At 58.4% G+C, this 57,671-nt stretch carries 52 protein-coding genes (1 of these 52 running past the window's edge); 27 read left to right on the forward strand and 25 right to left on the reverse strand.

What is annotated here, in order from left to right:
- Positions 1 to 195, forward strand: a 195-nt coding sequence (locus tag Q5Y71_RS03255) for a hypothetical protein (protein WP_306040055.1), incomplete at its 5' end; no start/stop codon positions are given.
- Here the strand turns inward: Q5Y71_RS03255 and tyrS are convergent.
- Positions 179 to 1,483 (reverse strand): tyrosine--tRNA ligase, encoded by a 1,305-nt coding sequence (gene tyrS, locus Q5Y71_RS03260; protein WP_306040057.1) that lies wholly within the window; start codon positions 1,481 to 1,483, stop codon positions 179 to 181. The genes Q5Y71_RS03255 and tyrS overlap by 17 nt on opposite strands.
- 275 nt (positions 1,484 to 1,758) lie before the next feature.
- Here tyrS and Q5Y71_RS03265 point away from each other — a divergent pair, with 275 nt between their 5' ends.
- Positions 1,759 to 3,138 (forward strand): peptidoglycan DD-metalloendopeptidase family protein, encoded by a 1,380-nt coding sequence (locus Q5Y71_RS03265; protein WP_306040058.1) that lies wholly within the window; start codon positions 1,759 to 1,761, stop codon positions 3,136 to 3,138.
- 13 nt (positions 3,139 to 3,151) lie between these two features.
- The gene (locus tag Q5Y71_RS03270; protein ID WP_306040060.1) at positions 3,152 to 4,261 is read left to right on the forward strand and encodes an anhydro-N-acetylmuramic acid kinase; all 1,110 of its coding nucleotides are present in this window, start codon (positions 3,152 to 3,154) and stop codon (positions 4,259 to 4,261) included.
- Between the two features lie 24 nt (positions 4,262 to 4,285).
- Here Q5Y71_RS03270 and erpA read toward each other — a convergent pair whose 3' ends face one another.
- From erpA to argC, 4 genes are all read right to left on the reverse strand, one after another.
- Positions 4,286 to 4,639, reverse strand: a complete 354-nt coding sequence (gene erpA / locus Q5Y71_RS03275) for an iron-sulfur cluster insertion protein ErpA (RefSeq protein WP_306040062.1) — start codon at positions 4,637 to 4,639, stop codon at positions 4,286 to 4,288.
- A gap of 160 nt (positions 4,640 to 4,799) precedes the next feature.
- Entirely contained in the window at positions 4,800 to 5,243 is a 444-nt protein-coding gene (locus tag Q5Y71_RS03280; protein ID WP_301415210.1) for a polymer-forming cytoskeletal protein, read from the reverse strand.
- A gap of 33 nt (positions 5,244 to 5,276) precedes the next feature.
- Positions 5,277 to 6,020, reverse strand: a complete 744-nt coding sequence (locus Q5Y71_RS03285; RefSeq protein WP_306040065.1) for a DUF6776 family protein — start codon at positions 6,018 to 6,020, stop codon at positions 5,277 to 5,279.
- A 53-nt stretch (positions 6,021 to 6,073) separates the two neighbouring features.
- A complete protein-coding gene (argC, locus tag Q5Y71_RS03290) occupies positions 6,074 to 7,120 on the reverse strand; it encodes an N-acetyl-gamma-glutamyl-phosphate reductase (protein ID WP_306040066.1) in 1,047 nt (348 codons plus the stop codon).
- Between the two features lie 144 nt (positions 7,121 to 7,264).
- Between argC and Q5Y71_RS03295 the strand changes: the two genes are divergently transcribed.
- From Q5Y71_RS03295 to hemB, 5 genes are all read left to right on the forward strand, one after another.
- Entirely contained in the window at positions 7,265 to 9,037 is a 1,773-nt protein-coding gene (locus tag Q5Y71_RS03295) for a chloride channel protein (RefSeq protein WP_306040068.1), read from the forward strand.
- A gap of 34 nt (positions 9,038 to 9,071) precedes the next feature.
- Positions 9,072 to 9,494, forward strand: coding sequence for a protoporphyrinogen oxidase HemJ (hemJ, locus tag Q5Y71_RS03300; protein ID WP_306040070.1), 423 nt, complete (start codon positions 9,072 to 9,074; stop codon positions 9,492 to 9,494).
- A gap of 82 nt (positions 9,495 to 9,576) precedes the next feature.
- Positions 9,577 to 10,362 (forward strand): hydroxymethylpyrimidine/phosphomethylpyrimidine kinase, encoded by a 786-nt coding sequence (locus tag Q5Y71_RS03305; protein WP_306040072.1) that lies wholly within the window; start codon positions 9,577 to 9,579, stop codon positions 10,360 to 10,362.
- A gap of 191 nt (positions 10,363 to 10,553) precedes the next feature.
- Positions 10,554 to 11,837, forward strand: a complete 1,284-nt coding sequence (gene hemL, locus Q5Y71_RS03310; RefSeq protein WP_306040074.1) for a glutamate-1-semialdehyde 2,1-aminomutase — start codon at positions 10,554 to 10,556, stop codon at positions 11,835 to 11,837.
- Between the two features lie 278 nt (positions 11,838 to 12,115).
- Entirely contained in the window at positions 12,116 to 13,126 is a 1,011-nt protein-coding gene (gene hemB / locus Q5Y71_RS03315) for a porphobilinogen synthase (protein WP_306040075.1), read from the forward strand.
- A 44-nt stretch (positions 13,127 to 13,170) separates the two neighbouring features.
- Here the strand turns inward: hemB and mrcB are convergent, their stop codons facing one another.
- A complete protein-coding gene (mrcB, locus tag Q5Y71_RS03320) occupies positions 13,171 to 15,753 on the reverse strand; it encodes a penicillin-binding protein 1B (protein ID WP_306040077.1) in 2,583 nt (860 codons plus the stop codon).
- Between the two features lie 386 nt (positions 15,754 to 16,139).
- On the opposite strand from mrcB, the gene Q5Y71_RS03325 reads away from it, so the two are divergent.
- On the forward strand, positions 16,140 to 17,138 hold the full coding sequence (locus Q5Y71_RS03325; protein ID WP_301415223.1) for an adenosine kinase: 999 nt from the start codon (positions 16,140 to 16,142) through the stop codon (positions 17,136 to 17,138).
- A gap of 23 nt (positions 17,139 to 17,161) precedes the next feature.
- Here the strand turns inward: Q5Y71_RS03325 and Q5Y71_RS03330 are convergent, their stop codons facing one another.
- The 4 genes from Q5Y71_RS03330 to Q5Y71_RS03345 form a co-directional block, all read right to left on the reverse strand.
- Positions 17,162 to 18,913, reverse strand: coding sequence for an EAL domain-containing protein (locus Q5Y71_RS03330; RefSeq protein ID WP_306040080.1), 1,752 nt, complete (start codon positions 18,911 to 18,913; stop codon positions 17,162 to 17,164).
- Between the two features lie 173 nt (positions 18,914 to 19,086).
- Positions 19,087 to 19,653: a YajG family lipoprotein gene (locus Q5Y71_RS03335; RefSeq protein WP_306040082.1), complete on the reverse strand. Its 567-nt coding sequence runs from the start codon at positions 19,651 to 19,653 to the stop codon at positions 19,087 to 19,089.
- Between the two features lie 41 nt (positions 19,654 to 19,694).
- The gene (locus Q5Y71_RS03340) at positions 19,695 to 20,168 is read right to left on the reverse strand and encodes a copper chaperone PCu(A)C (protein ID WP_306040083.1); all 474 of its coding nucleotides are present in this window, start codon (positions 20,166 to 20,168) and stop codon (positions 19,695 to 19,697) included.
- The gene (locus tag Q5Y71_RS03345) at positions 20,165 to 20,890 is read right to left on the reverse strand and encodes an N-acetylglucosaminyltransferase (RefSeq protein ID WP_306040084.1); all 726 of its coding nucleotides are present in this window, start codon (positions 20,888 to 20,890) and stop codon (positions 20,165 to 20,167) included. The genes Q5Y71_RS03340 and Q5Y71_RS03345 overlap by 4 nt, the downstream gene beginning before the upstream one ends.
- 129 nt (positions 20,891 to 21,019) lie before the next feature.
- Here Q5Y71_RS03345 and Q5Y71_RS03350 point away from each other — a divergent pair, with 129 nt between their 5' ends.
- The 11 genes from Q5Y71_RS03350 to coq7 all read left to right on the forward strand — a co-directional run bounded on the left by Q5Y71_RS03350 (position 21,020) and on the right by coq7 (position 33,014).
- A complete protein-coding gene (locus Q5Y71_RS03350) occupies positions 21,020 to 22,813 on the forward strand; it encodes a protein-disulfide reductase DsbD (protein ID WP_306040085.1) in 1,794 nt (597 codons plus the stop codon).
- Positions 22,814 to 23,054: 241 nt separating this feature from the next.
- A complete protein-coding gene (gene aroQ / locus Q5Y71_RS03355; RefSeq protein ID WP_306040087.1) occupies positions 23,055 to 23,531 on the forward strand; it encodes a type II 3-dehydroquinate dehydratase in 477 nt (158 codons plus the stop codon).
- Between the two features lie 3 nt (positions 23,532 to 23,534).
- On the forward strand, positions 23,535 to 24,002 hold the full coding sequence (accB, locus tag Q5Y71_RS03360; RefSeq protein WP_306040089.1) for an acetyl-CoA carboxylase biotin carboxyl carrier protein: 468 nt from the start codon (positions 23,535 to 23,537) through the stop codon (positions 24,000 to 24,002).
- 15 nt (positions 24,003 to 24,017) lie between these two features.
- Entirely contained in the window at positions 24,018 to 25,358 is a 1,341-nt protein-coding gene (accC, locus tag Q5Y71_RS03365; RefSeq protein WP_306040092.1) for an acetyl-CoA carboxylase biotin carboxylase subunit, read from the forward strand.
- Between the two features lie 120 nt (positions 25,359 to 25,478).
- A complete protein-coding gene (prmA, locus tag Q5Y71_RS03370; RefSeq protein WP_306040094.1) occupies positions 25,479 to 26,402 on the forward strand; it encodes a 50S ribosomal protein L11 methyltransferase in 924 nt (307 codons plus the stop codon).
- Between the two features lie 33 nt (positions 26,403 to 26,435).
- A complete protein-coding gene (locus tag Q5Y71_RS03375) occupies positions 26,436 to 27,668 on the forward strand; it encodes a DUF3426 domain-containing protein (protein ID WP_306040096.1) in 1,233 nt (410 codons plus the stop codon).
- Positions 27,669 to 27,916: 248 nt separating this feature from the next.
- A complete protein-coding gene (gene dusB, locus Q5Y71_RS03380; RefSeq protein WP_306040211.1) occupies positions 27,917 to 28,855 on the forward strand; it encodes a tRNA dihydrouridine synthase DusB in 939 nt (312 codons plus the stop codon).
- Complete coding sequence (fis, locus tag Q5Y71_RS03385; RefSeq protein ID WP_306040098.1) at positions 28,852 to 29,160, forward strand: DNA-binding transcriptional regulator Fis; 309 nt, start codon at positions 28,852 to 28,854, stop codon at positions 29,158 to 29,160. The genes dusB and fis overlap by 4 nt, the downstream gene beginning before the upstream one ends.
- A gap of 149 nt (positions 29,161 to 29,309) precedes the next feature.
- Entirely contained in the window at positions 29,310 to 30,881 is a 1,572-nt protein-coding gene (gene purH, locus Q5Y71_RS03390) for a bifunctional phosphoribosylaminoimidazolecarboxamide formyltransferase/IMP cyclohydrolase (protein WP_306040099.1), read from the forward strand.
- A gap of 130 nt (positions 30,882 to 31,011) precedes the next feature.
- Positions 31,012 to 32,316, forward strand: a complete 1,305-nt coding sequence (gene purD, locus Q5Y71_RS03395) for a phosphoribosylamine--glycine ligase (protein WP_306040101.1) — start codon at positions 31,012 to 31,014, stop codon at positions 32,314 to 32,316.
- Positions 32,313 to 33,014, forward strand: a complete 702-nt coding sequence (coq7, locus tag Q5Y71_RS03400; RefSeq protein ID WP_306040103.1) for a 2-polyprenyl-3-methyl-6-methoxy-1,4-benzoquinone monooxygenase — start codon at positions 32,313 to 32,315, stop codon at positions 33,012 to 33,014. Before purD ends, coq7 begins: the two co-directional genes overlap by 4 nt.
- A 133-nt stretch (positions 33,015 to 33,147) precedes the next feature.
- On the opposite strand, the gene Q5Y71_RS03405 is transcribed toward coq7, so the two are convergent.
- Entirely contained in the window at positions 33,148 to 33,555 is a 408-nt protein-coding gene (locus Q5Y71_RS03405; protein WP_306040105.1) for an OsmC family protein, read from the reverse strand.
- Positions 33,556 to 33,866: 311 nt separating this feature from the next.
- Between Q5Y71_RS03405 and crp the strand changes: the two genes are divergently transcribed.
- Positions 33,867 to 34,502 (forward strand): cAMP-activated global transcriptional regulator CRP, encoded by a 636-nt coding sequence (gene crp, locus Q5Y71_RS03410; protein WP_301415245.1) that lies wholly within the window; start codon positions 33,867 to 33,869, stop codon positions 34,500 to 34,502.
- A gap of 79 nt (positions 34,503 to 34,581) precedes the next feature.
- Here the strand turns inward: crp and trpC are convergent, their stop codons facing one another.
- The 8 genes from trpC to Q5Y71_RS03450 form a co-directional block, all read right to left on the reverse strand.
- Positions 34,582 to 35,376, reverse strand: coding sequence for an indole-3-glycerol phosphate synthase TrpC (trpC, locus tag Q5Y71_RS03415; protein WP_371876989.1), 795 nt, complete (start codon positions 35,374 to 35,376; stop codon positions 34,582 to 34,584).
- The gene (trpD, locus tag Q5Y71_RS03420) at positions 35,373 to 36,422 is read right to left on the reverse strand and encodes an anthranilate phosphoribosyltransferase (RefSeq protein WP_301415247.1); all 1,050 of its coding nucleotides are present in this window, start codon (positions 36,420 to 36,422) and stop codon (positions 35,373 to 35,375) included. The genes trpC and trpD overlap by 4 nt, the downstream gene beginning before the upstream one ends.
- An 80-nt stretch (positions 36,423 to 36,502) precedes the next feature.
- Complete coding sequence (locus Q5Y71_RS03425; protein ID WP_306040106.1) at positions 36,503 to 37,081, reverse strand: aminodeoxychorismate/anthranilate synthase component II; 579 nt, start codon at positions 37,079 to 37,081, stop codon at positions 36,503 to 36,505.
- Positions 37,081 to 37,941, reverse strand: coding sequence for an ion transporter (locus tag Q5Y71_RS03430; protein ID WP_306040108.1), 861 nt, complete (start codon positions 37,939 to 37,941; stop codon positions 37,081 to 37,083). The genes Q5Y71_RS03425 and Q5Y71_RS03430 overlap by 1 nt, the downstream gene beginning before the upstream one ends.
- Positions 37,928 to 39,439, reverse strand: a complete 1,512-nt coding sequence (gene trpE / locus Q5Y71_RS03435; protein WP_306040110.1) for an anthranilate synthase component I — start codon at positions 39,437 to 39,439, stop codon at positions 37,928 to 37,930. Before trpE ends, Q5Y71_RS03430 begins: the two co-directional genes overlap by 14 nt.
- Before the next feature lie 236 nt (positions 39,440 to 39,675).
- On the reverse strand, positions 39,676 to 40,338 hold the full coding sequence (gene rpe / locus Q5Y71_RS03440) for a ribulose-phosphate 3-epimerase (protein ID WP_306040112.1): 663 nt from the start codon (positions 40,336 to 40,338) through the stop codon (positions 39,676 to 39,678).
- 18 nt (positions 40,339 to 40,356) lie between these two features.
- Complete coding sequence (locus Q5Y71_RS03445) at positions 40,357 to 41,064, reverse strand: nucleotidyltransferase family protein (RefSeq protein WP_306040114.1); 708 nt, start codon at positions 41,062 to 41,064, stop codon at positions 40,357 to 40,359.
- A 52-nt stretch (positions 41,065 to 41,116) separates the two neighbouring features.
- A complete protein-coding gene (locus tag Q5Y71_RS03450) occupies positions 41,117 to 42,190 on the reverse strand; it encodes an aminoglycoside phosphotransferase family protein (RefSeq protein WP_306040116.1) in 1,074 nt (357 codons plus the stop codon).
- Positions 42,191 to 42,409: 219 nt separating this feature from the next.
- Between Q5Y71_RS03450 and Q5Y71_RS03455 the strand changes: the two genes are divergently transcribed.
- The 5 genes from Q5Y71_RS03455 (at position 42,410) to Q5Y71_RS03475 (ending at position 49,118) form a co-directional block, all read left to right on the forward strand.
- Positions 42,410 to 45,010, forward strand: a complete 2,601-nt coding sequence (locus Q5Y71_RS03455; protein WP_306040118.1) for an LPS-assembly protein LptD — start codon at positions 42,410 to 42,412, stop codon at positions 45,008 to 45,010.
- Positions 45,007 to 46,353, forward strand: coding sequence for a peptidylprolyl isomerase (locus Q5Y71_RS03460; protein WP_306040120.1), 1,347 nt, complete (start codon positions 45,007 to 45,009; stop codon positions 46,351 to 46,353). Before Q5Y71_RS03455 ends, Q5Y71_RS03460 begins: the two co-directional genes overlap by 4 nt.
- Before the next feature lie 70 nt (positions 46,354 to 46,423).
- Positions 46,424 to 47,410: a 4-hydroxythreonine-4-phosphate dehydrogenase PdxA gene (pdxA, locus tag Q5Y71_RS03465; RefSeq protein WP_306040122.1), complete on the forward strand. Its 987-nt coding sequence runs from the start codon at positions 46,424 to 46,426 to the stop codon at positions 47,408 to 47,410.
- Positions 47,411 to 47,474: 64 nt separating this feature from the next.
- Complete coding sequence (gene rsmA, locus Q5Y71_RS03470; protein ID WP_306040123.1) at positions 47,475 to 48,275, forward strand: 16S rRNA (adenine(1518)-N(6)/adenine(1519)-N(6))-dimethyltransferase RsmA; 801 nt, start codon at positions 47,475 to 47,477, stop codon at positions 48,273 to 48,275.
- 30 nt (positions 48,276 to 48,305) lie between these two features.
- On the forward strand, positions 48,306 to 49,118 hold the full coding sequence (locus Q5Y71_RS03475; RefSeq protein ID WP_306040125.1) for a symmetrical bis(5'-nucleosyl)-tetraphosphatase: 813 nt from the start codon (positions 48,306 to 48,308) through the stop codon (positions 49,116 to 49,118).
- Between the two features lie 90 nt (positions 49,119 to 49,208).
- Here Q5Y71_RS03475 and glnG read toward each other — a convergent pair whose 3' ends face one another.
- The 4 genes from glnG to glnA form a co-directional block, all read right to left on the reverse strand.
- On the reverse strand, positions 49,209 to 50,633 hold the full coding sequence (gene glnG / locus Q5Y71_RS03480; protein WP_306040126.1) for a nitrogen regulation protein NR(I): 1,425 nt from the start codon (positions 50,631 to 50,633) through the stop codon (positions 49,209 to 49,211).
- Positions 50,634 to 50,636: 3 nt separating this feature from the next.
- Positions 50,637 to 51,707, reverse strand: coding sequence for a nitrogen regulation protein NR(II) (gene glnL / locus Q5Y71_RS03485; RefSeq protein WP_306040128.1), 1,071 nt, complete (start codon positions 51,705 to 51,707; stop codon positions 50,637 to 50,639).
- A 365-nt stretch (positions 51,708 to 52,072) separates the two neighbouring features.
- Positions 52,073 to 52,645, reverse strand: a complete 573-nt coding sequence (locus Q5Y71_RS03490; protein ID WP_306040130.1) for a DUF4124 domain-containing protein — start codon at positions 52,643 to 52,645, stop codon at positions 52,073 to 52,075.
- Positions 52,646 to 52,872: 227 nt separating this feature from the next.
- Complete coding sequence (gene glnA, locus Q5Y71_RS03495; RefSeq protein ID WP_301415274.1) at positions 52,873 to 54,279, reverse strand: glutamate--ammonia ligase; 1,407 nt, start codon at positions 54,277 to 54,279, stop codon at positions 52,873 to 52,875.
- A 307-nt stretch (positions 54,280 to 54,586) separates the two neighbouring features.
- On the opposite strand from glnA, the gene thiI reads away from it, so the two are divergent.
- Positions 54,587 to 56,086, forward strand: a complete 1,500-nt coding sequence (gene thiI, locus Q5Y71_RS03500; protein WP_306040133.1) for a tRNA uracil 4-sulfurtransferase ThiI — start codon at positions 54,587 to 54,589, stop codon at positions 56,084 to 56,086.
- Between the two features lie 67 nt (positions 56,087 to 56,153).
- On the opposite strand, the gene Q5Y71_RS03505 is transcribed toward thiI, so the two are convergent.
- Positions 56,154 to 56,648: a hypothetical protein gene (locus Q5Y71_RS03505; protein WP_306040134.1), complete on the reverse strand. Its 495-nt coding sequence runs from the start codon at positions 56,646 to 56,648 to the stop codon at positions 56,154 to 56,156.
- 2 nt (positions 56,649 to 56,650) lie between these two features.
- Positions 56,651 to 57,671 carry the 3' portion of a TonB-dependent siderophore receptor gene (locus tag Q5Y71_RS03510; RefSeq protein WP_306040136.1) on the reverse strand. 1,100 nt of this gene lie beyond the right edge of the window, so the window shows 1,021 of its 2,121 coding nt (coding positions 1,101-2,121); its start codon lies off the right edge, out of view; its stop codon occupies positions 56,651 to 56,653.

A 57,671-nucleotide genomic window follows, 5' to 3' on the forward strand; every position in this document is an offset into this window, starting at 1 on the left:
CTGCACGCCTCGCAAGCGCTTTACATGAAAGAAATTCTTCGAGAAATCAAAAGGTTGGCGCAAAAAACCCACCACTACAGCTGGCAGGGGCACGAACTATACAGCTTTCCCGCGGTACTGCGGGCATTTCCGCGCGAAACGCACCGGCAGGATTTCAGCAAGCGCCCTCGAAAGGGCTTCAGTCTGCGAGGGTAAACAGGTGATACTTCTTCTTGCCAAGGCGTACGATGAAGTAATTGTCACTCAGCGCTTTATCGGCGCTGAACAGCGCTGCCGAGTCTGCATTGCTCTCCATACCCTTTGCTTCTCCGTTGATCAGAACTGCACTGCGACCGAGAGCATCTTTCACCGGTTTGCCAGAGGGGGCCATGCCCGCATCCACTAACAGGTTAATCAGGCTTAGCCCACTAAAGTCCTTCGGCAAGGTTGAGGAAGGCAAACCGTCCAGACGCAGCTGCTCCAGATCAGCAGCCGACAAGTCGGTAATATCGCCGGAAAAGAGCGCGCGGGAAATACGCTCCGCAGCGACCAGCCCTGCTTCCCCGTGGACCAGGCGGGTTACTTCACGTGCAAGGATTCCCTGGGCCTCGGGCCTGCCACCGCGCTGGAGATCGGCGCTTTCAATGGCATCAATCTCATCGACACTCAAAAAGGTGAAGTAACGCAGGAATTTGTAGACATCCGCGTCAGCAGTATTCAGCCAAAACTGGTAAAAAGCATAGGGACTGGTGCGCTTAGCATCGAGCCAGATGGTGCCGCTCTCGGTCTTACCGAACTTGCTGCCATCTGCCTTGGTCACCAGCGGCAAGGTCAGACCAAATACCTTACCGCGGCACTGGCGACGGGTCAGGTCAACACCGCCAGTGATATTGCCCCACTGATCCGAGCCACCAATTTGCAGTGTGCAGTTGTAGCGCTGGAACAACTCGGAAAAGTCCATGGCCTGCAGCAGCATATAGGAGAACTCGGTGAAGGAGATGCCCTCGCCCTCGCGCTGGATACGCTGTTTGACCGATTCCTTGTTCACCATATTGTTGACGGAGAAATGCTTTCCCACGCTGCGCAGAAAATCGAGCACGTTCAGATCGCGGGTCCAGTCCAGGTTGTTGGCCATAATGGCGGGGTTTTCATCGCAGCCGAAGTCGATAAACCGGCAAACCTGATTTTTTAGTTTGTCCACCCAGCCGGCAACCACTTCGGGCGTATTGAGACTGCGCTCCTGTGCCTTGAAGGACGGATCACCAATCAGGCCGGTGGCACCGCCAACCAGGGCAATGGGTTTGTGCCCTGCCATCTGAAATCTCTTCAAAGTCAGTAGCGGTACTAAACTCCCTATATGCAGGGAGTCTGCAGTGGGATCGAAACCGCAGTACAGGGTTCGACTCTCCGACAAATGCTGCGTCAGTTCGCCATCGCCAGTCGCTTGATTGATCAATCCACGACGGCCCAAGTCCTCCAGCAGTGCCATGTCGACCCCAGCCATGCCTCCCCCTTCTCTTTCGGCTTGAAATTTGCGCCGCCAGCCGGCGGCAAATGCGCTGCAACATTACCGGAGTCTGCAGCAAATACAAGCGCACTGCGGCAAGAAGCCCAGGCTATAAAGGATGTTAGAGAGGAACTAAGCCATGGACGGACAGGTCAATTATCTCGTGAACCAAGGCGGTTTTTTTGCTATAAAGCCGCATCAATGTCTGTTTTTTAGACACTTGGAATACCAAACGCAGATAACAACGACCGCCGGCGCCGCCCGTTAATACCATGCAAAACCACCGCAAACCGATTCCGAACCCCCGTATTGGCGCCTTGCCCAAACATTTTCCCCGGGCACATGCACTAACCGCTGGTGTCGCTGTATTTGTGTTGGTGCTGGCCGTATTTATTCCCACACCCGAGGTAGAAGCCAGGCGCATGCCCCTGCCAGTCAAACTCTCTCCGGTCACTGGAAAAACCGGCGAGGCCCACCTCGATACCGCTCTCGCACCCCATCAGGCTGTGCCATTGGCCAGTGCCGGCACAGAAGCCCTTCAGTCACTGAGTCTGAAAATACGCAATGGCGATACCCTCTTTGATCTTTTCAAGCGCGCCAAAGTGCATGCCAGCGAGATATATTACTTGCTCGGCAGCGGCAGGGAAGCCAAGCAATTGGCCCGCCTGGCTCCGGGGGAAGAACTCACCTTTTTGCTGAATCCAGAGGGACAGTTACAACGTCTTGAGCTGCGCAAGGACCGGCTGAGTCAAGTCAGGTTTACCCGCACAACGGGAAACACATTTAAACACACCCTGGTACAGCGCGAGCCGGACAGCCACCCGGCCTATCGCCACGGTGAGATTAGCAGCTCACTATTTGTCGCGGGGAGCGAGGCGGGACTGAGCGACAGCCTGATCATGGAAATGGCAGACGTTTTCAGTTCCGATATCGACTTCGCGCTGGATATTCGCAAGGGCGACAGCTTTAGCGTTATGTTTGAAGAAAAATTTTTCGATGGGGAGAAAATTGGCAACGGGCCCATTCTGGCAGTCAGTTTTACCAATCAGGGCAGGACCTATAGCGCTGTGCGCTACGTCGACAATAAGGGCGACGCCAACTACTTTACGCCGGAAGGCAAGAGTATGCGCAAGGCCTTTATCCGCACTCCATTGGATATTGTCCGTATCAGTTCTCACTTTAACCCCCGGCGCCTACATCCTGTGTTCAAATCCCGCCGCCCTCACAACGGCACCGACTATGCCGCACCCCGCGGCACGCCAGTCTATGCCACCGGCGATGGCCGCGTCGTCGCCTCCAGTTACAGCAAGGCCAATGGGAACTATATATTCATCCAGCACGGTGAGCGCTATGTTACCCGCTACCTGCACCTGACCAAACGCAAGGTGAAAAAAGGCCAGCGCGTACAACAGCGCCAGGTGATTGGCACCGTGGGTTCCACCGGCTATGCAACCGGGCCACACCTGCACTACGAATTCCTGGTGGGTGGCAGGCATCGCAACCCGGCCACCATAGTGCGCAAACTCCCGAAAGCGAAATCGGTGCCGACCTCTGAAATGACCCGCTTTAAGAACCAGACCCAGCCATTACTGGCAAAACTGGCCAGTTACCAGGGACCGGCACTGGCCAAACTCGACGAGAACAACCCATAAAGTGGCAACCGATATGCCCAGTCTTTTTATCGGCCTGATGTCCGGTACCAGCGTCGACTCGATTGACGCGGTACTGGTTGATTTCGGCGATGAAGACAAGATGAAGCCGAGAATTCTGGCAGCCATAGGACACCCCATTCACGCCGCCCTTCGCGATGCTATATTGGCCCTGTGTGCGCCTGGTCCCTCCGAACTGGACCGCGCCGGGCAACTCGACCGCCAATTGGGCCAGATCTTCGCTGAGGCCGCGAATCTGTTACTGGCGCGTGCCGGCGTTGAGGCCAATGCCGTGACCGCGATCGGCAGCCATGGGCAGACTGTGCGGCACCGCCCTCCGGGCACCGTCACCTCGCCCTTTACCCTGCAGTTGGGTGACCCCAACACCATCGCAGCCCTGACCGGTATCAGTACAGTGGCAGACTTCCGTCGCCGCGATATGGCCCTCGGTGGCCAGGGCGCGCCACTGATGTCCGCATTTCACCGCGCTGTTTTTAGTACCGGGACCAATCGTGCCGTCGTGAATATCGGCGGCATCGCCAATATTACCGAATTGGCAACAAACGGCAGTGTGTACGGGTACGATACGGGTCCCGGCAACGCACTGCTGGATTACTGGGTGGGTTTGCACAGAGATCAACCGTTTGACCGGGACGGGGCCTGGGCCGCCAGTGGCCGCGCCAATCCGGAGTTGCTCAACCGCCTGATGTCCACCCCCTACTTTGCCGCTGAGCCACCCAAAAGCACCGGCCGCGAGACCTTCAATGCCAGTTGGCTTGAGCAGGCCCTGGCGGGCCTGGAGCTGACGCCTGCAGACGTGCAGGCAACCCTTTCGGAAGTTACGGCAGCCAGCATTGCCGAGGCGGTACACTTGTTTGCGGACGGTGGAGAGCTACTGGTCTGTGGCGGTGGTGCCAAGAACAAAAACCTGCTGTCCCGCCTGCAACGGAGACTGCCTACCTGGTCAATTTCCAACACGAATACCTACGGAATTGATGCTGACTGGCTGGAAGCCGTGGGGTTTGCCTGGCTGGCCCGGCAGACACTGCTCGGCCTGCCAGGTAATTGCCCCGGCGTCACTGGAGCGCGTAAAGAAGCCGTTTTGGGAGCAATCTACCCGCCCTGAGGGCAGATACAAATCCAACCGGCCTTATATGGAGAAGGAGGAGCCACAACCACAGGTTGAGGAAGCATTGGGGTTTTGCACAACGAATCGAGAACCGGACAGGCCCTCTTCATAGTCGACATTGGCGCCCACCAGATAGGGATAGCTCATGGCGTCAACCAAGACCTGTATGCCATCCTTTTCAATAACGGCATCATCCTCAGCAACCAGTTCGTCAAAAGAGAAGCCGTATTGGAATCCTGAGCAGCCGCCACCGGTGACGAATACCCTGAGCTTCAGATCTGGGTTGCCCTCCTCTTCCAGCAGGCTCTTTACCTTGGCCACAGCACTATCTGTAACCACCAGCGGTACGGGAGAAAAGGATACAGCTTCTGACATAAGTCTCTCTCACCTCATCAGGACCATCCCGGCCAGCATAAAGCCAGACAGAACGCGGTCCGGGGGCCCATCATGCTTAAACCCAGGAAATCAGTCAAGTAATGGACAAGTGCCCCCTGATAGCACTGGAATAGCGCGCGTCCCCGGTACAGAGACTGGCCTAGGAGACTTCAATCACGGTCTCGTCTTCCGTGTAGCCAATCCTTTGGGGCTCACCGGCAGAGCTGACATCCACGTTGGAGACCAGGGCACCATTCACCTGTGCCCCCTTGACCATCTCTATCAATTTATAGTGTACATTGCCCTCCACCATAGCTTTGGCGGCTAGCTCCAGATGGCGCGCGGCATACACATCGCCATGTACATGGCCATTGATCACCACCTGCGGCACGCGGATCTCCCCTTCAATAATACCGCCCTCAACAATTTGCAGGCGCGCCTCACTGTCGCTGTTAGCGCTGACATTGCCTTTCACCTTGCCTTCGATGACCAGGTTTCCGCGAAAATGGATATTGCCGGACACTTCGGTCTGACGTGCAATCAGGGTGGTGTGGTTACTACCGTTACTGGCCATAGTGGTTTGTTTCTCTTTTTTTCTCAACATATTATCCAAAACCTCATGCCTGCGGCATCGTTGCTAGCTTTTCTGAACCAGCCAACCATAGCGCTGTTCAATATTGAACCCTTTGCGCCCGGTGGATTTGAGCAACAACTCCACACCCTCGGGGACAAACCCCTCCGGTAAGCGCAGCTCGCCCTCGATATTCTGGAAATACTTGAAACGCAACGCAATGGATTCGCTCTCCACCTGCTCGGATAACGCTTTCAAGGGATAGCGCTTCACCTGCCCATCCTCGCGCCCAACCACAGTAACAGTGGCTGAGCCCCTGACCACATTGCGCCGCGCCGCTGACTGCTGCACCTGTAATTTGTACTGATACATTCTTGCATCGGCGGTTTGCGAAAGGATAAAGCGGCCAATAGAAACGCCCTCGCCGCCATCCGCCGGCGCCATAACGCCCCGGTAAAAAGAAATCTCCTGCTTCAACTCGGCAATCTGATTTTCTTTTTGCACCAGTTCAGCGCGCACAGCCTCGCTGGCCTTGTCACCAATCGCCAGGGATTGCTCAGCGGTTGTCGCGCGCATACGCAGGGTTTCATTTTCGCCCTTAAGGGCCGCCAGATGCTCCAGAACCTTAGTGTGCTGCACAGTCTTTTCATCCAGACTCTTACGCAATTGGTACTGCCCGGTAAAATAGGAGCCGGCAGCCGTGGCCAAAACCAGCAGAGTGACACCAACTGTGGCGAAAACACCAGAAAAGGGCTTATGGGGCACCACCTTCATGCGGTACTGCTTGCTGCCTTTAACTTTGAGCTCCATAAAGTCCGTTGCGTTTTATTCGGGTTTTATCGATTGTCGTGGGTGTCCCGATTCTAAGGCAGTACCGCCGGACTCTCCAAGCCCAAGGTCTCACTCAGGCCAAACATAATATTCATATTCTGTACCGCCTGAGCCGAAGCGCCCTTGGCGAGGTTGTCGATGACCGACATGACCAGCAGCGTGCCCCGCCCCTGTGGCTGCACCACAGAGAGGCGACACAGATTGGTGCCTCTCACACTGCGTGTCTCCGGGTGACTGCCGGGGGGCAGTACATCTACAAACGGCTCATCCCTATAGCGGTTTTCATACAGCGCCTGAAGCTCGGCAGCTGACAGATGGCCCCTGGCTTTTGCCAGCAAAGTGGCGTGGATACCCCTGACCATCGGCAACAGATGCGGCACGAAAGTAACTTGAGCAGGGGTGGCTCCCGGAGGCTGGACTCGGCTCAGGCCCTGTTCTATTTCCGGCAGGTGCCGGTGACCGGAGGCGGAGTAGGCGCGAAAATTATCGCTGTTTTCGGCCAGAATCAAGCCCGTTTTGCCTTGACGTCCGGCACCACTGGCACCACTGGCGGCGCTGGCTACCAGCCCTTCGGGCTCCACTATATCCGCCTCCAACAGGGGAATCCAACCCAGTTGAATCGCAGTGGGGTAACAACCGGGACAGGCAATCAGCTGGGCCCCCGCAATCTCGGCGCGATTGACTTCAGGCAACCCGTAGACGGCCTCCTGAGCCAGTGCCGGCGCCCCATGCACCTGGCCATACCAGCGTTCCCAGGTGGGAATATCCCGCAGGCGAAAGTCCGCGGAGAGATCGATTACCCTGATACCCCGCTCGAGCAGAGGCGGGACCTGGGCCTGGGCAGCACCGTGCGGGGTAGCGAAGAACACCACGTCACAGTCGGCCAAGCGGTCGATATGCGGTTCGCAGAAAGCCAGCTCACAGTGGCGGCGCAGACTGGGAAAAAGCTCCGCCACACGGATATCTTTCCGGGAGCGGGAAGTGATGGCGGTGACTTCAGCCTGTGGATGCACCGCCAAAAGCCTCAATAATTCCAGCCCCGTATAGCCGGTGCCACCGACAATTGCTACCTTGATCACCTTGCTAGAATCTCCCGGCAAATCCACCAACTGGGGCAATAATCATAAAACCAGCAGAGCACTTTATCACAAGCACCAGCATTTGAAGGATCGGCGGTGTCACAGCGTCCAAGGAAATTACTCAAGAATACGCTAGCCCGGTGTTTGCCCCGGAAAAACACGCTCGAGCATGTGCGTTTACGGCTTTCCGCGAGAGAGGCCCTGATACCACTGGCAGGTATGGGACTGCTTATCGGTATCCTGGCCGGCGGCGTGACCATTCTGTTCCGGCTGGCGATGGAGTGGCCCACCACATTTTTTTTATCGGTGCCACAGAATTATGAATCCCTCTCGCCCCTATGGCGGTTTATTCTGCCGGTACTGGGGGCTTTGGTGATTGGCTTTATCTACTTGCCACTGAGCCCCAAACACTACGACGTCGGCGTGGTACATGTGCTTGACCGGCTCTACAACCACCAGGGGAAAATGCCGGTACAAAATGCACTCCTGCAGTTTTTTGCCGGTGCCATCATCCTGATCAGCGGCCATTCGGTGGGGCGCGAAGGCCCCGCAGTGCATCTCGGCGCGGCCAGCAGCAGTGGCTTGGCGCGCATCCTTCACCTACCCAATAACGCCGCACGCAGCCTGCTGGGCTGTGGGGTGGCCGCGGCCATCGCCGCGTCATTTAACACTCCACTGGCCGGTGTGGTGTTCGCCATGGAGGTGGTTATGCTGGAATATTCTGTGGCGGGATTTCTACCGGTCATGCTGGCGGCGGTGGCCGGCAGCACACTTACCCAGCTCACCTTCGGGCGCGAGCCGGATTTCAATGTACCAGCAATCCAGCTTAACTCCCTGGCGGAGCTGCCCATTCTGGTTGTCTGTGCCCTGGCCATCGGTACGCTGGCGGCCCTATTTATTTGGGCCCATCGCAGCCTTGCGCGCCAGCAATACCGCTCACCACTGCTGCGCTTTCTGATGGTGGGCCTGGTGACCGGCACCATTGGCATTTGGGTGCCGGAAATTCTCGGCGGCGGTTACGACACCCTGCAAATGGCAATGCTCGGCGAACTCGGTATCGCCACCCTGGCTGTGGTGGTCGCGGCCAAGTTGGTAGCCACGGCCCTGGGCTCTGGCCTGGGCATTCCCGGCGGGGTGATCGGGCCCAGCCTGATTCTCGGCGCCTGTCTGGGGGGCATCGCCGGCGGGCTCGCCAATCTGTGGCTGGGCCAGCACGCTGCCAGCCCCGGTTTCTATGCCATGGTGGGAATGGCGGCGATGATGGCTGCCATGCTGAATGCGCCACTGGCGGCGTTGCTGGCGATACTCGAGCTGACCTACAATCCCAATATCCTGTTTCCCGGAATGATGATGATCGTAGTGGCCACAGTGGTGAGCAGACAGCTGTTCTCCACTCAGGGTATCTACCAGGAGACACTGCGGGCATTGAACAGGGCCGGCACCCCCAGCTGGCGCCAGCAGATGCTCAGCGGTGTCGGCGTCGCCAGTGAAATGGACCGGCACTTCATCGTAACGCCACAAATCATCACCCTGGCACAAGCCAGGGAATACATCGCCCAGCACCCCCAGTGGATCCTCATTGACCTACCCGATGAACCCTCGCCACAGTTACTGCGCGCCGCTGACCTCGCTACGTTCCTGCAGGGCGACGCAAAAGGTGAAATCCCGGCAACCGCTGCTGCAAAAGAGACGGGGATTGCCAAAGCGCCACCGCGGATCGATCTGCTGAAAATACCCGGTGAGCGCAAACAATTGGCGGAGTTGAATTGGTACGCCACTTTACTGGAGGCCCAACAAAAGCTGGAGAGCACCGGCGCTGACGCCCTGTACATCAGCCGCTACCAGAGCGGTCCGCTGGACAATCGCATCGCAGGTATTATTCTGCCGGTGCAAATTGATAGTTTTTACCGCAAATAAGCAGAGTCCGATTTCATTTTCGAGGGGGTATCCAATGCTGTGGGTCAAGGCTTTTCACATTATCGCCATGGTGAGCTGGTTTGCGGCACTATTTTATTTACCGCGCCTTTTTGTCTATCATGTGGATGCCACAGATGCCATCAGTCGCGATCGCTTCTGCATTATGGAACGGCGCCTGTATCGTGTGATTGCCATCCCCTCCATGATCACCACAGTCGCCCTGGGTATCTGGTTATACAGTTTTAACACCAGCTACTACACTGCCGCAGGCTGGATGCATGCAAAGCTTGCCTTTGTGGTATTGCTGCTGGTTTATCATCATATATGTGGCGCCTATGTGCGTAAATTTGCCCGGGGCAGCAATACCCGCAGCGGACGCTTTTTCCGTATATTCAATGAGATTCCAACACTGGCTCTGATTGTCATTGTCGTCCTGGCGGTAGTAAAGCCCTTCTAAGTTGGCGTTTAGTACTACCAAGTATCGTCAGCTCAGCAACTAGAATTAGCCGCACAGCTATTGGCAGCCACCCAGAACCCCTATGGATACACCACAGCCCATTATCCTGACCATCACCCACCACGATCCCAGTGGTAGTGCCGGTATCGCTGCCGATACCGAGACGGCAGTCAGCCTCGGCTGCCACGCCGCTTCCGCCGTCTCTGCCATCAGCATCGGCAATACCGGTGAACTGCTCGGGGTGGCGCCGATGGACGACAGCCTGCTGGTGGAACAGACCCGAACGGTTCTCGAGGATATGCCGGTGGCGGCCATCAAGATTGGCTACCTGGGCTCGGTGGAAAATGTGCGGGCACTGCACAGCGTATTGAGGGACTACCCGGATATCCCGGTGGTTATTGATCCGGATGCCACACTGGCGGACAAAGAGAGTGTGCTCGCCCCTCCTCTCTGGTCAGCCATGGCGTCCCTGCTGCTGCCCCATGCCACTATGGTCTGCCCAAACCGGCGCGAAGCCCGCGCTATGGCGGTAGAGGCGGATGTACTGGATGCAATGGCTCAGGAGTTGCTGGAAGGGGGCTGCCGCTACCTGCTGCTCACCGGTGTCCCCTGCAAACAACAGCTGCAAAATCGTCTCTACGACGTGCGCGGGCTGATCCGCGAATTTCACTGGGAGAGACTGCCACCGGCTGCCTACGGGGTTTGCGGAACCCTGGCCACCGCGATTGCCTGCCACATCGCCCATGGCCTGACCATCATTGAGGCGGTAAGTCGCAGCCAGCAATACACCTGGAGCGCCATCAGAGACAGCCGCCGACTGGGCATGGGCAGGCCGATCCCCAATCGCCTCTTCTGGTGTGAACGCTGAGCAGTCTTACGGCCCCTTCCTCTTTCAAACGGAAATCCCGCACCCGACGCAGGTGAGCGTCTGACTGGCCTGCCCGTCACCGCCTCTCAAGTTAGCAGTGTCCACCGCGCTGCACATTGTCCCAAAAGCCCAACGCCGCGATAATATCCCACTGGTCCCTGGTGTTTTGCACAATTTCAGAAAAAAATTCTATGAATAAATCCGAACAGCTCTTCGCGCAGGCGCAACAGTTTATCCCCGGCGGCGTTAACTCACCGGTACGGGCTTTTCAGGCGGTGGGCGGCACACCGCTGTTCATCCGCCGAGCCGACGGTGCCTACCTCTACGACGCGGATAACCAGCGCTACATCGACTATGTGCAGTCCTGGGGCCCGATGGTGCTGGGTCACGCACACCCCGAAGTCATTGCTGCGGTGGTGGCACAGGCCCAGTCAGGCCTGAGCTTTGGTGCGCCTACCGAGTTGGAAACCGAACTGGCGGAAACACTCTGTCGTCTTTGGCCAAATATGGACCTGGTGCGCTTTGTCAACTCCGGCACCGAAGCCACCATGAGCGCCATCCGCCTGGCACGTGGCTATACCGGGCGCGACAAAATTGTGAAGTTCGAGGGCTGCTACCACGGTCATTCCGACGCCCTGCTGGTGAAAGCGGGTTCCGGAGCCCTGACCATGGGGGTTCCCTCATCCCCCGGTGTGCCCGCAGCCGTGGCGGACAATACCATCACCCTGGACTACAACGATGTGGAGGGCGTGCGCGCCTGTTTCGGGGAGTTCGGTGACCAGATCGCCGGTATTATTGTCGAGCCCGTGGCCGGCAATATGAACTGCATTCCGCCGCTGCCCGGCTTCCTGGAAACTTTGCGCGAAGTCTGCGACCAATATGGTGCCGTATTGATTCTCGACGAGGTGATGACCGGTTTCCGCGTCAGCCTGACCGGTGCCCAGGGCTACTATGGCCTTGAGGCGGACCTGACCACACTCGGCAAGGTGATCGGCGGTGGTATGCCGGTGGGCGCCTTTGGCGGCAAGCGCGAGATTATGGAACAGATTGCCCCTCTGGGTCCGGTGTACCAGGCGGGTACCCTGTCCGGAAACCCGGTGGCCATGGTGGCAGGCCTGGCAACCCTGCGCCTGGTGGAAGCACCCGGCTTCTACGAACGGCTTGTTGCCAAAACAGACCACCTGGTAGCGGGCCTCCTCAGGGCCGGCAGGGCGGCAGGCATTCCTTTCACCGCCAATAAGGCCGGCAGCATGTTCGGCTTCTTTTTTACGGAAGAGCCTCAGATAACTAACTACCAGCAGGTAATGGCGTGTGACAACAAGCGCTTTAACCGCTTCTTCCACGGCATGCTCGAAGAGGGGGTCTATCTGGCACCGGCATCCTACGAAGCCGGTTTTATGTCTGCCGCCCACACCGAAAAAGATATTGAGGAAACGATCACCACCGCCGAGCGGGTCTTCGCTCGCCTCGACTGATTCCCCTGCTCTGGCACCCGCAGGCGCGGGTGCTGTTATCCACAGCAGACTCTTTTTTTGCGTCCTGATCGGGCTCCCCCCATCCGAGACTTGCACTACAACACCGGCCGCAGCAAGCACAGTATCGCCGTACCTCACTGCCGACAAAATCTCTCCCACTCGTACACTGTCCCCAGCCCCACAACAGGGGAAATCACCAGAGGCGGCAATTTGATATGATGGTCCATTGCGGTCGCGGAGTGTCTGCAGCTGCTGATGATAGCCGGAGAATGTTTTCCATGAGTCAGAGTCTCGGCCGCGGTGCCTATCCCAACACCCGCCTGCGCCGCCTGCGCGCCCGGAGTTTTTCCCGTCGACTGGTGCGGGAAACCCAGCTCAGCAGCGATGATCTGATCCTGCCGCTGTTTGTGATTGAGGGCCGCAACGAAATCCAAACGGTGGCGTCAATGCCGGGAGTACACCGCCTGAGCATCGACCTGCTGGCAAAAAAGGCCAAGTCCGTGCAAAACCTGGGGATTCCCGCAGTGGCGCTATTCCCGGTGGTCGACCCCACTCAAAAGAGCGACGATGCCCGCGCCGCCCACGATGCCGACGGACTGGCCCAGCGTGCGGTGCGGGAAGTGAAAGATGCGGCACCGGAACTGGGCGTAATCACCGATGTGGCCCTGGACCCTTTCACCAGCCACGGCCAGGATGGCCTGATAGACCACAGCGGCTATGTTATCAACGATGAAACCGTGGAGGTCCTGGTGCAGCAGGCCCTGTCCCACGCCGCTGCGGGTGCGGATATGGTGGCGCCTTCCGATATGATGGATGGCCGCATCGGCGCCATCCGCAAGGCCCTGGAGCGTGCGGGCCACACCAACACCCTGATCATGTCCTACGCCGCCAAGTACGCCTCCGCCTATTACGGCCCTTTCCGCGATGCAGTGGGTTCCGCCGGCAACCTGAAAGGCGCTAGCAAGGCGAGCTACCAAATGGATCCCGCCAATACCGACGAAGCGCTACACGAGTGCATCCTGGATCTGCAGGAGGGTGCGGATATGGTGATGGTGAAACCGGGTATGCCCTATCTGGATATTGTACGCCGGGTGAAGGAGGCGTTGCGCGTACCCACTTTTGCCTACCAGGTGAGTGGAGAATACGCTATGCACTGTGCGGCCTTTGAAAACGGCTGGCTTCTGCGCGAGGCGGTGATTCTGGAAAGTCTGCTGGCGTTCAAGCGCGCTGGCGCCGATGGCATTCTCACGTATTTTGCTGAGGAGGCCGCACAACTTCTGCAGGGGTAAAAATTCCAAGGCGGATATACAGGACGTAGCGCCACATCCAAACTTCAGGGCCACTGATCTTCCATTGCGGGGCCTGTGGGCTGCACCTCCTCGCCGGGCACGCCGCGGGGCTCTGTGTCAATGGGCTGCGAGCGGCCCTGTCCGCTGGGGAGCCCGATCGGCTCGTCCTCAGAGCTCGGCGCCGGTCCGAATTCCTCCGCATCATCCCCCCTCAGCTGCTCCCACAGCTGGCGGCGTCGCTCTTCGCGCAGTTGCTGTTCGCTGGGGTTCACCCCCCAGCCCGGCGTCATCTGCTCCCGCGGTGCCACGTCACGGCGGTCGCTGCCAAACAGGTTGCGGAACCAGCGCCAGCGATCCTGCCCCCGGCATTCCGGTGCCGGGGGCAGGCGGGTTTCGAAGGAGAAAGGTACCTCATAGCCACCGCGGCAGTAATCGGGGTCCATAAACTGGCCGCGCGCATTGACCGGCTTGAACTCTACCCCCCGCGGCGGTTCTATCGGCCCATGCTGGTGGGGCAGCTTGCGCATGATTTCCGTCCAGATCGGCAGGGCGCCGGTGGAACCGGTGAGCCGGGTGCGCTCGTTGTCGTCGCGTCCCAGCCATACCACCGCGGTCACATCCGGGGAAAAACCGGCAAACCAGCTGTCGCGGTTGTTGTTGGTGGTTCCGGTCTTGCCTGCAAAGGCAACACTGCCCGGCAGGCGCTTGGCGGAGCTGCGCCCGGTACCTTCACGCACGGCCTGTTCCAGTCCCCAGCGCAGTAGGTAAGCCGGTACCGGATCCACACCGCGATGGGTGCGGAGGCGGAAATGCTGGACGTGAACCCCTTCTGCATCGGCTACCGCCAGCAGGGTACGCGGCTGCACAGCCTCTCCGCCGTTGGCGATGGCCTGGTACATCCCCGCCACCTCGAAGGGGGTCATCTCCACAGCACCCAGCAGCAGCGCCGGCACGCGGGGCAGATGGGCCTCTACGCCCAGACGGCGAATCGTCTGGCGCACATTTTGCAGCCCCAGATCGAGACCCAGGTGGGCGGTGGCCAAATTGTAGGATTTGGCCAGAGCCACGTACAACGGGATCTGGCCGTGGGCGCGCTTGTCGAAATTCTGCGGCATCCATACATCGCCATCCGCCTCCTCAATGCGAATCGGGGCATCGTCGAGCAGCGTGGCCAGATTGTATTCCAAGGGCCGCTCCAGCGCGGTGAGGTAGACCGCGGGCTTGATCAGGGAACCCACCTGACGGCGGGCCTCCAGGGCGCGGTTAAAACCGGGGTAATCCGGGTCGCGGTCTCCCACCATAGCCAGCACATTGCCGCTGCCATTATCCAGCAACACTGCGGCCGCCTGCAGGGAGTTGTCCTCGATATGGCGTTCCTTTTCCAGCGCTTGCACACCGTTGCTGACTGCCTCCTCGGCAAGTTTCTGCACCGAGGGCGCCAGGGTGGTGTAGATCCTCAGGCCCGCGGTGCGCAACTCCTCATAGGAGTAATAGGGCCGCAATTCTTCCAGCAGCCGTTCGGTAAAGGCCGGATAAGGATTCTGCGCAGTGACTCCGCCTTTGACCACCCCCAGGGATTTCGTCGAGTAGAGTGCATATTGCGCCTGGGTAATCAGCCCGTGCGTCTGCATCACATCCAGCACGGTGTTTCGGCGCGCCTGCGCACGCTCCGGATGACGCCAGGGATTGTAATAGGATGCCCCCTTTGCCAAACCCACCAGCAGAGCTATCTGGTGGGGCTCCAGTGTGTCCAGGGGCTGCTGGAAATAGAATTCCGCTGCCAGGCCGAAACCATAGATGCCGCGCGCGCCCTGCTGCCCCAACCACACTTCGTTGATATATTCCTGCAGGATATAGCCCTTGTCGTAGTGCATCTCCATCAACACCGCCATCAGCGCCTCGTTGATTTTGCGCTGCAGGCTCGGCTTGTGGTCAAAAAATATATTTTTCACCAGCTGCTGGGTGATGGTGGATCCGCCCTGGACCAAACGACCGGCCTTCACATTGGCCACCATGGCGCGGGCGATCCCCCGGGGTGAAATACCAAAATGGTGGAGAAAATCCTGGTCCTCGACCGCGATCAGCGTGTTCGCCACCAATGGGGGAATCTCATTGAAACGCACCGGATTGCGATCATCACCACCACCGAGCAGGGAACCGATATTGGCGGCATCCAGGCGGAATTCGGCCAGACGCTGGCCATTGCCATCGCGCAGATTGCTGATTTCATCGTTGCGCAGGCGGAAAGAAACTACCGCCCCGGCACTGCGGCCATCGGAGTGGATAAAATCGCGGCGCCAGACCCGGTATTCCATACTCTCGCGAGTCCAGGACCCGGGCTCGCTGGGGACTGCCTGTTCGCGGTAACTGAGGGCGGCGAATTCGGAGGCCAATTCACCCGGACGCATCACCATGCCCTCACGCAGAACCAGCGGTCGCGCGTAGACCCGCGCAGGCAACTGGTACTGGCGGCTGTCCAGGCGCTCGCGCAGCTGCAAATCCAGGTACACCATGTAGCCGGCCAGGGCGAGGGCCCCCAGCAGGGCCAGCAGGAACAGAAACTTGAGCCAGCGATATCGCCTCTTCGTTGTAGACGCCCTGGTGCGCCGGCGTTTCGTCGAAACCATAGAAAAGTGCTATCCAGCCGCCAATTCAGTACATCATTCGATAGCCGGAAGGGCATCAGCGCCCTGTCACCGCCAAAGGCAGGGAACCAGCCGGTGGCAGCTCCGCTGGTATATTGCCGCCGGCATCTGAGCCTGTACCAGTGGCAGGAGACTCCCTGTACCGTCGATACTCAGCGGTCAGGCGGACTCTGCCGGTCAATGACCCTCTAAAGGCGTTATTCGCGCCTTTGCGTGGATTGACCGCTGTTTCCCTACATAAGTTCACATTGGGGCAACCGGTGCCGTTATAAAGGCTGCTGAGGAGAAGTCAAATCCACCGCCTTGCACTTGACGGAATCACAGCCATAATGCGGCGGAAATCTATACAAAACCCGTTAAGGATGAATATGCAGCAATACGACCTCTATGGCATTGGCGCCGCCCTGCTGGATACGGAAATCGAGGTTTCGGATGAGGATTTGTCCGTGCTCGATGTTAAAAAGGGGGTGATGACCCTGGTAGACGATGTGCGACAACAGCAGTTGCTGGACGCTCTGGGGGACAACCTTGTGACAGCCAAGCGCGCCTGTGGGGGTTCCGGTGCCAACACAGTGATTGCTGCCAGCTACTTCGGACTGCGCACCTTCTATTCCTGCAAAGTTGCCGCAGATGACAACGGAGACTTTTACCGCAACAATCTGGCTGCTGCAGGGGTCGACTACCCGGCCGGCCTGCGCCAGGCCGGTATGGGTACCACCGGTAAGTGTTTGGTTCTGATCACCCCGGATGCCGAGCGCAGCATGAACACTTACCTGGGTATCAGTGAAAAACTGTCGGTCGAGGAGCTGGACACTGAAGCTCTGGCAGCGTCACATTGGGCTTATATCGAAGGCTACCTGGTCTCCTCGGAAACCGGACGCAAAGCCGCGATTGCCCTGCACAAACAAGCGCAGCAGGCGGGTGTAAAAACTGCCCTGAGTCTCTCTGACCCCGCGATGGTGCAATTCTTTGGCGAGGGCTTGCGGGAGATGGTTGGCAGCGGTGTGGATATGCTGTTCTGCAACCGGGATGAGGCTTTGGGCTTTACCGGTACCGAGTCTCTCGATGCCGCTGCGAACACCCTGCGCGCCTACTGCCGCAGTTTTGCAATCACCCTTGGGGCCGATGGTGCTCTGCTCTGGAATGGCGCCCAGCTACGGCGGGTGAAAAGCCCGCGAGTACACGCCATCGACACCAATGGGGCCGGGGATATGTTTGCAGGGGCCTTCCTCTACGGCATCAATCGCGATATGTCCTTTACCGAAGCCGGGGAGCTGGCCTGTCGCGCCGCCGCCCAGGTCGTCAGTCAGTATGGACCTCGCCTGCGGGAAGCCCAGCACTCGGAGCTGCTTGCCGCAGTCATTTAAGCAGAGCGGGAAAGCGCACGCGTTCAGCCATCGATCTCCGGAAGCGCCGTGGCAGGGGCAATACCGAATCCCTGGGCATAATCCACTCCCATCCGGTGGAGTTTTTCCATCACCTCGGGGCTTTCCACATACTCTGCGATGGTACTGATGCCCATACACTTGGCCAGGTGATCAATGGTACTGACCATGGCGCTATCGATTTCATCCTCAAGCATATTACGCACGAAACTGCCATCAATCTTGAGAAAATCCACCGGCAGCTGGCGCAGGTAAGCCAGAGAGGAGACACCGCGACCAAAATCGTCGAGGGCAAAACTGCAACCGGCGGCGCGCAGCTTGTGAATAAAGACCAGCGCCCTTTCCAGATTGTTGATGGCACTGGTCTCGGTTATCTCAAACTGTACCCGCGAGGGTGTAAGCCTCGCCTCAGCCAGCTCCTGGGAAACGAAGCCGGCAAAGGTATCATCGCCGAGGCTGATACCGGAAACATTGATGGCGTAACTGGCCCCGGGGAACCCGGTCCGCTGCTCCCGCGCCATATAGTGGAACACACGCCGGATAACCCAGCGATCCACCTCTTCAATCAGTCCGTAACGCTCCGCAGCGGGCAGAAACAGGCCCGGTGAAATCACCCCACCATCGCGACCGAGCATCCGCACCAGAATCTCGTAGTGATGCAGTTTGCGCCCTCCCTTCAGGGAAATAACCGGCTGGCGGTAGAGAACCAGGCGATCCTCCCGCAAGGCGGCATGGATTTCTGAGACCCAGGTGGTTTCCCGTCGATGCTCCAGCACCTTGCGGGAGTCCCCAAACAGCTTGACCCGGTTTCGCCCCTGCTCCCGCGCGGAACAACAGGCATCGTTGGCAGAGGCCAGCAGCTGGCTGGCGTTGGCAGTAAAGCGGTCCACCCCCACAACCCCGATCGAGACTGCCACGCGATTGTTGTCGCCCTCCCAGTCAAAGCTGAAGTCCTGAACCGCATCCCGCAGACGCGCCACCACCCGGCCACCCTCCCCCAATGTGCAGTCCCGCAGCAAAATGGCAAACTCATCGCTGCCCACACGGGCAAACAGGTCGGCACTGCACAGGTTGTGCTGCAGCAAAGCCACCAATTGCACCAGTAACTGATCCCCCGCGACAAAGCCCAGGGTGTCATTGATGACCTTGAACTGATAAATATCCAGATACAGCAGGACATGGTGCTGGCGCTTGTCGACACACTGGGCCAGAAGCTTTTGCAATGCACTTTCGAAATACTGGCGGTTGGGCAGACGGGTGAGGGCATCGTGACTGGTCTGCCAACTGAGACGCGTGGAAACCCGCCTTGCAGCAGAGGTATCCCGCAACACCAGCACATAATTTTTCAAGGTACCGGCATCCCACAACGCCATCACCTGCAGGGTTACTTCCAGAGGAGCACGGGCGCCGTCGCAGCGCAGGATGTAAGCCTGGATTTCACGCATGCTGGGGACTTCGCGCACAGGGATATCCGGTAGTGGCGACGGCAAGGGCGCACCCTGGGTATCACAGAGCTGCAGCCCCTCGTTGAGGGGCTGGCCGGGCAACAGACCGACCAGATTACCGGTCATTTCACTGACCAGAGGGTTGGCATACAGAACGATCCCGCCAGCGTCGGTCACAATGACCCCATCGGCAACCTCCCCAAGCGCCGCCTCCGCCGCTTGCAGGCTGATTCCCTCACAGGGGTTCAAACCTTTCTCCAACTGGGCCAGTGGCCCCAAATATTCTGCGGATTTAGGATCAAACAGTGTCATGGCCACACACTCACAAAAGGCTTGGCACCCCTCCCCACAAGCAGAGAGGATCACGGGGCTTTCCATTCGGTACGCTGAGCAATTTGACCGACATCAGAGTCCGGGGTCGCCGATTTTCTTCAATGATTCAGACTCCCAGCCTGTCTTTTCATCACAGTAGCTAAATGGCACGCTCATAAGTGTGTGTACAGGAACTCCTTCAATTTCACGTCTTCGAATACCCGTTGCAGGGTTGCACCCAGTATGTTGTTCACCCGGGCTTCCACCTCCTCCCGGCTGGGTTTAACCAGATTGCGATCTGTGCCGGAAGCGCTGTAAGTTCCGAAATAGGTAGCAGCACCAACTTTAACTTCCAGGTGAATCTCAGCAGAAGTATCGATGGTGGTGGTGTACACCATATCGGGGCTGTTATAGGTCAGCCGCACCAGCCTTGCGACCACCTGCACCTGGGAGGCGGTATCGGTCACACGAAAAGACCAGTTGGCAAATCCCCGCCGCAGTCCGGCCGCTATCGCCTCACCCGCATCATTGGCAACACTGACTCGGGACGTCTCGGAATAGACCCCACCGAGAGAGCCCAAACCACCACCGGGCAGTTCATTGATACCCTGTACGCTCAGGGTATGGCCGGCCCCTATGGCGTCTGCAGTGACCTGGAACTCGGGGTATACTTGAATCTGCAGCGGGCTATAAGCGCAGCTGGCCAGACAAAAGACCCCTGCAAGCAACCAGTTTTTCATTCTTCCCCCCTTTTACCTCGATAAATAAACATGAATCTGTTTCATTCATGGTGCTGATGCTGGGCCTTATTCACTCCATCCATACGTATGACCGGCACCCGGATATCCAGGTGCGAGGCATCCGCAAAGAGTAAACGCAACAGCAGCGTTTCCCCTGCCTGGAGACGGAGCCCATTGAGCATCAGGTGCACACCGCCAGGTGCCATCTCCAGTTGCTCTCCAGCTTCGATAGCTAGATGCTGCAGTCGGCGCATACGGCTGACACCGCCCCTGTGCTCCGTAGAGTGCAGGTCGGCACTGGCACCTTCTACCTCCGGCAGCGTCACCTCGGTCAGCAACATTGCCCGCATTCCGGTATTGTGCAGGGACAGATAGGCGGCGCTCATGGGCGCTCCCGGCAGTGTTTCACGGGCATAGCCTGCCACCGTGAGGACCGGGGTCGTGCTCTGAGCCTGTGTCGCACACAGCAGCGCTGTGCCGAATATTATCCAGACTGCTATCAATGGATTTTTCATGGGCTCTTCCCACCGGGTTGAACTAGAAGCAGTCGCGCTGGACTGCCGACTTTAATATCCCCCCGCACCCGATAACCGGGTACAGCCTCGCGCAGCTGCTGGTAAATCCAGCGCCCCTCGGCATCATCGCGCGCGACAATAATGACGCGCAACTGCTCACTGCGAATGCGCCGGGCCAGGCGCTGCAACTGCCCTGCGAGTTGTTCCGACCTGGCATTGAGTTCCGCTACCGGGAGGCCAATGCTCTCTCCCTCGGGAAGATCGAAGCGGGCGCGCTCCCGCTCACGAACCAGTTGCCGGCGCACTTCCACCACCAGTGAATTGCCCGGTGCCAGCATCTCAGCACGTTTGAGCAGTGTTTCCACTTCGCCAAAGCCGCGCTGGCGCAGAGCCTCACGGGCCTGTTCGACATAGGTGACCACCAGGGTCTGAATACCGGTCCGGGCCCGGCGATTGCCCGGGTCCAATTGCTGCGCGCGCAGATAGTAGTCATAGGCACTGGCACCGGCCGGCTGAGTCAGGTAGCCCTTGCGCAGGGCCTGCTCGGCACGCTTGAGAAAAAAAGTCACATTGCTCTGGCGAATCTCTTCCGGCGAAGGCCCCGTTTTCTCAGGCGGGGGGGTGGCCGGGGGCCGGATAGGCTTATTAGCGGAACAGGCCCCGAGCACACCGGCCACCAGCAGGCAGATCCCAAGGCTGTGAAGGCGTTCAAATGACGGCAAATCAATCTCCCGCTGTTGTTTTTTTGTACCGCTGACATCGTTATACTGCTGGTGCGACTGAACCCCCACCCGGCACAACAGTCAGAGCTGTACCTCCGACTATAATGAATTTTTTCGTCAATGGCTGTGATGACCAAAACTTTCAGAAATAAGTTCCTCGCCCTGCTGGCAATCCTGTTGTTGGTGCCCGGCGCCAATGCCCAGGGGCAAGACCCCGGCAGTCCTTTTGCCACCCTCAACGACACTCTGGACAATCCCTTTCTGCCGGTTGACGAAGCCTACCGGCAGGACCTTTTGCTGAGCGGCAGCCAGCTCAGTGCTATTTTTGAAATAGCCCCTGAATACTACCTCTACCGCGAAAAACTTGCCCTCTACCGTATTGAAAACGGACAAAAGACCAAATTGCCCCTGAGCCTGCCGAGCGGCGAGGTAATCTGGGATGACTACTTCGAAAAAGAAACCGAAGTCTACCGCGGTCAACTGGAATTCCCCATCCGCCTTGCGGAAACCGGCAAGGTTGTGCAGTTGGAGCTGCACTATCAGGGCTGCGCCGATGCTGGGCTCTGCTATCCACCACAGACCCGTCACTACAGCGTGGACAGCGGCAACGGCAGTATCCGGATGCTGGGGACACCTCCCCGAAATGTCGCAACCCCGGATACACAAGCGCTCTCCCCCCAAGAGAATAACAGCCGTGCCATTACTGTGCCCCTGGCACTGTTGTTTGCTTTCGCCGGCGGGCTGTTGTTAAACCTGATGCCCTGTGTTTTTCCGGTGCTCTCGATCAAACTACTGTCAGTGAGTCAGGCAGCACAGAGTGCCAGCCAGCGCCACCACCACGGCTGGGCCTACAGTATCGGCGTTATTCTGAGTTTTGTCGCCATTGCCGCGGTCATGCTGGCGCTGCGTGCCGGTGGCGAGGCAATCGGCTGGGGCTTCCAATTACAATCCCCGTGGCTGGTGGCCGCCCTGGCTTACCTGTTCTTTGTGATGGGACTCAGCCTTTCCGGTGTCACCGAATTCGGAAGCAGCCTGATGGGCATCGGCGGTCATTTGAACAACAGCCGGGGTTTGCGCGGCTCCCTGGCTTCCGGCGCCCTGGCCACCCTGGTGGCCAGCCCCTGCACGGCGCCACTGATGGGATCTGCACTGGGATTCGCTGTGACACAGCCGGCTGTGCTGGCACTCAGTATTTTTGCCGCCTTGGGCGCTGGAATGGCCGCGCCTTTCCTGTTGTTGACTCACCTACCCACCCTGACAGAAAAACTGCCGCGCCCGGGACCCTGGATGGATCGGCTCAAGCAACTGCTGGCCTTCCCCATGTACCTGACCGCAGTCTGGTTGCTGTGGGTACTGGGGCGGCAAACCGGGGGGGATGGCGTCGCTCTGGTACTCACCGGTGCTGTGGCAATCGCCTTTGCCCTGTGGCTCTGGCCCCGCCACCAGTGGCGGTGGCTGCAGGGTTGCGTGGCGGCGGTGGCCCTGGTCTTGGCCGCATTATTATTGCCGCACCTCAGCACTGCACCCCAGACCCAACAACAGTCTAGCGGCTACTGGCAGCCCTACTCAGCCGAAAAACTGGATGCCGCGCGCAGTGAGGGCCGCGCTGTACTGGCGAACATGACTGCTGCATGGTGTATTACCTGCCTGGCGAATGAACAAATGGTGCTGTCGAGTGATGCCGTGAGCCACGCCATTGAACAACTAGGGATTGTGGCCTTCAAGGGGGACTGGACCAATCAGGACCCCCACATCAGTGCGCTGCTGGCCAAGTACAAGCGCACCAGCGTCCCCTTGTACCTCCTCTATCCCGCCGGCGGTGGTGAAGCCAAGATTCTGCCGCAAATACTGTCGCGCCGTGAATTACTGGCGGACCTTGAGGCCGCAGCCCGAGGCGGGCTGAGCACCTCTTCAACCCCGTAAGGGAAAATACCGTCTCGACAGCCATACATCTGGCCAAACCGTCTTAATATGTATATTTTGCGTTAATTTTAGGCAAATATCGCCGAATTGTCGCTAACTTCTCTAAACTACCCGAAGAGCATGGACACAAGGTCACTTTTGCGGCACACTCCGGCAACAAAGCTCAACTTTCGCGTTTACTGCGAAATCGCCCTTTAAACCAGTTTGGTGTGATTTTCCGGCAATCTTCCCGGAGCGTACTATGGCCAAAATTCTTCTCCTGCACGGCCCCAATCTCAATCTGCTCGGCAGCCGGGAGCCGCACATCTACGGTGTCACCACCCTCGCTGAAGTCAACGAGGCCGCCGCTCACCAGTGCAGTGCTGCCGGCCACACGCTGGAGACCTTGCAAAGCAACAGCGAAGCGGCCCTGTTGGACCGCATCCACCTGGCCGCGACTACCGATGTCGATTTTATCGTCATCAACCCGGCGGCTTTTACCCACACTAGCGTGGCCCTGCGGGACGCCCTGGCGGCAGTTGCCATACCCTTTGTTGAACTGCACCTGTCCAACCCCCATGCCAGGGAGACCTTCAGGCATCGTTCCTATCTTTCCGATTTGGCCTGTGGTGTAGTGTCCGGCTTCGGTCCGCACAGCTACACACTGGCCCTACAGGCGGCCATACACCAGTTGGAAATGGCACCCCGACATCAACGAGTCAAACCTGCGAGTGATTGAACTATGGATATCCGCAAAATTAAAAAACTAATCGAACTGCTCGAAGAATCGGATATCGGTGAGCTGGAGATCAAGGAGGGCGAAGAGTCCGTGCGCATCAGCCGCGGTGTGAGTAGCGCTGCACAACCCGCCGCCCCGGTATACAGTGCACCTGCCCCCGCCACACCGGCGACTGTGCCGGCGACACCCTCTCCAAGCGCTGCCGCGAGCGAACAGGAGTCCAAACCGGAGATCAGCGGCCACGCGGTGAAGTCACCCATGGTAGGCACCTACTACGCGGCACCCAGCCCCGGTGCCGAGCCTTTCGTCAGGGTGGGTCAGCTGGTCAAGGTCGGTGATGTTATCTGCATTGTCGAGGCGATGAAGATGATGAACCAGATCGAAGCCGACAAGGCCGGCACCATTGAAGCCATTCTGCTGGAAGATGGCCAGCCGGTAGAATTTGATCAACCGCTCGTGACCATTGTCTGAGCGGGGTTAGTGACCATGTTTGACAAAATCCTGATCGCCAACCGGGGCGAAATCGCCTTGCGGATTTTGCGCGCCTGTAAAGAAATGGGTATCGCTACCGTGGCGGTGCACTCTCTGGTGGACCGCAATCTGAAGCATGTGCGCCTGGCCGATGAATCGGTGTGTATTGGCCCCAACCCTTCACCACAAAGCTACCTGAATGTACCGGCCATTATCTCCGCGATGGAGATTACCGACGCGGTTGCTGTGCACCCCGGCTACGGCTTCCTGGCCGAAAACGCCGACTTTGCGGAACAGGTGCAAAAGAGTGGCTTTACCTTTATTGGCCCCGCCGCGGATGTAATCCGCCTGATGGGGGACAAGGTTTCCGCTATCGCCGCAATGAAAAAAGCCGGCGTCCCCACAGTCCCCGGCTCCGACGGCTCGCTGCCCGATAACAGCGAGGGCTGCCTGGAGATCGCGCGCAAGATCGGCTACCCCGTTATCATCAAGGCTGCATCTGGCGGTGGTGGCCGCGGTATGCGCGTGGTCGAGCATGAAGCGGACCTGATCAATGCCATCGCCGTCACCAAATCCGAAGCGCAAGCCGCTTTCGGTGATGGCACCGTGTATATGGAAAAATTCCTCCAGAACCCGCGCCATGTAGAAATCCAGGTAATGTCTGACGGCCAGGGCAATGCTGTGCATCTGGGTGATCGCGACTGCTCCCTGCAGCGCCGCCACCAGAAAGTGCTTGAGGAAGCCCCCGCACCGGGGATTCCCGATGCGGTGCGCCGGCGCGTGCAGGAGGCCTGCGTGCAAGCCTGTATCGACATCGGCTACCGCGGTGCCGGCACCTTCGAGTTTCTCTACGAGGACCAGCACTTCTATTTTATCGAGATGAATACCCGCATCCAGGTGGAGCACCCCGTTACCGAAATGGTCACCGGTATCGACCTGATCAAGGAGCAGATCCGCGTCTGTGCCGGCGAGAAACTCTCCCTGCAACAGGCAGACATCGCGATTCGCGGTCATTCCTTTGAATGCCGTATTAACGCAGAGGACCCGCGTACCTTTTTCCCGAGCCCGGGCACGGTGAACAACTTCCATATGCCCGGTGGTTTCGGTGTACGCATAGACTCCCACCTCTACTCGGGCTATTCAGTGCCCCCCAACTACGATTCGATGATTGCCAAGGTCATCACCCATGGGGAAGACCGCGACACCGCCCTGGCGCGTATGCGCGTGGCCCTGTCCGAACTCGTGGTGGACGGTATCAAAACCAATATTCCCCTGCAGGAGGAGCTGGTACGGGATGAAGCCTTTGCCAAGGGTGGGGTGAATATCCATTACCTGGAGAAAAAACTGGGGCTGTAATGCCGCGTCTGCACACATTCTGCCACCTAGTGGCGAACCCCGTTGCCAAGGATGGCAGCCGGTATTGAAACCCTGAGGGCGAGTCCGCCCCAAATCGTATCGATCCACCACGGAACCCCAATGCCCTGGCTGCAACTTCGCGTCGACACCAATCGCATACACGCAGAAAAGATTGAGGAGGCCCTGCTTTTGGTCGGTGCCGTCTCCGTCTCCCTGCAAGACAATGCCGATCAGCCTATTCTCGAACCCGCACTCGGCGAGGCCCCCCTCTGGGATCAGACCCGGGTGACCGGTCTGTTCCATGCGGAAATCAACACGGTGGCCACAGAGGCCAAAGTGGCCGCCTTGCTCAGCGCACCGCTGCCCAACGCCCGCTGGGAGCAACTGGAGGACCGGGACTGGGAGCGGGCGTGGATGTCCCACTACAAACCCATCCGGTGTGGCGAAAACCTGTGGATCTGTCCCAGCTGGTGTCAGCCCCCACACCCCGAGGCGATCAACCTGCTGCTCGACCCCGGCCTTGCCTTCGGCACCGGCACCCACCCCACCACATTTCTCTGCCTGCAGTGGCTGGCCGAGGAGCCACTGCAAAGCCGAAGCGTGATCGACTTCGGCTGCGGTTCCGGCATCCTGGGTATCGGCGCCCTGCTCCTTGGTGCCGAGCGCGCCATGGGTGCCGACATTGATCCGCAGGCACTGATCGCCAGCCGTAGCAACGCTGCACGCAACGGTATAGACCCCGAGCGCTTTCCAGTCTATCTGCCGGAACAGATGCCGCGGGAACCGGCGGATATCCTGCTCGCCAATATCCTGGCGGGCCCCCTGATGGAACTCTCCTGCAAAGTGATTGACCTGACCAGGATCGGCGGTCGCATCTGCCTGTCGGGTATCCTTGCCTCCCAGGCAGAACAGGTGAAGGCAGCCTACAGGCAGCATGTTGCATTCGACGAAGATCGGGAGCGGGCGGGCTGGGTGCGCCTGAGCGGCACCCGTGTCCGTCAAATGCACCAGGCACCACTACGCGGGGGCCGGGGAGACTGGTAGACTTGGCCGCAAAACACACTGCGTCACAATCGAATGTCCCAACTGGTCACCCGCTGCCCCCATTGCAACACCGCATTTCATGTCAACGGTCAGCAACTGCGCGCCGCACGCGGTACGGTGCGTTGCGGCTCCTGCCTGCAAGTGTTCCGTGCAGACGAAAACATCGTCTTCAACGATACGGATACCGAGATCTCCAGCTCGCTGCTCGAGACTCTGTTGGAAGACGACGACTTCCTGATCCACGATGATATGGAGCTGGATGAGACTGAATCGAAGACAGAGAAACGGCAGCTGTCCCCCGCCCCTCCCCCGCCGACCCGACAACCAGTGCCAGAAAGAGAGACTGCAGCGGAACCGCCCCCGGTAGATACACACAGTGAGGGGGATTCGGCCCCCGCCATCGGAGAGGCATTTGGCGATAGTGATTGGCAGCTGCCGGACCCTGAAAGAGTGTCTGGAGAGAGGCCCGATGAAGACCTCGGCGATGTGCTCAAGCCCGATGACGACCCTATCTCTGGCTCAGACATTGCTCCGGCCGGATCGGCAAGCGGCGCAAACGCCCCACAGACCAGCGCGGGGAAACAATCACAAGGTCACACTTGCGGTCAGTCCCCTTTAGCAACACTGTCAACACAAAGGCCTTCCGATCCCCTGAGGGAAGGAGCGGGGGAGCGTAGAGAACCTTTTTTTGCTTCCGTGAATACAGCTGGCACGGAACCGGGAGGCGAGCCACTGATCTCCTCCATTCAGCCAGTGCCTGTGGAAATGATTTGGGGCTCTCCACAGCAAAAAGCCACACACCCCTGGCTGTGGGGGGGGCTACTGTCCCTGTTGACCCTCACACTGCTCGCGCAGGTGGCCTATTTCCAGTTTGACACCCTCAACAAAAAACAGCCCTGGCGCAGCTTGTATGCCGCGACCTGCCCTGTGTTCGGTTGTTCCCTGCCCCAGCTCAGGGACCCCAACGCCATACAGGCTTCCAACCTAATGGTGCGCAGCCACCCCCAGCGAAACGGGGCCCTGGTGGTAGATGCAGTGCTGCTCAATACGGCGCCCTACCCCCAGCCTTTCCCCAGTCTGTTATTGCAGTTCACTGACCTGAAAGATAAAGCGGTAGCCAGCCGCCGGTTTACGCCTCAGGAATACCTCCAGGGCGAACTCGCGGGCCGCAAACTGATGCCACCGGCAAGTCCGATTCATCTCGCTATTGAGATAGTGGACCCCGGCGCCGAAGCGGTTAACTACGAGTTGAATATCACACACTGAAGCTTGGCTTTAGGCCAATACCTCCTACCAGATTGGCACTTAAAACAACAAGAATCGACCACTCTGCAGGCTAAATGCACAGGGATCGATCAAATTGTCCGCTTTTTCGCTTTTCCAATACCCCACCAGCCGCTATCATAGGCCGCTGTTTTGCCAGGGTCTTGAGCGGCCCCTTCCAGAGAAATGGAGCTGCCGTGCCCACTGCCATAGGTCCCTATATTATCGACAGTCCGGTAATTTTGGCGCCAATGGCCGGTGTGACCGACCGCCCCTTTCGTCAGCTGTGCCGCCAACTTGGCGCCGGGCTGGCTGTCTCGGAAATGGTGACCTCAGACACCCGCCTGTGGGGCAGCCGCAAGTCCCGGTTTCGCCTGGATCACTGCGGTGAAATGGCACCCGTGTCAGTGCAGATCGCCGGTGGTGACCCCGAGATGATGGCCGAAGCCACCCGGGAGAATGTACGTCGTGGCGCGCAGATTATCGATATCAATATGGGCTGTCCGGCAAAAAAAGTGTGCAAAAAGGCCGCTGGTTCGGGGCTGCTGAGGGATGAAAAGCTGGTTGCAGACATTCTCCAGGCGGTAGTTCAGTCGACTTCGGTCCCGGTGACACTGAAAATCCGCACAGGCTGGTGTCCGGATTTTCGCAATGGCACCACTATTGCCAAAATGGCCGAGGATGCCGGGATCGCTGCACTGGCAGTTCACGGCCGCACGCGCGCCTGCGGGTACCGCGGGGAAGCTGAATTCGATACCATTGCCGACATTGTATCCCGGGTTAAAATCCCGGTTTTTGCCAATGGCGATATCACCAGTGCGGATAGAGCCCGCGAGGTGCTCGATTACACTGGCGCAGCAGCGGTGATGATCGGCCGCGCCGCACAGGGACGACCTTGGATTTTTCGGGAGATAGCCCATTTCCTCGCCACCGGTGAGCGGTTGCCCGAACCGACATTGGATGAAGTCAGAAAAATACTGCTCACGCATTTAGGTGAGCTACACCGGTTTTACGGTGAATTGATGGGGGTCCGTATCGCCCGCAAGCACGTGGGCTGGTACTTGAAGACACTTGCAAACAGCGAGTCCTTCCGCAAGACCTTTTTCCAAATAGAGAACGCAGAAGTACAAAATGCCAGCGTTCACGAGTGGTTTGAACGCCGAATAACGAGAGGGGCACAAGCGGCATGAACAATGACGTATTGATTCCGGATACTGGCAGCGAAGAGGTATCCTCCAGGGGGCAGACACAATTAGCACAGCCTCAACAGCAATCCCTGCGGGATGCCGTTGAGCAGGCGATGGAAAACTACTTCCGGCATCTGGATGGCCAATTGGTGACCGAAGTCTACGACATGGTGCTGTCAGAGATAGAATCCCCCATGCTTGAAGTCGTAATGAAACATACCCGCCACAACCAGACCCGCGCCGCTCAGCTGCTGGGCCTCAATCGCGGCACTCTGCGCAAGAAGCTGAAGCGCTATGGACTGTTGTAAGCCGTCGTCAGCGTAAGCATGGCACGAAGGGGGGTGGGGTTTCTCACCCCCCTTCCCTATTTCCCCCACCGTCATTTTCGCCGCCGCACTGGAAACCTGGCAGAAAGCCGGTGGCGAATCCTTTGCAAAAATCAGTTGGACCAAGTGCAATGACAGACAAGGTAGCAATCCGCCGCGCACTGATCAGTGTCTCCGACAAAAGTGGCATCATTGAGTTTGCCCAGCAACTCTGCGCAATGGGTGTTGAAATGCTCTCTACCGGTGGCACCTACCGGAAACTGAAAGAAAACGGCATTCCGGTCATCGAAGTCTCCAGCCATACCGGTTTTCCCGAGATGATGGATGGGCGCGTGAAAACCCTGCACCCCCTGGTACACGGCGGCATCCTCGGTCGCCGTGGCACCGATGACACCGTCATGCGCAAGCACGGCATTGCCCCAATCGATATGGTGGTTGTGAACCTCTACCCGTTCACACAGACCGTGACCAGACCGAGCGCCTCACTGGAAGATGCTATCGACAATATCGATATTGGCGGCCCCACCATGGTGCGCGCAGCGGCCAAGAACCACAACGACGTCGCTATCGTGGTAAATGCCGGCGATTACACAGGCATTGTGGATGAGATGAGAGCCAACGAAGGCGCGCTCAGCTATGCCAGCCGCTTCGATCTGGCCGTGAAGGCCTTCGAGCACACCGCCGCCTACGACGGCGCTATCGCCAACTACCTGGGTAGTATCAAAGACAGCGAAACACAGCGGTTCCCGCACACTTACAACAGCCAGTTCATCAAGAAGCTGGATCTGCGCTACGGTGAGAACCCCCACCAGCAGTCCGCTTTCTACACGGAAGCCAAGCCGACCGGGGCAAGTATTGCCACCGCCACCCAGTTGCAGGGGAAAGCGCTGTCGTACAACAATATTGCCGACACAGATGCGGCGTTGGAGTGTGTGAAAGCGTTCGACGAGCCCGCCTGTGTGATTGTCAAGCACGCCAACCCCTGCGGCGTAGCCATTGCCAAAGAGCTCTGCAAGGCCTACGAACTGGCCTTTGCCACCGACAGAGAGTCCGCATTCGGCGGTATTATCGCCTTTAACCGCGCACTGGACGGCGCCACAGCGCGGGCCATTGTTGAGCGCCAGTTTGTCGAAGTGATCATCGCGCCATCCGTCTCCGCAGAGGCCAGGCAGGCCGTTGCGGAAAAGAAGAACCTGCGCCTGCTGGTGTGCGGTCCGTGGGATTCAGGACACGTGCCAGAGCTGGACTACAAACGCGTCAACGGCGGCCTGCTGATACAGGAACGTGACGACGTTATTATTACCGCTGCCAATTTGACCATGGTATCCAGGCGCCAGCCCAGCAAAGATGAAATTCGCGACCTGTTATTTACCTGGAAAGTCGCCAAGTTCGTCAAATCCAATGCCATCGTTTACGGTAAAGACGGCCGTACCATCGGTGTGGGCGCCGGCCAGATGAGCCGCGTCAATTCCGCGCGCATAGCCGCGATCAAAGCCGAGCAGGCCGGCCTCGCGGTGCAGGGTTCCGTGATGGCCTCAGACGCCTTCTTCCCCTTTCGCGACGGCATCGACAATGCCGCTGCCGCAGGCGTCCGAGCGGTCATCCAGCCAGGCGGTTCCCTGCGCGATGAAGAGGTGATCGCGGCAGCGGATGAACACGATATGGCCATGGTCTTTACCGGCATACGTCACTTCCGCCACTGAGCTGGAGTGGGGCATCCCCGTGCCTGCACGGCCGACCGGCAAGGCTTTCCCCGCACCGATTCCGCGTTACACTAGTGCAACAAATATCGACTCAACAGGCCAATCAGGTCTATTCAGGGGGGATTGAACAGTGAATGTATTGGTTATCGGTGCCGGTGGCCGGGAACACGCACTGGCGTGGAAGGCCGCACAAAATCCGGCTGTAGGCACTGTATTTGTGGCACCGGGCAATGCCGGCACCGCGCGCGAAACCGGACTGCAAAACGTCGCCATCGGTGTGGACAACTTCTCCGCCCTGGCAGATTTTGCCGAGGAACATGCGGTGGCACTCACTATCGTCGGCCCCGAGGCACCCCTGGTTGACGGCATTGTGGACTTCTTCAATGGTCGTGGCCTCGCCATTTTCGGCCCCAGCAAGGGTGCCGCCCAACTAGAGGGCTCCAAGGCCTTTACCAAGGATTTTCTCCAACGTCACAAGATCCCCACCGCCGCCTACCGCAATTTCACCGAGATTGACCCGGCCATTGACTATATTCGCGAATGCGGAGCCCCAATTGTCGTGAAGGCAGACGGTCTCGCCGCCGGCAAAGGCGTGATCATAGCGGAAACCGAACAGCAGGCTGAACTGGCAGTACGGGATATGCTGTCTGGTAACGCCTTTGGCGATGCCGGCTGCCGGGTGGTGATTGAGGAATTCCTGCAGGGGGAAGAGGCCAGCTTTATCGTGATGGTCGATGGCAAGAACATACTGCCCATGGCCACCAGCCAGGATCACAAGCGGGTTGGCGATGGCGACACCGGTCCCAACACCGGTGGCATGGGTGCCTATTCCCCCGCTCCGGTGGTCACAGACAGTGTTTACCTGCGCATTATGCGAGAAGTGATTGGACCCACCGTGCAGGGGCTGGCTGCTGAGGGTATACCCTACACCGGTTTTCTTTATGCGGGGTTGATGATCGACCCGCAGGGCGCGCCGCGGGTCATCGAGTACAATTGCCGCTTTGGCGACCCGGAAACACAACCCATCATGATGCGCCTCAAGTCCGATCTGGTGAACCTGTGCCTGGCCGCCCTGGACAGCAAACTCGACCGCGCACAGGCCGAATGGGACCCGCGCCCGGCCCTGGGTGTGGTGCTCGCCGCACACGGCTACCCCGGCAGCTATCGCAGGGGTGATGCCATTGGCGGCCTGGAGAGCGCCGGCAGTGACCGGGCAAAAATCTTCCACGCCGGTACCGCTGAAGATGGAAACCGCGTGGTGACCAATGGTGGGCGGGTCCTATGCGCCACAGCCCTGGGCGACAGTGTTGCCGATGCCCAGGCCAATGCCTATACGGCGGCACGCGCCATCTACTGGGATGGTCTCTTCTATCGCAGAGATATCGGCTATCGCGCCATCGAGAGAGAAGAGGTCACTGCCGGAGAACAGCCATGACAACAACACAGGACCACGGCACCCGGGAGTCAACGCAGCAGCGCGTGCAGCCTGTGGGTAAACGCCATCTGAGCGGGCTCGACCGCTTGCTTGTCCAGGCCGACCGGGCCCTGCGCACCCTGAGCCCCGGCGAACCCTGCCATGGGCGGCCTTCCCCTGCCAGGGCCGAGGCAGAGGCCGAACTCAGCAGCTCGGAACGCAGACATGCCGCCGGCCTGATGCGGGTCAATCACAGTGGCGAAGTCTGCGCCCAGGCGCTCTATCAGGGCCAGGCACTCACCGCGAAACTGGCGAAAGTGCGCAGCGAAATGGCGCGCGCCGCCGATGAAGAGATAGATCACCTGGCCTGGTGTGAACAGCGCCTGCAAGCACTGGACAGTCGGCCCAGCTGGCTCAATTCCCTCTGGTACGGCCTGTCTTTCGGCCTCGGCGCCGCCGCCGGCAAGATCAGCGACCGCATCAGCCTGGGCTTTGTGGCCGCTACCGAGGAACAGGTATGTAAACACCTGCAGGACCACCTGGAAAAACTGCCGAGCCGGGACAAGAAAAGTCGCGCGGTGGTAAAGCAGATGCTGATCGACGAGGAAGCGCACGCCCATGCAGCACTGTCTGCCGGTGGGCGTCGTTTTCCCCGGCCCGTTAAGGGCGTTATGTCGCTGGTGGCAAAAGTAATGACCTCCACCAGCTATAGAATCTGAGGACAATACGCCGAGTGGTGATCGTGCTCCAGGGAATCACGCAAGTGGCTTTTACGGGATGGTTGCACGCGATCATACAATGGCTTCGAGCGCCCAGTTTTATCGCCGCCCGATTATTCCGGCAGTATTTCAATCACGCCTCTTCAACACGGTAGCGGTGTACTATCTCCACCCCGGCATTGCGCAGCATAATAGAGGCGGAACAGTATTTTTCCGCAGAGAGCCTCACCGCCCGCGCCACATGACTTTCTTTCAGCCCGCGACCACGCACCACAAATTCCATATCTATCCGTTCAAACGGCGAGGGGCTTGTATCCGGTCGTGCCCCATCCAGTTCACAATGGCAGGAAATAATATTCTGGCGCGCTTTCTGCAGAATAGAAACAACATCATAGGCGGCACAACCGCCGACACCCAGCAAAATCATTTCCATGGGGCGAACGCCGTTATTGGAGCGCCCACCTTCCATCACCACTGCATTCCCACTGCCGGCTTCACCGACAAACATGACATCTCTGACCCAGGTTACCTTGCCCCGCATTCGCACCCCCCCCACGAAATTCCAAGTCGCAAAGCTTAGCATATTGCGCAAGATTATCCCGGTGTCCGCCTATTTCCTGTATAGTGTCTGCACGCCTCCGCGCGAAATGCCCCACAGCACCATTTCAGCAGTGCCAGTGACACCTGAGCCATACTGAAGTCCAATCCCGCCAGTACCAGAGTGTCACAGGTCACAATGCGGAACTTTGCCACCACCAACCTCTGTTGGGGATGCTTTTTTCGCGCGATAATTCAACAGTGCTCCGCTGCTCAAGCCTGGATAGAGCACGAGACAAAAATGAGGAATACATCGTGACGGTTGCTATCGAAGAACCCATAACCATCGGCAATATTGAAGACTTTCTGGCCCATTGCCACCGGCGTCGCTACCCGGCCAAGAGCACAATTATCTATGCCGGCGACCGCTGTGAATCCCTGTATTTTATTATACGCGGCTCGGTAACCGTGCTGATTGAGGACGACGAGGGCCGAGAGATGATCGTCGCCTACCTGAATGATGGGGACTTTTTCGGTGAGATGGGGCTCTTTGATCAGGATACCCGCAGTGCCTGGGTACGCACTAAAACCGAGTGCGAGGTGGCGGAAATCTCCTACACCAAATTCCAGGAGCTGACCCGCCAGCACCCCGAGTTCCTGTTTGCCCTGGCCACACAAATGGCGGGTCGCCTGCGCAATACCACGCGCAAGGTCGGTGATCTGGCATTCCTGGATGTCACCGGACGCGTGGCGCGCACCCTGCTGGATTTATGCAATGAGCCCGATGCAATGACACACCCCGAGGGGATGCAGATTAAAATTACCCGCCAGGAAATCGGTCGTATCGTCGGCTGTTCACGGGAAATGGTGGGGCGGGTGCTGAAGACTTTGGAAGAACAGGGTCTGGTCTCCGTTAAAGGCAAAACCATGGTGGTCTACGGCACCCGCTGAGCCCAAGCGATGACACAGAACAAAAACAGGCGATCCTATGATCGCCTGTTTTTGTTCAGCCGCATAAAAAGATAACAGCTCAGTTAAACATCTCCATCAATTTGCGTCCGGGTTCCCGCTCGCGCATAAACGCCTCACCCACCAGGAAAGTATCGACGCTGTGCCCACGCATGGCCGCGACATCATCGGTGGTATGAATGCCGCTTTCGGTCACTACAATGCGGTCAGAAGGCACCAGGTTGAGCAATTTAAATGTATTTTCCAGGTGTACCTCGAAGGTGTGCAGATCGCGGTTGTTGATACCAATCAAGCGGTTCTGCAGAACCAGCGCGCGCTCCAACTCACGGCGGTTGTGCACTTCCACCAACACATCCAGACCGAGCTCCCGTGCCAAACCGTTGAAATCCTGCATTTGCTGATCCTCCAGACAGGCGGCAATCAGCAGGATACAGTCGGCCTCGATAGCCCGCGCTTCGTAAACCTGGTAGGGGTCCACGGTAAAGTCCTTGCGCAATACTGGCAGACGCACCGCATTGCGCGCCTGTTGCAAATAGCTGTCGGCACCCTGGAAGAAATCGACATCGGTCAGTACCGACAGACAAGCCGCACCACCCTTTTCATAGCTGGTGGCAATTTCCGCAGGCAAAAAATCCTCGCGGATCACCCCTTTGCTGGGAGAGGCTTTTTTGATTTCCGCAATCACTGCGGCTTCGCCTTCGGCAATCTTGCGTTCCAGTGCAGCCACAAAACCCCGCACAGGGGCCTGGTCTCTTGCGCGCAAGCGCATCTCTTCCAGGGTACACTGAGACTTGCGCTCTCGGATTTCCTGCCATTTGCGCGCAATAATGGCGTTGAGAATCGTGGGGGTGCTCACGATCGTACCTCCTCTGGACGGAAGGCACTACTGAAAGCGACCAGGTCATGGATTTTCTCAGCGGCGAGGCCACTGTCGATCGCATCCTGAGCCATGGCGACACCCTGCCCAGCGGTGGTCGCTACACCACTCACATAAATGGCCAGGCCGGCATTCAGGGCAATAATATCCGCAGCTTTTTGACCATTCACGGTCGAGCGCTTGCCGAGGGCATCGCGAATTAACACCAGGGAATCCTCGGGACCGGATACACTGAGGCCACTCAGATCACGGCGCTGTAAGCCGAAGTCCTCCGGGCGCAGCAGAAATTCTGCAACAACCCCGCCTTTCAACTCCACGGCAAAAGTGTCCGCGGCGAGACTGGCTTCATCCAGGCCGTCATCACTGTGCAGTACTAGTACATGCTCGGAACCGAGGTGCTTAAGCACCTCGGCCAGTAAGCGGCAATAGCGCTTCTCATAGACTCCAATCACCTTGCGTTTGACGCCCGCGGGGTTGGTCATGGGGCCGAGTAGATTGAAAATGGTGCGCAACCCCAGCGCCTTGCGTGCCGGCCCCACATGGCGTACCGCACTGTGAAAGCTGGGGGCAAACATAAAGCCAATACCGATAGTTTCCACACAGCGGGCCATTTGCTCCGGACTCAGCTCAAGAAAAACACCCGCGCGCTCGAGCAGGTCGGCGGAACCACTGCTGGAGGAAACCGAGCGATTGCCATGCTTGGCCACCCTGGCACCCGCCGCCGCCGCGACAAAGCTACTGGCAGTGGAAACATTGAAAAGGTTGGCGCCATCGCCACCGGTGCCGACAATATCCACGGTGTTATCCAGATTCAGCTCCACCCTGGTGGCCAGCGCGCGCATGGTTTCCACGGCACCTACGATTTCATCGACGGTCTCACCGCGGATACGCATTGCGACCAGCAGCGCGCCAATCTGGGCTTCCTCCGCCTCGCCACACATAATCTGGCCCATGGTTTCGCGCATTTCCACACGGGTGAGATGTTCCCCATCCACCAGTTTGGCGATGGCTTGTTGAATATTCATGCTGCTCCCCTTGGCCCTGCTCTGTGGTTTATTGTGCAGGACAGGCAGCGGCCTGTCCTGCAATCGTTTGTCCCAGAAAATCAGGACTCGAGAAAATTCCGCACCATGTCGTGGCCGTGCACGGTGAGAATGGACTCGGGGTGAAACTGCACCCCCTCAACCGCCAGTTCACGGTGGCGCAACCCCATGATTTCATCGATCTCACCGTCTTCGGTTTCAGTCCAGGCGGTAATCTCCAGGCATTCCGGAAGACTCTGCTTCTCCACCACCAGGGAATGGTAGCGGGTCGCCTCGAAAGGATTGGACAGACCGTGAAATACCCCCAGGTTATTGTGCACGATAGGGGAGGTTTTACCATGCATTACCCGACGCGCACGCACCACCCTGCCGCCAAAGATCTGACCGATACTCTGGTGGCCGAGGCAAATCCCCAGTATCGGAATCCTGCCGGCAAAACGGCGAATCACATCAAGGGAAATACCCGCCTCATTGGGCGTGCAGGGCCCCGGGGAGATCACAATTTTCTCCGGGGACATTGCTTCAATCTCCTCAAGGGCAAACTCGTCATTGCGCTTGACCTCAACCTGCGCGCCCAGTTCCTGCAGATACTGCACCACATTCCAGGTAAAGGAATCGTAGTTGTCTATCATCAGAATCATTACCCGGCCCCCATTACCTTTGCTGAATAATCACTTGCCTCCATGCGCTTTTGCAGGCGCACCAGGGACACCTGGGTTGCGCGCAGCTCCCGCAGTATCTCTGCTTGGCTCGGCGGCAGGCGCAACTCGTCCATGCGGCGCAGCTTGGCCTCCTCCAGATTATTGAGCACAACCCCAATAAACAGATTAATCATTACAAAGGCGCCCATCACTACGAAGCTGACAAAATAGACCCAGGCCCAGGGCATCGCCTCCATAGCGATATACATAATGTCGGTCCAGTCCTCGAAGGTAACAATGCGAAACAGGCTCAGCAGGGCAATTGGCAGGCTGCGCCAGTGTACGGGATCAATTTCATGGAAGAGAAAATAACCGGCCACGCCGTAGATATAAAAAATAATCCCCATCAATAGCGCAATATGCAGCATGCTCGGCAGGCTGCGCAGCAGGGTATCCACGAGAACGCGCAATTCCGGAAAAGCGGAAACCAGGCGCAAAACCCGCAGAACGCGCACCAGTCGTGCCAGGGTTGCCAGTGGCCCCGCGGCGGGAATCAGGCTCAAGACGATAATGGTGAAATCAAAACAATTCCAGCCGCTGGTAAAATAGCGCCACGGGCGCGATCCATAAGCGACGATCTTGACCGCCGCCTCCAGAATAAACACCCCCAGCACCAGCTGGTTGATGCCACCGAGCAACAGGCCAAAACGCTCCACCATCCAACTGGAAGTCTCCAGTCCAACCGCAATCCCATTGAGTAAAATTACGCCAATAATCGTCTGATTAAACAGCGGTGCTGCAACAATACGCTGGCAGCGTGCGGCAAAGGAGAACTTTTGGGGAATACTAACTTCGCTCATCTTGCTCGGTCTTTACTGCATCACAACGACTGGCCAGGGCCATACCTGCAGCGCGGAACAGCGCACGGGCCTTATTCATGGTTTCGTCCCATTCAGATTGGGGGTCGGAGTCCGCCACCAGACCGGCGCCGGCCTGGATAAACAGCCGGCCATTTTTGATCACGGCAGTGCGGATCGCAATGGCGGTGTCCATATTGCCATTCCAGGCCACATAACCCACGGCGCCACCATAGATGCCGCGTTTTTCCGGCTCCAATTCATCAATGATTTCCATCGCGCGGATCTTTGGCGCCCCAGACAGGGTGCCAGCAGGCAGGGCAGCACGCAAGGCATCCATACCGCTCAGGCCAGCTCTGAGATGGCCGGTCACATTAGAGGTGATATGCATGACATGGGAATAGCGTTCCACCACCATCTGCTCAGTCACCCGCACACTGCCGGTTTCCGCCACACGCCCTACGTCGTTGCGCCCCAGATCGATCAGCATCAGGTGTTCAGCCCGCTCCTTGGGGTCGGCCAGCAACTCCTTTTCCAGAGCCTGATCCTCTGACTCCGAAGCGCCGCGACGGCGGGTGCCCGCCAGGGGACGCACCGTTATTTCCCCCTCCTCCATGCGTACCAGGATCTCGGGACTGGACCCCACCACCTGGTGGTCCCCCAGATCGAGAAAATACATATAGGGGGAAGGATTGAGACTGCGCAGGGCGCGGTAGAGATTCAATGGCGGTGCATCGAAAGGTACGGACAACCGTTGCGACGGCACCACCTGCATGACATCACCGGCCAGGACATATTCCTTAACCCGCGCTACCGCTTTCTTGAAATTCCCTTCACCAAAGTGGGAGTGGAAGGCGCCCTCGTCGATCCCCATGCCGTCGAGGTCCATAGACACCAGATTCGGCAGCGGCTGTGCAAGCCTGCTGACCAGCTGATCCAGGCGCTGCTGCGCCCGCTCGAAAGCAGCCGACTGCTCCGGATCGGCATGGACGATAAAGATCACCGCACCGGCCAAGTTGTCGAACACCACCAGCTCATCACTGACCATCAGCAAAATATCGGGATTGTCCAGAGTATCCGGTGGCACGCTGAGGGCCAGGCGCGGTTCAATATAGCGCACGCAATCGTAGCCGAAATAGCCTACCAGCCCACCGTGGAAGCGCGGCAGGTTGGGCAATTCCGGCACCCGGTAACGTTTCTGAAAACGCTCCACAAACGCCAGCGGATCCGCCGAGGTTTCACTCTCCACCACTTCCCCATCCCGTTCCACGACCACCATATTGCCGCTTACCCTCAACAGGGTCCGCGCCGGCAACCCGATAATGGAATAGCGGCCCCATTTTTCGCCCCCCTGCACAGATTCGAACAGGTAACTGTAGCGCCCCACCGCGAGCTTCAGGTACGTGGATAACGGCGTTTCGATATCCGCCAGTACACGGCGCACCAGCGGTATCCGGTTATAGCCCGAAGACACGAGCCGGGCGTATTCACTTGGGGTCATAGAGACTCCAGTTTGTCTTTGTATTGCTTGGCTAGGCGCGCCCGGTTAATGGCAGCGCTTAAGGGGAGGACGGCCGAATTGGCAGTGACTACCGATTGAGCCTCAACGGGTCAGTGGCACCATCGCCAGTGGATAGTCAGGGGGGCAACACGATTCACGGAGATTCCCTCTTTACAAGGTGTACCAGTTTACAAAGCCCCCGAGCGGTGGGCAAGAACCCGCTCGCGGGGCATTGATCAACCCAGGCTACTGCGCAGAGCGCCAATGGCCTCAGCGTAGTCCGCTGTTCCAAAGATGGCGGACCCCGCCACAAAGGTGTCGGCGCCAGCGGCGGCGATGTCCGCAATGTTGTCCCGATTGACGCCCCCGTCAATTTCCAGTCGAATATCAAAGCCGGAGGCATCGATCATTCTGCGCGCCTCACTGAGTTTGGCCAGGGTTGACGGTATAAACTTCTGGCCCCCAAAGCCCGGATTTACCGACATAAGCAGGATCATATCCAGCTTGTCCATGACATATTTGGCCGCATCCAGGCTGCTGGCCGGATTGAGTGCCAGGCCAGCTTTGCAGCCGAGGCTGCGGATCAACTGCAGGGAGCGGTCCGGGTGACGGGAGGCCTCTGGATGGAAGGTGATATAGTTGGCGCCGGCATCGGCAAACATACGAATCATGTCATCGACCGGCTCCACCATCAGGTGCACATCAATCGGAGCCTCGATGCCGTGTTCACGCAGAGCCTGGCACACCATGGGACCAATAGTGAGATTCGGCACATAGCGATTATCCATAACGTCGAAGTGCACCCAATCAGCTCCGGCTGACAACACCGTTTCCACCTCTTCCCCCAGCCGCGCGAAGTCGGCGGAGAGGATGGATGGGGCAATCTTGTATTCTGGCATTTCAATACCCTTAGTCACTCAGTATTCCGCGGCCAACCGGCGGTGCAGTTGCTCCAGGCGCTCCGGGGTACCCACATCACACCAATCCCCTGTGTACAACTCTGCCTGCAACCTGCCTTCATTCAAGGTAAACACCTCCCCCAGACCAAAGCAATCTCGCAATTTCGCATAGTCGGTGAGCATCTCCGGTCGCAACCAGCTGATACCGGCAAAAGTGTAGCGGGGCCTGGAGCCACCCGACAGCAGCCCCCGCTCAATACCGAAATCACCCTCCGGATTGTGCGGGGGGTTTGGCACCATCAGCAACCGTCCCGGACAGTGTTTCGATAGCGGTCGGGCCACCCACTGGGACAGGTCAAAGTCACACCAGACATCGCCATTGACCACCAGAAAAGGGGCATCCCCCAAAAGGGGCATGGCCTTGAGGATACCGCCGGCGGTCCCCAGGGGTTGCTCTTCATGCTCCACCGAATAGCGAATATCCAGCCCCCAGCGCTCTCCTCCGCCCAGGTAATCCCGGATTTTTTGCCCGAGATAGCCGAGGTTAATCACCACAAGCCGGACACCGATACCCCGCAGACGCTCCAGCGCGTGTTCTATCAGTGGCTTTCCGGCAACAGACAGCAGAGGTTTTGGTATTTGGTCCGTGAGCGGGCGCATGCGGCGCCCGAAGCCTGCGGCCAGCACCATGGCGATGGCCGGGGGAGTCTCTCTGCGCTGGGTCATCTCATTAATCTATACAATGTGCTTGCAACGTATTTTGTGTAGCCTGCCTATGCTAGCTTCCGGCCATACGGTAATCGCTGTACCAGGGTTGTCGCTCGATCAGTGGCAGCAGCTCACTGCCAAACCATTCGCCAAAGGGTTTCAATTCAGGATAGCGTTCTGAGATTTCCAACACATAGCGAATCACCAGCGGTAGATTCTGCAAATATCCCCGCTTCCCATCCCGTAGTAACAGGCGCGGAAACAGGCCGAGTACCTTAATATGGCGCTGCAGGCCCATCCAATCGAACCAGCGTATGAACCTTTCCTGAGCCACAGGTTCCAAAATCCCCGCCGATTCGGCAGTGGCGGCATAGGCCAGGGCCCAGCGCACGACCCGTTCGCGCGGCCAGCGTATATAACAATCGCGCAACAGGGAGGCAAGATCGTAAGTGACCGGTCCCCAGACAGCATCCTGAAAATCCATAACCCCGGGGCGCTGCCCCCCCCGGACCATCAGGTTACGACTGTGGTAGTCCCTGTGCACCAGGGTCTGAGGCTGCTCGGCAGCACTTTCCAATAAAAGCTGGAAGGTCATCTCCAGTAACTGTACCTCCGGTTCACTGAGGGAATAGCCAAGCATTTTTCCCGCCAGCCATTCCGGCATAATACGCATCTCCGCCAGTAACAGTTCCCGGCTGTAGGCTGGCAACAGCGCTTCTTCGCGGGGTATCTGCTGCAAACACAGCAGCTCGCTCAGAATTTCTGCGTAAAGGCCCTCAACGCTGTCTTTATTGAGCGCGCAGAATAACTGGATATCCCCGAGATCTTCCAACAGGAGGAAGCCCTTCGCGGTATCCGCCGCAATCACCATCGGAGTATGGATGCCATTGCGCCGCAGGTAATCCGCTAGAGCCACAAAGCGGGCGGGATTCGTGCGCTGAGGTGGGGAGTCGACGGCCACCAGGCGGGGTTCAGTACCGGTGCGGAAGTAACGCCGGAAGCCCGCATCTCCGGCGAGATCGAAGAGCGCAGCAGCCCTGTCCATTTCCAGGGCTCGACCCACCCAGCGAGCCAACTGCTCGCGCCGCAGGTCATCACGCACAACATACCCCTCTTCCATCCCACCGGCCAACCGCTTCTTCATACCCCGGAAGTTTCCCATTTCCCAGGCTGCATTGTAACCCTGTAGCCATTCACGTCCAGCGGCGGCGATACACCCTTCCCCTGTACCCGCCCTGTGGCTATCAACCACTTCTACATTCAAGTAGAATCACGCGAAGGTTGTTGCGCGCCCCGGCTGGATAGCTGTCGCACGCTTATCCCAATAAAAGACACACTCAAGATAGCCGGAACATATCGTTTGATGCTCGAAGTCTCCCGGTGGCACCGCCTCGCGCTGGCGATCGCTAAAAACTCGCAAGCCCGCACCCTCACCATCGGCCTGATCGCTGCGCAATCCCTGTGTGCCCACGCTGAGCAGGCGCCCACGGCAGATCCGGACTACAACCCCTATCTGTATCTGGACTGGCTGCCCCGTTCAGAACTATCCCCAGAGATGCGAGCCAGACTACCAGCGATTTGCTCGGGCGCCTTTGTCGCCCCTCCCAGGCGCTATCCGGGAGCGGACCTACCACCAGAGACGGCTCCGCTGCGCGCCACTGCCGAGCAGTCCATGTGGCTGGAAGACGGCAGTGCAGAACTGAGCGGCAATGTGCATATCACCCAGGGATACCGCCAGCTGTTTGCGGACCGGGTGGAGATCAATCGCGCCAATAATACCGCCTACCTGAGCGGCGCTATCGAACTGCGCGAGCCCGATCTACTGGTGCGCGGCGCCACGGCAGAGGTGCACACAGAAAGTAACGCAGCTTCAATCGATGACGCCACCTACGTGGTACACGACGCGTTTATTCACGGCACCGCCGCCTTCGCTGCCCGCCAGGCGAGTGGCGAACTGAGCCTGACAGACGGCACCTACACCCGCTGTGAACCGGGCAGGGAGTTCTGGCGTCTGAGCGGCGGTGAAATCAATATCGATAGAGTCGAGAGCCAGGGGGTAGCGCGGGATGTGCGCCTGGAAATTCTGGGCGTACCGGTTCTCTACCTCCCCTATTTTCGCTTCCCGGTAGACGATGCCCGCATGTCGGGGTTTCTGTTTCCCTCAGTGAGTAACAGCGATGAAAACGGTTGGGACGCTGCCATCCCCTACTATTGGAATATTGCCCCTCAGATGGACGCGACTATTACGCCGCGCTATATCCAATACCGCGGAACCGGCCTGGAAGTCGAATTTCGCCACCTGAGCCCCGTGTTCAACACCGTTGTGCGCGCAGCGGATTTGCCCAATGACAAGGGGGGCAACGACGATCTCTCCCGCGAACTGATCGACAGGGGTTTTCCGCAAGCGCTGGTACTGCCATACAAGGGAGAGGACCGCTGGCTGTTTAGCCTCGAACAGGCAGGAGGCTACAGCGGCAGTGTCTGGCGCACCAATATCGATTATACCAAGGTCAGTGACCCCGATTACTTCCGCGATCTAAGCCCCGCCAACCTGGCAATCAGTGCCGAAACCAAGGTCAACCAGACGGTACAGGGCAGCCTCAACTTTGAGCACTGGCGAGTCAGACTTCGGGCGCAGGACTACCAGGTACTGGAAAATGACGTCTTTGATGCTTTTGCCCAATTGCCGCGCCTGGATGTGGACGGCAAGTACCGCTGGGGCGACTGGCTGTTATCCCTGCAAAACGAAGCCACGGTATGGGATCATCAGGATACCCAGACAATCACATTTATACGGGATATAGACGATCCCGACAGCGTAACCAGTCGAACCCGGGATTTTATTAACGCGGACCGGCTGCGCCTGGATTACGAACTCCAATGGGACAAGGAGTGGATCTGGGGCTATTTCAAGCCCGGCATAGCTGCACGGTACCTGGGTTACCGAGTCAGCGACCTGTTCCTGCCCGAGGATGCCAATAATACCCCGAGTGCCTCCGCCGGCCAGTTTACCCTGGACACGGGCCTCTATTTTGAGCGGGATGGATATCTTTTCAACCGCGATTATATCCAGACCCTTGAGCCCCGCTTATTCGCCCTGATCAGCAGCAGTGCCAACCAGAGTGACTTTTTCGATATCAGCGGAGATGACATTAACAACATTGGCCCGATCGACCCTTTGAGTAATAACCTGCTCTACGATACCTCGCTGTTCACCTCCAGTTATGACCAACTGTTCCGGGACAGCCGTTTTACCGGAAATGACCGTATAGACGATGCCGACCGAATTGCACTGGGCCTGACCACACGCTTTATCGACCCCGTCAGTGGGCGTGAATTATTCTCCGCCAGCGTCGGCCAGGCCTTCTATTCGAGCAACTCACAAATCGGCTTGAGGGAACTCATTGAGAATACACCCCGCTCCGAGCTGGCCGCTCAACTGCAGAGTCGGCCCTTGCAATCCCTGCGTATTAACAGCGAACTTGTCTACGATGACACCGAGCACAACATCAACCGCGGCAACTTCAACCTGCGCTACTTTGACGATGATGCCAGGATTTTTAACCTCGGGTACAACTACGTTCGAAATGACGCAATCAGGGTAATCGAGGACGGTAACGAGGTGGACTCCTCCACCCGGCAGCTGAACAGCTCCGCCGTCCTGCCCATCAGCGCCCACACCGCTATACTGGCTGGCGCGGCCTATGATCTGACTTTGGATCGGGAACTGGAATACCTGGCGGGTATCGAATATGACGACTGTTGCTATCGTGCGCGGCTGGTGTGGCGTCGCACCCTGGACAATAATCTGGCAGGGATAGTGGCGGCAGAGGATCTGGAGTACGACGAGGGTGTCTTTCTCGAGATACAACTGAAAGGTCTGGCCGGCTTCGGCGCAACCGTTACCCAAATACTGACCCAGGGGATCGCCAACTTTGACCAGAGAGAAGAGCTGAAACCGTGAAGAGAATAACGCAGAAAGTCACCTCGACATTCATCCTGTCCTCCATGCTCGCTGCCTGCGTCCTGATCGGGGGCCCTGTCACAGCGCAGGTACAAACACTTGACCAGGTGGTCGCAGTTGTCGACGACGATGTCGTAATGGCCAGCGAGCTGGTGCAGCGCATGAATACGATTACAGCCCAGATTCAGGCCCAACAGATGCAGGCGCCTCCGGTGGATATTCTGCGCCGGCAGGTACTGGAGCAGCTGATTATAGAGCGGCTGCAATTGCAAATGGCTTCCCGGGCCGGCGTCACCATTTCCGAGGCGGAACTTGATCAGGCGATCGCCCGGGTACAGCAGAATGCCGGGGTCAGTCCGGAAGCATTTCGCCAGCGCTTGCGCGCAGATGGCATGAGCATGAAAAACTTTCGCCAGCAAATCCGCCAGGAACTCATGATTCGCCGCGTGGAGCAGGGCAGTGTCAACCGGCGTATTCAAATCACCGAACAGGATATCGACAACTTTCTCCGCTCCAAGGAAGGGGCTTTCTGGCGCTCCCCCCAGTATGAACTCGGCCATATCCTGATACCCATCAGCTCCAGTGCCCCCGCCAGTGAGGTCACACAGGCCCGTGAGAAGGCGGAAGAACTGGTGCAACGGGCCCGCGAAGGCACCGACTTCCGCCAGCTCGCCATCGCCAACTCCGCCGGGCAAAACGCCCTTGCCGGTGGCGATTTGGGCTGGCGCAAAACCGTAGAGTTGCCCACCCTGTTTGCCGATGCGCTCAATGGCCTCAAGGTGGGAGAGGTCACTGACCCCTTCCGCAGTGATGCCGGTTTTCACATACTCAAGATCCACGCCCAGAAAGGCGCCGGTGAGCAGTTGGTTGAGCAGACCAAGGTGCGCCATATACTGCTCAAGCCCTCCGCCATTCTCACCGACGACGAAGCCTACAACAAATTGATCGGGCTGCGTAAAGAAGCCATGGCCAGTGAGAACTTTGCCGAATTGGCGCGCGAAAACTCAGAAGATATTGGCTCCATGCTTTCCGGTGGCGATCTCGGCTGGTCCATGCCCGGGCAATTCGTCCCCGAGTTTACCCAGGCCATGAACACGACCAGTATCGGTGAAATCAGCCTGCCCTTTCGCAGCCAGTTTGGCTGGCACATCCTGATGGTGGAGGGCCGCCGCAAGCAGGATATGACGGACCAATATATCCGCAATCAGGCCGCCAATTTGTTGCGCAATCGTCGCTACGAAGAGGAACTGCAGAATTGGCGTCGTGAAATTCGCGACCAGGCCTATGTGGAAATCAAACTGTCTGAGGAAAAAGAAGCCAGTTCTGACAGTGAACAACGGTAAAGGCCCGGTATTGCGGCAAAGCCAGCCCCTTGAACGGGTTTGTTGATGCGCTTAGGAAACCGCCAGCTCGATGATACCCAGAATTGCCCTCACGCCCGGCGAACCGGCCGGCATCGGTCCGGAGCTGGTAGTTAAACTGGCGCAACGGGGCAGTGCAGCGCAGCTGGTTGCCGTCGCCGATCCAGCGCTGCTGCGCCAGGTGGCGATAAACGCAAATCTTCCCCTGCAACTGTTGCCCTTTACCCCGCAATCCCCTGCCCTTGAGACACCGCCCGGCAATCTCTATGTTCAGGCGGTACCCATGGCGGAGCCGGGACTGCCCGGTGTTCTGAATATCGCCAATGCACCGTATGTCCTGGAAACCCTGAGAGCAGCCACGCGGGGTTGCCTCGGACGGCACTTTGATGCCCTGGTCACCGGTCCTGTGCACAAGGGGATCATCAATGACGCCGGCATCCCCTTTAGCGGGCATACCGAATTCCTTGCCGGTCTGGCCGGTGTCGGGCAGGTGGTTATGATGCTTTCCGCCAAAGGGCTGCGCGTCGCCCTGGCCACCACGCACCTCCCCCTGAAAGATGTCAGTACTGCCATTACCGGCTCGCACCTGGAGCAGGTTATCGGGATTTTGTACCAAAGCCTGCGCACCCAGTTCTGTATAGACTCACCTTGTATCGGGGTATGCGGGCTGAATCCCCACGCCGGGGAGGGCGGCCACCTGGGACGGGAGGAACTGGAGATTATCGAGCCCGCACTGACCAGACTGCGCGCACAGGGTTTACACCTGATCGGTCCCCTACCCGCCGATACCCTGTTTACACCACCCCAACTGGCCCGCTGCGACGCCGTATTGGCCATGTACCACGATCAGGGACTGCCGGTGTTAAAATTCAAAGGGTTCGGCAGCGCCGTCAATATCACACTGGGCCTGCCCTTTATACGCACCTCCGTCGATCACGGTACAGCGCTGGATATTGCCGGTACAGGCCGCGCCAGTGATGGCAGCCTGATGGCGGCCCTGTCCGAGGCGGTTCAGTTGGCAAAACTCCAGAAACCCTGACAGCCCACACGGCATCCCCAATAACTCACCGCCCTTAATGACACCTTGAACGACAGATTATTTGATGGACAACTTTTTCCAGCACAAGGCCCGCAAGCGCTTCGGGCAAAACTTTTTGATTGACGAAACGATTATCGAGCGCATAGTGCGCGCCATTGCACCCAGGGCGTCAGACAGGCTTGTCGAGATCGGTCCCGGCCAGGGCGCCATCACCGAACTGCTCCTGCAGCACTGCCCCAGCCTGACCGCTGTGGAATTGGACCGGGACCTGGTTCCTCTCTTGCAATTCAAGTTCAGGGAATATCCGCAATTTCAGGTTATCGAGCAGGATGCCCTGAAGTTCGACTTTGGCAGCATTGCGGCAAAGAGTGCTCTGCGCATAGTCGGCAACCTGCCCTACAATATTTCCACGCCACTGCTGTTTCACTTGCTCAGTTTCAAAGGCAAGGTGCAGGACATGCACTTTATGCTGCAAAAGGAAGTCGTGGACCGCCTGAGCGCCACACCGGGCACCAAATCCTACGGCCGCCTGAGTGTCATGGCGCAATATCACTGTCGTGTGCAGGGGCTTTTCCCCGTACCCGCGCGATCATTCCGGCCAGCGCCCAAAGTGGAATCCGCCATTGTACGCCTCACCCCCCACAGCCCCCCACCCTGTTCCGCCAAGGACGAAAGATTGTTGGGACAAATCGTCAATACCGCTTTCCAGCAGCGCCGCAAAACGCTGCGCAATGCCCTGAAACCCCTGTTTCCGGAACTTGAGCCAGAATCAGTGCCACTGGATATGAGTCGCCGACCGGAGACACTCAGCGTGGGGGATTTTGTACAATTGGCAAACACCTGTTTTGAACGCAACCCGGAATAAGCGTCAAATAGGGCATGATGGGAAGATACATTGGCCACTTACGCCGTTGGTGATATTCAGGGCTGCTACAAACCGCTGCAGCGCCTGTTAAAAAACATTCCATTCCGCTTTGACCGCGACAAACTATGGATCGCCGGGGATATGGTGCACCGCGGGGACGACAGCCTCGGTACCCTGCGTTTCCTGTACGATCACCGGCACCAGGTCACCGCAGTGCTCGGCAACCACGACCTGCACCTGCTGGCACTGGCCCACGGTGCCAAACGGCTTTCAAAAAAGGAACAGGATTTAACCCGGGTGCTACAGGCCAAGGATGCGGACAAGCTGCTCAGCTGGCTGCAAAACCTGCCCCTGCTTGTACACAGGAAAGGTTACACCATGGTACATGCGGGTATTCCACCGATTTGGGGTATTACAAAAGCCGGGGAACTGGCCCGTGAAGTGCACCGGGCCCTTGCCGATACATCTATGGCCAAGGCTTATTTCTACGGTATGTACGGCAATGAGCCGCACTGCTGGAATGATCACCTCTTCGGTATCGAGCGGCTGCGCTCCATCACCAATTACCTTACCCGCATGCGCTTTTGTAAAGCGGATGGCACCCTGGATCTTGTCACCAAGCGCGGTCCACTGGCTGCCCATGGGGAATACAAACCCTGGTTCAGTTTTGCCAATAGAAAAACCCGGGATGACAAAATCCTTTTTGGCCACTGGGCCGCCCTGGAAGGGCGCGCAAATACCAAAAATATATATGCCCTGGATACAGGCTGTGTTTGGGGTGGCTGCCTGACCGCCATGCGACTCGGTGACGAACAGTTTTTTTGTACGGACTGTCGTGCGTGATCGGCTCACAGAAGTGCATACAGGGCATAGCGAGGGCAGCCCGGGATACGTTTTTTAAAACGGCAACAACCAAGCCGGCACAGCGGATGGTTATTGCGGGCCTGCTTCCACAGCGCTAATCTCCAACTCCTTGAGCTTTCGCGTCAGGGTATTGCGGCCCCAACCCAGCAGCGCTGCTGCATCCCGTTTGCGCCCGGCGGTGTGCTTTAGTGCAATTTCAATCAGTGCCCGCTCAAAGGCGGGAACCGCTTCGCTGAGGATATCCCGCCGCCCGGCAGTGAGAGCTCGGTCCGCCCAAACCCGCAGGTTTTTTTCCCAGTCGAGCGACGATTCTGCATCTGTACCCTGGTGGCACAACAACTCTTGAGGGAGATCTTCCCTGTGCACCTCGCGGCCGGAGGCCATCACGGTGACCCAGCGACAGGTATTTTGCAACTGGCGCACATTGCCGGGCCAGTCGTAAGCGGAGAGACAATCCTCGGCCTCCCGCGTCAGGATCTTGGGCTGTACCCCCAGGTCCCTGGCGGCGGCATCAAAGAAATGGCGCACCAGCCTGGGAATATCCTCGCGGCGATCGGCGAGCCTGGGAATATGGATGCGAATAACATTCAGGCGGTGGAAGAGATCTTCGCGGAATCTGTGCTGCAGTGCCAATGCTTCCAGGTTTTGGTGTGTGGCGGCAATGATGCGCACATCCACTTTTACCGGCGTATGGCCACCTACACGGTAAAATTCCCCGTCCGACAGCACGCGCAGCAAGCGCGTCTGGGTCTCTGCCGGCATATCGCCGATCTCATCCAAAAATAGCGTGCCGCCATTGGCCTGTTCAAAGCGCCCGGCACGCAGGGAAGCCGCACCGGTAAAGGCCCCCTTCTCATGGCCAAACAGTTCCGACTCCATCAGGTCCCTGGGAATCGCCGCCATGTTGAGCGCGATAAACGGTTTATCCCTGCGCGGGCTGTGATTGTGCAAAGCCTGCGCCACCAGCTCTTTGCCGGTGCCGGATTCACCATTGATCAACACGGTAATATTTGAATGGGACAAGCGCCCGATAACGCGAAACACCTCCTGCATGGCCGGTGCTTCGCCGATCATTTCCCCACCACCTGAACCCTTCGCCAACTCCACAGGTTCTCCACGGCCTTGGCTGCTGGTGTGAAGCAGCGCGCGTCGGGTGACCGCCACAGCTTCGTCGATATCGAAAGGTTTGGGCAGGTATTCAAATGCCCCACCCTGGTAAGCGGCCACCGCGCTATCGAGATCCGAATGGGCTGTCATGATAATAATGGGCAGCGACGGGTACTCTTCCTGAAAGCGCTGCAGTAATTTGAACCCGTCGGCGCCCGGCATGCGGATATCACTGATCACCACATCCGGTGGTGTGTTGTAAAAATCCTCCAAAGCGCGGTTGCCATTCTCGTAACACCGGGTTTCGATCCCCGCCCGTGAGAGCGCCCGCTCAAGTACCCAGCGGATCGATTTATCGTCGTCAATGATCCAAACGCGATGACTCATGCTCTAGCACCCTGTATTGGCGGATTTGGATGAAAGTGGCAGGTAGATTTGGAACACACTGCCTCCGGAGCGGCTGTCATACTGGATCAGGCCACCGTGCTGGTTGATGATGTTCTGGGAGATGGAGAGCCCCAGCCCCGTGCCCTCGGCGCGCCCGGAAACCATGGGAAAGAAAATCTGCTCCCTGAGCGCCTCGTCAATGCCAGGGCCATTGTCCTCAACCTCAATGCAGCAGACCAGTGGGCAGAGACGTCGACCGATGGTAAAACGCCGCTGTATGCGGGTGCGTAAAACAATCTCACCGCTGGTGAGGCCGGAATCCTCGCCAACAGCCTGCATGGCATTGCGGACAATATTCAGCAGAGCCTGTAGCAACTGCTCGCGATCCGCCGGCACTTCCGGTATGGAGGGATCGTAGTCGCGGCAAATGTGCAGCCTGCCCTCACATTCCGCATCCACCAGTTGCGCCACCCGTTCGAGCACCTCGTGCACATTGGTGGCCATCAGCTTCAGGCGCTGGCGCGAACCCAACAGGTGATCCACCAACTGGCGCAGGCGATCCACCTCCTCAATGATGACCTGGGTATATTCCTTCAGGGCAGGGTCCGGCAGCTCCCGCTGCAACAGCTGGGCAGCACCGCGAATACCACCCAAGGGGTTTTTGACTTCGTGGGCCATGCCGCGCACCAGGTTGCGCGTGGTCTCGCGGGTGTTGTACAGCGTATCCTCACGCGCGATGCGCAACAGCCGCTCCACCGGTTGCACCTCAACCAAGAGCATTCCCAGCTCCGACACCGGGGCTACCGAGTAGTCCACGATGCGCATTTCCCGGTTGTGCAGGTGCCAATGGGCGCGGCGCACCGTATACCTCTCCCCCTTTACTAACACCTCCCGCAAAGCCTGCCAGGAGCCGGTTTCGCGCACCACCTCATCCAGCGACAACCCGATGACCCTGGCGCTGGAGGCACTGAGCAGGTCCTCGGCGGCATTGTTCAGATAGCGCAGCGACAATTCGCTATCCAACATCAGCACAGCGGAAGTCAGGTTGTCCAGCAGCTGGCGGTCATTCAGCATTCAGTCGTTTCCAGTTCAATTCACAAGCCGGCGCCGTGTTCTGCGCGCGGTGTCACAAGCTCTTGAGTTTGGTCAGTGCAAAAAGCAAACCAAAATGGCGCACGGGGACAGGGATAGCCCTAAAGTCATCCCTGCCTGGGGATATCTACAGCCAGTGTCGTTTTTTAAGCCCGTCACGATGCCCATTCCGAAGAAGCCCGACACAACGCCCGAATGCGAGAATGCACCATATCGGTGCAAAGTTCAAAATTCAACCAAAAGGAAATGATTGGGACGGCCCCGGATGCCGGAGACTCCGCTGCCAGCGCTAGCGGCGGTGTGGGTTGGGAATGCCTTCGGCCTGCTTTGCAAGTGCCGGTACACCCCTACCTGGCGGGCAGGTTGACACTGGGGCGCTGCACATACAGGGTGATCGCCGGGGACTGGGCCAGTACCCGGCCATTGGCATCGGTGAGGACCACCTGCACACTGTGGCTGCCGCGCTCCAGCATTGAGAGATCCAGGGCGGAACCACTGGAGCTGCCGCGCCAGGGCTGGCCGTCGATCACTGCAAAGAAACGAGCGCCGTCTGGATAGACTGGCTGCACGTCCACCTGCAGGGCAACCAGGCGCTGTCCCGGCGGTATAGTGGCGCCATCTTGGGGGCTGACTATGCGGATAGAGACCGGGCCCAGGCCCGCTCCCGCACCGCTGTCTGCCTTTGGGGACAATTTGCGCATCGGCAACGGACGCGGCAGGGTGATGGGCTGGATATTGATAGGCGCCAGCTCCACCTTCTCTGCCTGCCTGTCTACCGGGGGGGTATCACTGAAAGTCACCTGGCCGTCCGGGCCGACGATCTTGTAAATGGCACCGGATTCTTTACTGCCATCGGGGCCAGCAGACACCATCAGAGGCACAGCGAGCAACAGTATCTGCAGCAGTCTTGGAATTCCCATAGCGATGATCAACCGCAACCTGCGGATGCTCCCTTTACAGGCCCCGTGACGGAGCGCAACCAGTCGGGACAATCGGCCACCGCCAAGAACCCAACACCGTGATTGAAACGACAGCGCGAAAGCTGCCCTATTCACAGTTCACAGTGTACCCCCATTAAAAAAGCCCGCGCCAGGGCAGTGCGGGCTTTTCGCCAAGCGGTCGACAGTCTCTCGGTGCGCAGTCGCCGTTACACGGAGTAGTACATATCAAACTCCACCGGGTGGGTGGTCATGTTCAGGCGCTCAACCTCTTCGCGTTTCAGCTCGATGTAAGCATCAATCGCGTCATCGGTGAATACTCCCCCCTCAATCAGAAAAGCGCGGTCCCTGTCCAAAGCGTCCAGGGCCCCCTCCAGGCTGTCGGCCACTGTGGGGTACTCGGCCAGCTCTTCCGGCGGCAGGTCGTACAGGTCCTTGTCTGCGGCATCACCGGGGTGGATCTTGTTTTTGATCCCGTCCAGGCCCGCCATCAGCAGTGCCGCAAAAGCCAGGTAGGGATTGGCGGTCGGGTCCGGAAAGCGGGTCTCAATGCGCTTGCCCTTGGGCGAGGTCACGTAGGGAATGCGGATGGACGCCGAGCGGTTGCGCGCGGAGTAAGCCAGGATCACCGGCGCCTCGAAACCGGGCACCAGACGCTTGTAGGAGTTGGTGGAGGCGTTGCACAGCGCGTTCAGGGCGCGGGCGTGCTTCACAATACCGCCGATGTAGTACAGAGCGGTTTCCGACAGGCCGGCGTAGGTGTCGCCGGCAAACTGGTTGACCCCACCTTTCGAGAAGGATTGGTGTACATGCATGCCCGAACCGTTGTCACCAACCAGTGGCTTGGGCATAAAGGTAGCGGTTTTGCCGTAGGCATGGGCAACATTGTGCACGGCGTACTTGAGAATCTGAACCTCATCGGCTTTTTTCGTCAGGGTATTGGCGGCAACCCCGATCTCACACTGGCCGGCGGTACCCACCTCGTGGTGGTGTACCTCAACATGCAGGCCCATCTGCTCCATGGCGGAACACATGGCGGCACGGACATCGTGCAGGGAATCCACCGGCGGCACCGGGAAATAGCCCCCTTTGATACCCGGGCGATGACCGATATTGCCTTCGGCAAAACTGTGTCCGGAAGACCAGGCCGCCTCTTCAGAATTGATCTTGTAGAAGGCCCCACCCATTTCCGCGCCCCAGGTGATGTCGTCGAATACGAAGAATTCGGGCTCCGGCCCGAACATCGCTGTGTCACCCAGACCGGTGGACTTCAGGTACTCCTCGGCGCGCAGGGCGATGGAACGTGGATCGCGCTCATAGCCCTGACCGGTGACGGGATCAACGATATTGCAGCGCACAATGACCGTGCTCTCGTCGGTAAAGGGATCGAGGAAAGCGGTTTCGTCATCCGGCATCAGAATCATGTCGGACTCGTTGATCCCTTTCCAGCCAGCAATGGAGGAACCATCGAACATCTTGCCCTCTTCAAAGAACTCACCATCCACTTCCGACGCGGGGATGGAAACATGCTGTTCTTTTCCCTTTGTATCGGTGAAGCGCAAGTCTACCCACTTGGCTTCACTTTCATTGATCAAATCGAGCGTTTTCACTGACATTGCAGCCCTCCAGGTCTTGAAAAAAATTGGTCGCTATGCCTTTTGCTGCCGGCATTCACGCTGTACCTGGCGTGAAATGAAGCAAGGAGTGTGCCAAATCAGGGCATCCACGCCCTGACGGCGACGGTCCCGGTCGCCGGGCCGGCTGAGGCAGGATAGATGCCTTATGGCCGGGCAGCTACCGAGAAGTGCACCAGTATGGCACATCCCGAGCCAACAGGCGCACCACTTGAGTGCACCTCCCGGTCCCCTCCGCCTGGTTTATACTGTCGCATCTTCTATCAACAGCAGTACCCGGCGAATTCCCATGCACTTTGTCGTCAAGTTTTTCCCCGAGATCACCATCAAGAGCAATCCCGTGCGCAAACGTATGTCGCGCCAGCTGAAAGACAACCTGCAGCGCCTGCTACAACAACTGGACGACCGTATCCAGGTGCGCAAGGACTGGGAAAAGATCGACGTGATTGCCCCGGACGCCGTGGCCCACCTGGGTGATCGCATCGAGGAGGTACTCTCCAACACGCCCGGCATCGCCAACTTCTCCCGTGTGCGCCAGTTCCCCCTGGGCGACCTGCACGATATCTACGAGAAAACCCTGCCGGTGTGGGGCCCAGCACTGAAGGACAAGACGTTCTGCGTGCGCGTAAAGCGCAGCGGCAAACACGAGTTTCAATCCCTGGATGTAGAGCAGTATGTGGGCGGCGGCCTCAACAGGAACACCGAAGCGGCCGGGGTAAAACTGAAAAATCCGGATATCACGGTAAAACTGGAGATCCGCCACGACAAACTCAATGTCATTGAGAAGCAGCACCCCGGTCTCGGCGGCTTCCCTCTGGGTACCCAGGACCCGGTGCTGTCGCTGGTATCCGGCGGCTTCGATTCCACCGTGGCCAGCTACCTGACTATCAAACGCGGTATCCGCACCCACTTCCTGTTTTTTAATCTGGGGGGACGCCAGCACGAATTGGGTGTTAAGGAGGTGGCTTATTATCTGTGGAACAAGTTCGGCGCCTCTCACCGGGTGCGCTTTGTCACTGTGCCCTTCGACGAGGTAGTGGCAGAAATTCTCGAACGGGTCGATGACTCCTATATGGGCGTGATCCTAAAGCGCATGATGTTGCGCGCTGCCAGTGTGATGGCAAAAGAGCTGGAAGTGGATGCACTTGTGACCGGCGAAGCCATTGCGCAGGTCTCCAGCCAGACCCTGAAGAATCTCGCAGTCATCGACAGCGTCACCGATACCCTGGTGCTGCGCCCGCTGATTGCCAGCAACAAGACCGACATTATCAGGACTGCGCGGGCAATCGGCACAGAAGAATTTGCCGCCAATATGCCAGAATACTGCGGCGTGATTTCGGTAAAGCCCACCACCCGCGCCAAAATCGAGAAAGTGGAAAGCGAGGAGAACCGCTTCGACTTCACTGTCCTCGATCGCGCCATCGGCAACCGCGTGATCCAGAACATCGACGAGGTGATCGAAGAAGTAGGCGGACAGGCGCCGGAGGTGGATATCCGTGAGGAACCCGGCAGTGCGGTAGTGATCGATATCCGCCACCCGGACGAAGAGGAACTGGACCCGCTGGAACTGGAAAACGGTGCAGTACAAACCATTCCCTTCTACCAACTCAACAACCGCTTTGCCCAACTGGACCAGGCGCAGGAATACCTGCTGTATTGCGCCCGCGGTGTGATGAGCCGCCTGCACGCCTCCCATCTGCTCGACGAGGGCTACCGCAATGTGGGCGTCTACCGGCCGCAAAGGCCCCATCGGCAGGAGAAGGCGGGAGTGGGCAAAACCGGAAAATAACCCCGCTAAGGATTCACACCGGGAGAAGTTTCGTGCGGGCCGCGGGGCACGGTGGCCTGTACACCAGTTAGCTGCCGCAAGTAACCCCCAGGTGCGCCGCCAAAACCGGTATCAATTTCTCCTCGGGCAAAAACCCCCTCAGCCAGCCCGCGGGTGCGCCGTGGCGGTCGATCAGCAGGGTGAAAGGTGTGGCGGGAATAGTACCTACTGTATCGAGCAGCGCACTGCTGATCTGGAAGGCGGGAAAATCCGGGCGCAGCCTGCGGTATTCCGCCATCAGTGCCCTGCGGGAGCCGTTGGTGCCCACCGCCAGGGGCTGAAACTGACCGGGGCATTGGGCCAACAGCCGATTGAGCACTCGCACCTGGCGAAAGCACCAGGGGCACTCGGGTTCAAAAAACACCATCAACGCTGGTTGCCCCTGGTACTGCGCAAGGCTGATACGCCCGGGGCTGGCCAGGTCTCTCAGTGTCAGATCCAAAAGCGAAGCGCCCTGCGCAGCAGCGGGAAAGGCCGGTATGCACAGGGTAAACAGCAGGAACAGGGGTAAAAAACGGCGCACTACTACCAGTTCCAGTCAAAGCCCAGATAGAATTCCCGGCCGCGCAGCGGGCCGTAGATATAGGCCACATCGTAAGCGCCGCCGACATCCCAGAACAGCGGGGTTTCCGCATCGTTAACCTGGGTGTAGTCGGTGATGTTATTGCCGCCGACATACACGTTCAGGTTTTCACTCACGTCGAAGGCCACCTTCATATCCAGGGTCCAGTAGCTTTCCGCGCTGTCGCTCTTGCGCTCTCTGCCAGGCTGGTTGTAACCCTCATAACCGTAATCCCCCAAGTCCCGCTGGCCCACCCAACTGGCGCTGGCATATAGCATCCAGGGGCCGCTGCCATAGTCCAGACTGAACAGCGCCCGTTGTTCGATGGGCGCTATGGCGTAGGATTCCTTGAAAATGCGATCATAGTCGTAGCCTTCCAGGGTAACGGCGAGTTTCAGTGCCTCATTCAGGGTGTAACCGAGACTGATATCCCCAGCGCTGACAACCGCGCTTTCGCGCATCTGTGTCAGCAGTGGCACACCGTTTTCAGTTTCTCCCAGTGCAGCCAAATGCTCCACGGCTGTGTGTGCCAGTGACAGGGTGCCACTCAGGCGTTCACCCTCGTAGCTCAGCGCGTAGGTTGCGGAGAGGGACTTTTCCAGTTTGTCGATCTCGATGGCAAAGCCATCACCGGCATCCAGAATACCGTGGTCGGTCTCGAAGAAAGACAGCGGAGCGCGGTAGCCGCGGCCAAAGGCCAGGCGCGATGTCCATTGGTCGCTGTGCAGGTAGCGCATATCGATCCGTGGAACCAGCAGGGTCTCCTCAATCTCGGTGCCGGGCTTTTCCTCCGCCACAAAGTCGGCGCGCACCCTGTCGAGGCGCACCGCGGCGGCGACTTCCAGTTGTGGCGACACCTGCCAGGTATCCTGCAGGTAGACGCCACCGGTGCGGTAGTCGAAACTGTCCTCCACATAGTCGGCGCTCCCGGCACCCGCAACGGAATCGGAGCGCATTTTCTCGTCGCGCAAATCCATACCGAAG

Origin of the sequence: Microbulbifer sp. 2205BS26-8 (genome assembly GCF_030731025.1) — a bacterium.
GTDB lineage: Bacteria > Pseudomonadota > Gammaproteobacteria > Pseudomonadales > Cellvibrionaceae > Microbulbifer > Microbulbifer spongiae.

Bases quoted from the DNA above. Each gene is read 5' to 3' on its own strand.
- tyrS (WP_306040057.1), bottom strand. From the start codon at position 1,483: ATGGCTGGGGTCGACATGGCACTGCTGGAGGACTTGGGCCGTCGTGGA.
- Q5Y71_RS03265 (WP_306040058.1), top strand. From the start codon at position 1,759: ATGCAAAACCACCGCAAACCGATTCCGAACCCCCGTATTGGCGCCTTG.
- Q5Y71_RS03270 (WP_306040060.1), top strand. From the start codon at position 3,152: ATGCCCAGTCTTTTTATCGGCCTGATGTCCGGTACCAGCGTCGACTCG.
- erpA (WP_306040062.1), bottom strand. From the start codon at position 4,639: ATGTCAGAAGCTGTATCCTTTTCTCCCGTACCGCTGGTGGTTACAGAT.
- Q5Y71_RS03280 (WP_301415210.1), bottom strand. From the start codon at position 5,243: ATGTTGAGAAAAAAAGAGAAACAAACCACTATGGCCAGTAACGGTAGT.
- Q5Y71_RS03285 (WP_306040065.1), bottom strand. From the start codon at position 6,020: ATGGAGCTCAAAGTTAAAGGCAGCAAGCAGTACCGCATGAAGGTGGTG.
- hemJ (WP_306040070.1), top strand. From the start codon at position 9,072: ATGCTGTGGGTCAAGGCTTTTCACATTATCGCCATGGTGAGCTGGTTT.
- Q5Y71_RS03305 (WP_306040072.1), top strand. From the start codon at position 9,577: ATGGATACACCACAGCCCATTATCCTGACCATCACCCACCACGATCCC.
- hemL (WP_306040074.1), top strand. From the start codon at position 10,554: ATGAATAAATCCGAACAGCTCTTCGCGCAGGCGCAACAGTTTATCCCC.
- hemB (WP_306040075.1), top strand. From the start codon at position 12,116: ATGAGTCAGAGTCTCGGCCGCGGTGCCTATCCCAACACCCGCCTGCGC.
- mrcB (WP_306040077.1), bottom strand. From the start codon at position 15,753: ATGGTTTCGACGAAACGCCGGCGCACCAGGGCGTCTACAACGAAGAGG.
- Q5Y71_RS03325 (WP_301415223.1), top strand. From the start codon at position 16,140: ATGCAGCAATACGACCTCTATGGCATTGGCGCCGCCCTGCTGGATACG.
- Q5Y71_RS03330 (WP_306040080.1), bottom strand. From the start codon at position 18,913: ATGACACTGTTTGATCCTAAATCCGCAGAATATTTGGGGCCACTGGCC.
- Q5Y71_RS03335 (WP_306040082.1), bottom strand. From the start codon at position 19,653: ATGAAAAACTGGTTGCTTGCAGGGGTCTTTTGTCTGGCCAGCTGCGCT.
- Q5Y71_RS03340 (WP_306040083.1), bottom strand. From the start codon at position 20,168: ATGAAAAATCCATTGATAGCAGTCTGGATAATATTCGGCACAGCGCTG.
- Q5Y71_RS03350 (WP_306040085.1), top strand. From the start codon at position 21,020: ATGACCAAAACTTTCAGAAATAAGTTCCTCGCCCTGCTGGCAATCCTG.
- aroQ (WP_306040087.1), top strand. From the start codon at position 23,055: ATGGCCAAAATTCTTCTCCTGCACGGCCCCAATCTCAATCTGCTCGGC.
- accB (WP_306040089.1), top strand. From the start codon at position 23,535: ATGGATATCCGCAAAATTAAAAAACTAATCGAACTGCTCGAAGAATCG.
- accC (WP_306040092.1), top strand. From the start codon at position 24,018: ATGTTTGACAAAATCCTGATCGCCAACCGGGGCGAAATCGCCTTGCGG.
- prmA (WP_306040094.1), top strand. From the start codon at position 25,479: ATGCCCTGGCTGCAACTTCGCGTCGACACCAATCGCATACACGCAGAA.
- Q5Y71_RS03375 (WP_306040096.1), top strand. From the start codon at position 26,436: ATGTCCCAACTGGTCACCCGCTGCCCCCATTGCAACACCGCATTTCAT.
- dusB (WP_306040211.1), top strand. From the start codon at position 27,917: ATGGCCGGTGTGACCGACCGCCCCTTTCGTCAGCTGTGCCGCCAACTT.
- fis (WP_306040098.1), top strand. From the start codon at position 28,852: ATGAACAATGACGTATTGATTCCGGATACTGGCAGCGAAGAGGTATCC.
- purH (WP_306040099.1), top strand. From the start codon at position 29,310: ATGACAGACAAGGTAGCAATCCGCCGCGCACTGATCAGTGTCTCCGAC.
- coq7 (WP_306040103.1), top strand. From the start codon at position 32,313: ATGACAACAACACAGGACCACGGCACCCGGGAGTCAACGCAGCAGCGC.
- Q5Y71_RS03405 (WP_306040105.1), bottom strand. From the start codon at position 33,555: ATGCGGGGCAAGGTAACCTGGGTCAGAGATGTCATGTTTGTCGGTGAA.
- trpD (WP_301415247.1), bottom strand. From the start codon at position 36,422: ATGAATATTCAACAAGCCATCGCCAAACTGGTGGATGGGGAACATCTC.
- Q5Y71_RS03425 (WP_306040106.1), bottom strand. From the start codon at position 37,081: ATGATTCTGATGATAGACAACTACGATTCCTTTACCTGGAATGTGGTG.
- Q5Y71_RS03430 (WP_306040108.1), bottom strand. From the start codon at position 37,941: ATGAGCGAAGTTAGTATTCCCCAAAAGTTCTCCTTTGCCGCACGCTGC.
- trpE (WP_306040110.1), bottom strand. From the start codon at position 39,439: ATGACCCCAAGTGAATACGCCCGGCTCGTGTCTTCGGGCTATAACCGG.
- rpe (WP_306040112.1), bottom strand. From the start codon at position 40,338: ATGCCAGAATACAAGATTGCCCCATCCATCCTCTCCGCCGACTTCGCG.
- Q5Y71_RS03445 (WP_306040114.1), bottom strand. From the start codon at position 41,064: ATGACCCAGCGCAGAGAGACTCCCCCGGCCATCGCCATGGTGCTGGCC.
- Q5Y71_RS03450 (WP_306040116.1), bottom strand. From the start codon at position 42,190: ATGAAGAAGCGGTTGGCCGGTGGGATGGAAGAGGGGTATGTTGTGCGT.
- Q5Y71_RS03455 (WP_306040118.1), top strand. From the start codon at position 42,410: ATGCTCGAAGTCTCCCGGTGGCACCGCCTCGCGCTGGCGATCGCTAAA.
- pdxA (WP_306040122.1), top strand. From the start codon at position 46,424: ATGATACCCAGAATTGCCCTCACGCCCGGCGAACCGGCCGGCATCGGT.
- rsmA (WP_306040123.1), top strand. From the start codon at position 47,475: ATGGACAACTTTTTCCAGCACAAGGCCCGCAAGCGCTTCGGGCAAAAC.
- glnG (WP_306040126.1), bottom strand. From the start codon at position 50,633: ATGAGTCATCGCGTTTGGATCATTGACGACGATAAATCGATCCGCTGG.
- glnL (WP_306040128.1), bottom strand. From the start codon at position 51,707: ATGCTGAATGACCGCCAGCTGCTGGACAACCTGACTTCCGCTGTGCTG.
- Q5Y71_RS03490 (WP_306040130.1), bottom strand. From the start codon at position 52,645: ATGGGAATTCCAAGACTGCTGCAGATACTGTTGCTCGCTGTGCCTCTG.
- glnA (WP_301415274.1), bottom strand. From the start codon at position 54,279: ATGTCAGTGAAAACGCTCGATTTGATCAATGAAAGTGAAGCCAAGTGG.
- thiI (WP_306040133.1), top strand. From the start codon at position 54,587: ATGCACTTTGTCGTCAAGTTTTTCCCCGAGATCACCATCAAGAGCAAT.